This window comes from Methanobrevibacter cuticularis (assembly GCF_001639285.1).
GTDB classification, from domain to species: domain Archaea; phylum Methanobacteriota; class Methanobacteria; order Methanobacteriales; family Methanobacteriaceae; genus Methanobaculum; species Methanobaculum cuticulare.
Genome location: NZ_LWMW01000090.1, coordinates 1 through 43506, shown reverse-complemented (window position 1 = coordinate 43506; position 43506 = coordinate 1). Strand labels below are relative to the sequence as shown.

The window sequence follows — 43506 nt, the reverse complement described above, 5'->3', positions numbered from 1 at the left end:
TCGGTCTATAATTCCACTATCAGTGATAGTGATATTGGTGTTGTTTTCAATGGTACTAATAATACTTTAACTGGTTCCAATATACTCAATAACCTAAAAGGAGGAATAATTGTCTATAATGTAACTGATAATCGTATTAATTACAACCGTATTTTCAATAATAATGGCACTGGTTTCGATATAGTAAACCTTGGAAATGATACAAATGCTGATTTGAATTGGTGGGGTAATAATACTCCTAATTTACCAGCTTGGATAAATAATTATTATATAGTTACTATTATTAAATTAAATGGAGAAGATTATTATATTTTATCTTTAAATGGTTCTTCCCCTGTTAATTCTACTATTGTAGCTAATTCAAGTTTTATACAGATTGGTGAGAATGTTCTTATTAGTGGTCAGTTCGATTTTGATAGAGATGCTGATGCTAGTTTATTGCCTTATTTTGAAATTATAAGCAGTAATAGTTCAGGAAATACTACCTATGATGCTAGAATTCCTAGAAAAATAAGTAATTATAATAGGATTATTGTTGACAATCAAATATTAACAACTAATATTGATTTTATTTTTGACATTATTGTTGATGGTAACAAGCAAAACAACATTAATCTATCTGATACTAATGCTATATGGTCAACTGAATACACAACTAATCGTACTGGCAATATAACTGCAAAAATCAATTCTACTGGAAACTTAATATTACAACAATTCAGTAATTCTACTACTTTCATAGTAAATGATCCAAAGAATAGTACTAATTCAACTATCGTTGTTAGTCCTAATCCTGTTAATATTGGCGATAATGTCACTGTTAGTGGTGTTTTAGCTAATTTTACTGGTGTTACTCAGGTTAATGTTACTGTTGATGGCACATTATTTAATGTGACTGTTGATGGTTCTGGTTATTGGGAGCTAAATTACACTACCAATCGTACTGGCATTATAACTGCAGAAATCAATTCTACTGAAAACTTAATATTCCAACAATTTAGTAATTCTACTACTTTCATAGTAAATGATCCAAATAAGAGTAGTACTAATTCTACTGTTGTTGTTAGTCCTAATTCTGTTAATATTGGCGATAATGTCACTGTTAGTGGCGTTTTAGCTAATTTTACTGGTGTTACTCAGGTTAATGTTACTGTTGATGGTAATATTCAATTAGTGAATGTTACTAGCACAGGTGGTTGGAGTTTGAATTATACTACTAATCGCACTGGTTCTATTAATGTTACTGTTAGTCTTTCTGGAAATGATAATTTCTTTGATTTCAGTAATTCTACTAGTTTCACAGTAGCTAAGAGCAGTACTAATTCTACTATTGTTATTAGTCCTAATCCTGCTCAGATTAGTGAGAATATCACTGTTAGTGGTCAGCTAGCTAATTATACTGGAATAGCTAGTGTTAATGTTACTGTTGATGGCACATTATTTAATGTGACTGTTGATGGTTCTGGTTATTGGGAGCTAAATTACACTACCAATCGTACTGGTACTGATTTAGAGGTTATTGTTAGTTTTGCTGGTGATGAAAATTACACAAGTTTTACTAATACTACTAGCTTTGATGTTACTAAATTAGCTGTTAATTCAACTATAAATATTCCAGAAACTGTTAAAGTGGGTAAAACCATAACAATCGATGGAATACTTGTTGATAAAAATGGTAATCTAGTAGCTAATGCTCAGATTAATGTTACTGTTGGTGGTAAAGTTTATTCTTTGACTACTGATTCTAACGGTCGATGGAGTCTTACTTATAAACCAACACACACAGGAAATATCAGTTTTGTTTTGGATTATGCAGAAAACAATGAATACTTTAGTTATACCAATACTGCAACTTTTAATGTTGTAAAAGGTGAAGCTATCGTTGATGTTGATGTGGTTAAAAATTCTGATGGATCTGTTGATGTTATTGTCACAGTAACCGATGAAGACAGCGATCCAATACCAGACTATAAAATTAGTGTTGATTTGGATGGTAAATACATCGGAGATGTCATTACTGATGTTGATGGTATTGGAAGAATCCATATACCAAATAGTAAACTCAATGATGGTAAACATATGATTACAGTTACACCTAACAATTTGAACTACAATGCTAATCCAGTTTCAGTTGAATTTGAAACCCAAAACAACAACAATGATACTAATAATACTAATAAAACAAGTGATAATCCAGTAGCTATAGCTACTATGAAAAATACAGGAATGCCGATAATAACTATCATATTAGTGTTGTTAACCATATTTGGAATAACTATTAGAAAAAAACAAGATTAAACATTTTTTAGGAGGATATTTTATTTATTTTTCCCCTATTTATTTTTTTATTATTTTTTATTTGTAATACGAGCTGTGGTCAAAATTTTAAATCTATTAAACTAAAAGGTATTGAATTCATTTGTTTTTGAAATGGAGAGAATTTTTTTCTTGAAAAATGGCTTTTTTTCTTGACTTAAATGTTATAATAAGAAGTTTTTATAATGTTAAATATTTTTGATTTATTTTGTGTTTACTTAATTAAAAGAATAATTTTATTATTTTTTTAGGAATTTTAATGATTCATTTAGGAATGATTCTGATAAATCCAAGGCGCTTTTAGCTATTTTTTTGTTTATATTATCTGTTGCATCATAATCTACTTGTTGTCGTAGTGTTTGTGTTTTTACAAATTTTTTATATAAATCTTGGTTGAAGTTATCTTCTTTAATATATTTTTTTCCAAAAAGACTTATTAATCCTTTGTGTGTTTTAGTGTTACTACCCTTTAATAATAATAATGCTTTAGCTGCTGAAAACATAACATAATATGAAATACTTACAGAATCTCCATATTGTCCTATTTCATATAATGTTTTACTTGATTTAAGCTTGCTTTTTGCTTTTTCAACATAATCTTCTATTTCATCCAATTACAACACCTTCTTTTATTACATTAGATAAAAATGAGTAGTGTTTTTTAGTTTTAAAGCGTTCTTCTGAGATTATATGGGCAGATATTAGCTCCTCATCATTCATTATGGTTTCAAAGACTTTATCGTATACTGTGTCTTCTATTTTTTCTCGTGAAGTGGAAACAATTAGTATATCAATGTCTGATTCTTCATTGTCTTCTCCTCTAGCTACAGATCCAAATACTATGATTTTTTTTATATATTTGGATTTAATAGCATTTGCAAAATCACGGGCTAATTTCATACGATCTTTCATAAATAACACGACTATTTAATATTAAATATAAAGATACTTTATCTTTTTTTTATTAAATAAATTTAACTCCTTTTCTTATTAACTAAAGTTTAATTAAAAACATAAATATAATGATTAATTTAATCATTTTCAACAAGTTGTAATAATTCCAAATGGATATAGCCAGAAAAAATTTAGTCATTTTTTAGTTTTAGATTCTATAAATAATAATTAATTTCAATTTGAAAAGTTTTATACATTATAAATAATAATTAATTTCAATTTGAAAAGTTTTATACATTATTATATTCATAGTTTATGTGTTTTATTTATATGGGGTTATCATTTTATAAAACTTATATTGCTATATATTTTTAATTATGGTGCATTATTAAAAGTTTTTAGCAATTTATATGCATTTTAAAAAGATTTTTAAAAGAAATTTTATATTTTTACAATAATTCAAAAAACTCATTATCATTATTTTTTTTTAAGTTTTTACGCATTCATAATACTAATTTTAACTTTGTCTAATTTTTAAAAATAAGCTATTTTTTGATTAAAATTTTTATAATTTATGAAAATGAGAATATATAGCAGACAATCATACTATTTATGTAGATTTATAATAATTAGTAAGTTAGTTTTATATCAATTAATAAGTTACTTTAAAGTAGTATTATTATTAATTTATTGTAAAATAGCTAATAATGATTTAAATAAATAAAAAGCTTTTTAAAATCTGTTAATATATGTATAAAAAGTTATTATAACTTATTATTTGATAAAATTATTAAACAATCCCCTATTTCTGAATAAAAATGAAAAATTATTATTGAATTTAGCTTTACTAAAATATAGAAAAGTATATAATAACTAGAATGTAAAAAGTTAAATGGTGAAATTAATGTCAAGAACAGTTGAAAATTTAACAAAAGCCTTCATTGGTGAAAGTCAAGCAAGAAATAGGTATACTTTATATAGTAAACAAGCAACTAAAGACGGATATCCAGAAATAGCTGAAATTTTTTTAAAAACAGCAGAAAATGAAAGAGAGCATGCTAAATGGTTATTCAGATTAATAAATCAGATAAAAGAAAATGATGATGATATAGCTGTGGAGGCAGAAGCTTCTACTATTTTAGGAGATACAGCAACTAATCTAAAGGCATCTATTGCAGGAGAACATTATGAAGCTTCTCAGATGTATCCTACTTTTGCCAAAATAGCTAGAGAAGAGGGTCATGATGATATAGCTGATAGGTTAGAGCATATTGGTCAAGCAGAACAACATCATGAAAGTAGATACAAAGAATTACTTAAGAATGTTGAAAACGGAACCTTATTCAGCAAAGACAAACCTGTAACTTGGGAATGTATGAAATGTGGTTATGTATCTAAAGGAGAAGAACCTCCTAAAAAATGTCCTTCATGTGATCACCCTACTAAATATTTTGAAATACTTTGTGATTTATTCTAAATAGAAAAATAAGAACAAATAACTCAAAATATAAAAACATTTTATTATTTAATTTACTAAAAAATTAAATAAAAAAATAATTTAATTTACTAAAAAATTAAATAAAAAAATAACTTTTGAAGCATTGCAAAAAAAATAATCTTTTGAAAATACTAAAGCGATATTAATTCCAATTAATAGAATTAATGAATATAATTTTAGATAGTAATCTATTAAAATTAATTAAATATTGATTATAACTAATTAAAATTAATTAAATATTGATCATAATTTAAATATTAATTATTAAAATTAATTAAATATTGATTATAAATACACAATCGAGGGAAGTAGATGACTGAATTAAATGAAATATTCAAATGTAATAAATGTAATAAAGTGGTCAATGTCATGGTTGATGGCTCCGGAGAATTAATCTGTGATGGGGAATCAATGGAACGTTTAGAAGCAAAAACTGTGGATGAAGGTAAAGAAAAACATGTCCCAGTTATTGAAAAAAACGGTAGTACTGTAACAGTGAAAATTGGGGAAGTTCCTCATCCAATGATAGAAGAGCATCATATTTGTTTTATTGAATTATTTGTAGGAGATGAAATTTTCCGTAAGTTTTTAAATGCTGGTGATGAACCAAAAGCTATTTTTGAGATTGGTGACTATGCTGGAGATTTAAAAGCCAGAGAATACTGTAATGTACATGGTTTATGGACATCTTAAATTCATAAACTTATTTTTTATTTTTATTTCAAATTTTATAGATACTCAATATTTAATTTATTCTCTTTTTTATGAATTATTTACACCTAATTTTATCATAACTATTTATCATAAAAGCTATTTTTAAAAAATATAATAAAGTAACATTAATATTTTTAAATAATGACTACTAAAAGTCAAATTGAAAAATAGCTAATTAAAAAATTTATTAAAAGAATTACTATTTATAAATTCTATTTTTTCAAACATTTAAATAAAAGTTCATGAAAAAATTTCAATATATTGATCAAAATAATAAAAAAAGATAATATATTAATACATATATTAAATAAATATAAGATAAAAAAATAAGAATAGCTATTACTACAAAACATAAAAAAATACTATCAATTTTTCAGTTAAGAGGATGATATATAAAAAGTATTACCTTAATAAAAAAAATAAAATAAATGATTGACAATATCATAAGCATGTATTAAAAAAGATCAAAAATATTAAAATTCTTAAAATGATAGTAAAAATCTTAAAGCAAGAGTAAAAATCTTAAAGTGATAAAGATTCTTAAAGTGATAGTGAATTATCAGAATTTTTTTACTTAATTTAAAAATATTGATGTAGATACTAATTAGATATAATTATTAAGAAATACTCATAAGCTTGAAGAATATTAAATCTTTAAAGAATATTTAATCTATGAATAATAATTTAATTAAATGTAATTGAGTCATTAAAAGTATAAAGTTGATATGATGAAGAAAAAACTAATAATTTTATTTGTTTTATTGGCTACCGTAGCTGTAAGTGGCTGTATTAATTCTCCTTTAGATAATATAAACCCAACAATGTTAAAATTAAGTCAAGATTTGGCAAGTGGAAACACCAATTATAATGATGCAGTAAAATATGTTAATAGTCACAATTATAATACTGCTAGTGAAAAAATTAAAGTAGCTGTCATGAATTTTAATGATGGACAAAATAAAATATTAGAAATCAACAACTATAAGGATGATATTAATGATACCGTCTATCTAGAATATATTGATTTGGTTAATGAAGAATTAAAGCTAAAACAAGATGCTACTACAAATCTACAATTAGCTATTCAATTTTTTGAAGCAGGAGATAATGTCACAGCAAATAGCTATGTTAGAACTGCTAATGATTTTATGAAAAAAGGAGTAGCTATTCAACAAAAACGTGAAATTCTTGTAAATAACCATCCTAATAAATTTCAATCAGAATAATAGATATTAAATTAAAGTATCATTGTTATCAACTATAAAAAACTGTTTTTAGCTATGTTTGATTATCATTTTATAAATTTTCTAATGCTTTATAATATTTTACAATGTTCTATACTATTCTATCAAATTTAATTATTTAATAGCTGTTATTAATTATATTAAAAATTATTAAAATTAATCAAAAAAATTATATATAAAAATTATTAAAATTAATCAAAAAAATTATATATAAAAATTATTAAAATTAATCAAAAAAAATATTAAAAAAATTAAAATTAATCAAAAAATATATGTTCACTCTAATATAAGAGGTAAAAAATGAAGAAATCATGCCCTAGTTGTAAAGGAATCGGTTCAAAAGTTGTTGATACAAAAATATGCGATGCCTGTGATGGAACTGGATATCAAGACATTATTGAAGTTAAAAATCACTTCAAAGGTGTTAATAACAACGCTAAATCTAAGTTTGACCTAGAAATGGATCAAGACATTCCTTGCGAAGTTTGTAAAGGAAAAGGTACTATTGAAGTTCATCAAAAATGTGATATTTGTAAAGGAACTGGAGAAATCAATGCATGTGAGTCTTGTGGTAAAATAATAGCTAGTGATAAAAATTATTGTGATGAATGTAAAATTAAAATAGAAGAGGAAAAAATGAAAGAAAAAGAAAGATTAGAAAAAGAGAAGTTAGCCAAGACTAAAGTCTATGTATTAGATCCTCTTTGTGAAATGAATGATTTAGAAATCAATTCCATTTATAAAGGAAAAATTACCAGAGTAGAAAAATATGGAGTATTTGTTAGCTTAAATAATCAAGTTTGGGGCTTGATGAGAACTGGAAATCCTGATTATAATGTTGGAGAAAATATCTTCGTGAGAATAACTGAAATAAAACCTCACAAAAGAGAGGTAGATATGGGACTAGCTACCATAATTGGAGATTATGAAATCGTTAAAGTTAAAAAGAATATATCTAGAACACAAATAGCTTCATTAGATAACAAATCAATGGGTAAAATGGTTAGAATAGAAGGAGAAGTAATACAAGTTCAGCAAACATCTGGACCAACAATATTCACTATAACTGATGAAACAGCCATTACATGGGCAGCTGCTTTTGATGAAGCAGGAGTTCGTGCATATCCTGATGTTGAAAATGGAGATATAGTAGAAGTTATGGGAGAAGTAAATCAGCATAGTGGTAAAGTTCAAATTGAATCCCAAATAATCGAAAAGTTAGAGGGTGAAAAGGAAGAACAGATAAGAGGATTAATTGAAAAGGCTTTAGACGAACGTGCTGAGCCAGAAAAAGTAGATAGTTTAGCTAAAAGTGAAATTTTAGATAAACTTCAACCAAAAATGAGAAAAGCTGCAAAAACCATAAAGAAAGCTATTCTTGATGGAAGGACTGTTCTTCTCAGACATCATGCGGATGCAGATGGAATATGTGCGGGAGTAGCTATGGAAAAAGCTGTTCTTCCACTACTTAGAGAAATGAGTCCTAGTAGTGATGCTGAATGGCACTATTTCAGAAGATCTCCAAGTAAAGCCCCATTTTATGAAATGGAAGATGTTGTAAAAGATTTATCATTTGCATTAGAAGATTTAGAAAGACATGGACAAAAATTACCTCTAATCGTTCTCCTTGATAATGGTTCCACTGAAGAAGATGTTTTAGCATTGATGAAAGCAAAGATTTATGATATTGAAATCGTAGTGATTGATCATCACTTCCCAGGAGAAGTTATTGATGGAATAGTGGAAGTAGATGAATTTGTGGATGTTCATGTTAATCCTTATCTCGTAGGAGGAGATTCACAGATTACTGCTGGTGCTTTAGCTGTAGAAGTAGCTAATATCATTAATCCAGAAATTAAAGATACTATTAAACACTTACCAGGAATAGCTGCATTAGGAGATCATGCTCAATCTGATGAAGCTGAGCAATATATAACCATTGCAGGTGAAAAAGGATACGATAGAAATGATCTTGATAAAATAGCTGCTTGTGTTGATTTTGAAGCATACTATCTTAGATTCATGAATGGTAGAGGAATTATGGATACAATTTTAGGTGTGGATAATCTTGATAAACATGAAAGACTTGTAGATGCTTTATTTAAAGAATATGAAAAGAAAGTAGCTATTCAACTAAAAGCTACCCTACCTAACTTAAAAGAATCAAGATTAGATAATGGAATTTTCTTCAATATTTTAGATGTTGAAAAATTCGCACATCGTTTTACTTTCCCAGCTCCAGGTAAAACCTGTGGTTTTGTCCATGATTCTGTGGTAAAGAAATATGGTGAAGATAAACCTATATTAACACTTTCTTATGGTCCTGATTTCGGAGTTATAAGGGCCACAGAAGCTGTAAATAAAATATTTGGATTTAACTTAAATGAAATAGTCTGGAAATTAGCAAATGAAATTCCTGAAGCAGGAATAGATGGGGGGGGTCATGAATGTGCAGGATCCTTAAAATTCGTTGAAGGGTTATCTAAAAAAGTTCTAAATAGCTTTTTAGAAGAAGTTGCTAGTATGAAAAAGTGAAGTTGCTAGAATAAAAAATACTATTTAAATATTCTATTTTAATATATTTCAATACCCAACAATTTCACTTAGAAATATTTATATTAAATTATTACCATAATTTATATATTAATACATAAAATTAAACATGAACAATACAAACTAGCTATTCATAACATGTGAAATTAATTTAATTAGAGGAATATCAATGGATTTTAATAAAGAATTTCATAGATGGGGTCTTGATGATTCTGTAATGGCTGAATTAATGTCATTTATTGTAAGAGGATACAACATATATTTAGCCAACAGAATTCAAGATTTGAATGTTACTCCAGGACAGATTAGATTTATTTTACTTTTAAATGTGAATGAAAATGCTTCTCAAGAAGAATTAGCTCATCAACTATTGTTAAGTAGAGGAACTGCTGCTAAAACACTGCGAAAGTTAGATGATGAAAATATTATTCAGCGAACTATCGATCCACAGAACAGAAGAAAATATGGAGTAGTACTAACAGACAAAGGAAAAGAAATAGCTGAAAAAATTGAAAAGATAGACAAGGATTGGGAAAAATCTATTTATGAACATTTTGAAGGAGATAATAAAGAAGTAATTAAAGATGTTCTAAAAAAATTAGCTATTAGTTCAATGAAAACAATTCAGGATGAAAGAATTGATAGAAAAGATTTTCCATTTATGGATTATCATCCTAGAGCTAAATTTCATCATCACAGAGGCCATTTCAATTTTAGAAGGTTTTAAACTAACTACTTGCTATTTTTAATATTATCCCTATTATTAAAATTTAATAGAAAATATTTCTTATTAAAACTTAATTTAAAATCATTATTATCCACATTTAACAGAAAATTATTATTATTATTATTATTATTAAAAATTAAAACTTACTTCAAAATCATTATTATCTACATTTAACAGAAAATTATTATTATTATTATTATTATTATTAAAAATTAAAACTTAATTTAAAATCATTATTATCCACATTAACAGAAAACATTTATTATTAAAACAAATTTTTATAGTGATCCATTGTATTTTTAATCTTTGATTTTTTCTTATTTTAGAATTTTAAAGTTATATTATAGCTAAATTAAATAAATAGCTGTTTCTAATTCATTTTTTCAAGAATCATTAGATATTTTTATTCTGATTATTATAGTCCTGAAAATAAAGTTTATAAGTAATGATATTTTTTAAAAACTTTTATATTCATTTATTTCTCAATCTAAATAATTATAATGTATATTTTTTTAATAATAAAATTATTAAAGATTATTTTAAAAATTAAAGATAATACCAACTTATGTTTATGAAATAGATTAATATTCCAATAAACCATTGATTAGAATCTTTTCTTTCAGGACTATATTAATGATAATTTCAAATAATTGTTTATATTTAGTTCAGCATATAAATAATTTCATGTATAAATAATTTTAGGTGTAAATTATTTCATATCACTACTGTTTCATGATGAAACATTTATATAGTATGAGATATAAAATAAATTTGTTAGAATAAATCAAATAACTTACTTTAAAAAAGTTTTGAGATTCATACTAACTATAATGGTACCAAATCACATTTTTAGTAAATCTGTCGAGATTTAATATCAGATTTCATAAAAATAGCCATTATAAAAAAATTGAAAATGAAAAATGAGGTTATTAAAATGAACTTTAGTAAAAAATTAGATGATTTAGATTTTGAAAATATGTCAATAGCTGAAATAATAGCTATTATAAATAAAACACATTTAATGTATTTAGCTCATGAAATTAGAGATTTAGATATTAATATATTTGAAATTCCAGTGATTTCAAAAATAAAAGATAATAAAAATATTCTTTTAGACAATCTAATCGATAATCCAGAATTACATAACATACACACAGAAAGAACCTTAGAAAAATTAGAAAGAATGGGAATAATAGATATTAAAATTACTAAAAATAATGATTCTAAATACACTTATGAAAGCTATAATGTATCTTTAACTGAAAAAGGAAATGAAGCTATAGTAAAAATTGAAGAAGTGCAAAAAAATTGGGAAGAGTTACTCTTTAAAGAATTAAAAGATTTTGATAAAGAAAATGTTAAAAAAAGTCTAAAAGATTTAGTTAAAAACTCTGTTTCCATAATAAAAGAAAAAGAAATATCAAATGATAGCAGGTTTCCCCATAACTTCAGAAGGTTTAGAAGAGGTAGCTTTTCTCCATTTGAAATGTTCAATAAAAGAAATGATTGTTCTTTTGAAAACTTTAGAAAAGATCAAAGAATGGATTTTTTCAGAAGAGGATATCATAGATTCCATGAAAGAGAAAATAGAAGTAACAGAAGACATTTCTAATTATAACATTTATAGAAAAATAACAGTATAATAAATGAAAACATTTCTAATTATAATATTTATAAAAAAATGACAGTAAAAGAAATAATATCTCTAAAAAATAGTATTATCTAAGGACTATTATTAGCTAAGAAATTCTCTTATAAATCTATTCTAACATTAATAGATTATCAAGAAGAATCATAATCACATAATTCAACTATTGGACATTGTTCACATTGTGGATAGGTTGGTTTACATACAGTTTGACCAAATTGAACCATTAAATCATTTAAATCTATCCAGAAATCTTTTGGAACAATTTTCACTAGTTCTTCTTCTGTTTCCTCTGGTGTTTTCGTGTTTACTATACCCCAAAGATTAGATATTCTGTGAACATGAGTATCTACTGGAATAGCTGGCTCTTGGAATGCATAAACAAGAACACAGTTAGCTGTTTTTCTTCCAACTCCTGGGAGTTCAAGTAATTCTTTCATATTATCAGGAACCACTCCCCCATATTGATCTAATATAAGGTTAGAAACTTCTTTAATTCTTCTTGCTTTAACCCTATAAAATCCAGCTACTCTAACAAGAACTTCTAAGTCTTCAATTGGAGCATTAGCTACTTCTTCAATGTTTTTATATTTAGCAAAAAGGTTAGCTGAAGCTTGATCAGTATTTTCATCTCTTGTTCTTTGAGAAAGAATAGTCCTAATTAAAACCCTATATGGATCTCTATCTTCAAAAACACGAAGAGTATACAATCCACTAAGGCTTTTCATTATTTTTTCTATTTTATCAGATTTATCTTTATTAGATTTTAATTTTTTAGGAATTTAAATCACCATATTCTCTTATATATTGTATAAAAAATTCATTAAAATTATATAAAAAATCCACTCAATATTAGTTAAGTTTAGACTTTAAACTGAAACATTTTTTTAATTATAAATTATTTTTAATAGCTATCACAACTATAAACAATTTCTGAAAAATTATTAATCTTTAAATATAACTATATATTATTAAATCATAGTAATGAAATTATCTTTATAATAATAATAAAATATATTAAATCACTAATATAATTATTACATCCATATCTAAAATATTCATTATAATAATAAAATATATTAAATCACTAATATAATTATTACATCCATATCCAAAATATTCATTATAATAATAATAATATATTAAATCACTAATATAATTATTACATCCATATCCAAAATATTCATTATAATAATATATTAAATCAGAATATGAATATATAAATATTAATTTATTAAAAAGTTATTAAAAGATTATTAAAAAATTATTAAATGATTTATTAAATAATTTATTAAGAAACTAATTAAATAAGTCCAATTCTACCCCAATTTCAGCCATAGATTCAATAAAATTAGGGAAAGAAACACTGAAAACATTCCCATTTTCAATAGCTATTTCATGTTTTAAGCCAATTAAACTAAAAGCCATAGCTATTCTATGATCATCATGAGAATTTACTGTTCCAGATGAGACTCCTCCCTGAATTATCAGCCCATCCTCCTTTTCTTCGACTTCACATTTTAATTTTGTTAGTTCCTCTGCACATTTATCTATTCTGTCTGTCTCTTTAAATCTAGCATGATGAACTCCAGTTATAGTTGTTTTTCCTTTTGCCATTGCTCCTAAAACAGAAACGGTTGGAAGTAAATCAGGAGCATTATGTAAATCAATATTAACTCCCTTAAGATTTCCTTCAGATTTAAGTGTTACAGAATCATCAGTAACTGTGATTTCAGCACCCATATCTTCAAGAATAGCTAATATTAATTTATCACCCTGTTTAGAATCTTTAAAAAGATTTTTAACTTTAATTTCTCCACCTAAAATAGCTATTGCTCCTAAAAGATATGAAGCAGAAGAGTAATCTCCTTCAATAACATAATCTGTAGCAATATATTTTTGAGGTTTTATGAAAAATGAAGTAGAAGAACATTTTTTCTCAACTAAATCACAATCAGGATGCTTAGTAAAAAGATCAGTTTCAAGTTTGATTCCAAATTTTTCCATAACATCAAGAGTCATTGCAACATATGATTTTGAGATGAAATCTCCTTTAACTTCAAGTTCAATTCCTTTTTCAGAAATAGCTCCAGCTATTAAAATTGAAGATATAAACTGAGAACTAACATTTCCATTAATGAAAGATTTTCCCCCTACAAAACCAGGTTTAATAGCTATTGGAGGTTTTCCGTTCTTTAAAATAGAGATAGTATTCCCACCTAATGGTTTTATTCCATCTAAGAGCATTTGCATGGGCCTACTTTTAAGAGAATCATCCCCCGTGAAAATAGTTTCATTTTGAGCTAAGCCCGCAACCGAAGTCATAATTCTAAGAGTGGTTCCAGAATTTTTTAAATCAATTGGTCCTTTGGAATGATTTTCTATTTTTTCAATACCTTTAATTTTCAAATAGCTATTATCACTACTTAAATCAATTTCTGCCCCAAATAACCTGCAAGCATCAATTGAAGATATTGTGTCTTCAGATATTAAAGGATCATGTAAAATAGAATTTCCATCTGCAAGTGAAGCTATGATAATAGCTCTATGAGTGTAACTTTTTGAAGGAGGTGCCTTAACCACTCCTCCAATGTTTGATAAATTTTTTACCTTTAAAATCATGAAATCACTAATGTTTAAATTAAAATTATCTTAAATAGTGATTTATTAAAAGTAATATTTAAAAATTATTAAAATAGCAAAAATAATTGATTTCAAATTAATTAAAAATTAATTGTTCAATTCCAAAAATAATTTTTAAAGAAAAAATAAGTTCTATTAATTTCATGAAATGGAATAATATATCCACAATAAAATCTGAAAAATGTATTCCAACACATATCAAGAAGAAATTGACTAAAATAAATAAAAAAATTAAAAAGAAATAGAAATTAAAAAAAAATAGAAATTAAAAAGAAATAGAAATTAAAAAGAAATAGAAATTAAAAAGAAATAGAAATTAAAAAAAAATAGAAATTAAAAAAAAATAGAAATTAAAAAGAAATAGAAATTAATAGTAAATAAAATTAACTAAAAAGGCTTAATTATCTTATTTAACTATCTCTAAGACTAAATCTAAATCATCAGGGTTTAATAAATCTATTTTTTTACCACTTTCCCCAATTAGCTCTTTTTTCATATTCATGTGTTCTCCAGTAATAATGTTTTCATCAATAGCTATTTTTCCATCTGTTTCTAATAGCTTAGCTATTTCTTCAGGATTGTTTGAAGTTAAATAGCTAACTATCTTTGGAGCTTCACCTTTAAACTCAGGACCTATTTTATCCATAGCTGGTGTGATTTCAACGACCTTTTCTTGAACATCTAACTTATCTTTTTTAATAGCTAACTCATTTATCTTTAAAGTTCCTTTAATATCATCAATGAATTTCTTTAAAGTATTTAATAACTTATTATTACTGGAATAAATGTTAATGTTGGTAATTGGAGCATTTAAAGGAATTTTAGATGCTGATTTAAATCGTCGTATTTCTCCTATTAAATCAATAGCTAATTTTCCTTCATATTCTATTTCTTTATTTATTAGTTCTTCAATACTCTCAGGCCATTTAGTTAACTGAATAGAATCAATAGAGTTATCAGAAGCTATTTTGTTTTCTTTTAGATAGCTATAAACTTCATCAGCAAAATGAGGAGTTATAGGAGTTAAAAGTTTTAAAGTAGTTTCAATAACTGTTTTTAAAGTATATTTAGCAGCTATTTTTGAATTAACAGATTTTTCATCCATTTCTTTATTGTATAGCCTATATTTAACGGCCTCAATATAATCATCACAGAAATCATGCCAAACAAATTTTTGAATTGAATTAATAGCTATTTGGAAGTTATATACATCAAAAGATTTGTCCACTTCCTTATTTAGATTATTTAACTTTGAAAGGATCCATTTATCAAGAGGTTCAAGATTTTCTTTAATATTATCAAAGTTAATAAACTCATTATTAGAGTTAGTTTTTCTATCAAATAGATGCATACTTATGAATCTGAAAGCATTCCAGAATTTCCTTAGGAATTTATGACCATATTTTATATCTTTCCAATCAAAAGGAACATCAGAACCAGGAACACTGTTAGCTCCCCAAGTTCTAAGAGCATCAGCACCATACTCAGTAATTACCTCATCAGGAGCTATTACGTTGCCTCTTGATTTACTCATTTTATAGCCATCTTCACCAAATACCATTCCATTTATGACAATTTCTTCAAATGGTTTAATACCTGTTAAGGCCTTTGTTCTAAGAATAGTATAAAATGCCCAAGTTCTTATAATATCATGACCCTGAGGCCTTATATTAGCTGGGAAATTCTTTGAATATTCTGGATTTGGCCATCCTGCTATAGACAATGGAGATATTGAACTATCCATCCAAGTATCTAAAACATCTTCCTCTCCTCTAAAGCTATTGGAACCACATTCACATATATAATCAGTTTTATTTCCATCTTTATCAATAACACTAGGTTTTATTTGAGTAGGATCAACTGGTAACTCATGTTTTTTTGCTATATGAACTTTACCACATTCTTCACAGAACCAAACTGGTATAGGAGTTGCAAATATTCTTTGTCTTGAAATACACCAATCCCATTCCATAGAATCTGCCCAATTCAAAAGCCTACTCTTCATATGTTCAGGAATCCATTTTATTTCATCTGTAACTTCTTTTATATCACCTAATAATTTATTTACAGCTATGAACCATTGTTTTTTAACCAATATTTCAATTGGTGTTTTACATCTCCAACATTTACCTACATTCTGTTGAACCACTTCTTGTTTAACCATACACCCTTCAGCTTTTAAATCATTAATTGTAGCTAGTTTACATTCTTGTAAACTCATACCTTTGTATCTTCCAGCTGCTTCTGTCATTATTCCTTTTTCATCAATAGCTTCGATAATATCTAGATCATATTTATTTACCCAAGTTACATCCGTTTTATCCCCAAAAGTACAAACCATAACTGCCCCAGTACCAAATTCAGGATCAACTTCACTGTCAGCTATTACTTTAACACTCTGACCAGATAATGGAACTTCAACTTCTGTACCTAGCATATCAGAGTAACGTTCATCATCAGGATTAACCACAACAGCCACACATGCAGACATTAATTCTGGGCGTGTGGTAGCTATTAAAACACCATCAGTTTCAGGATTTGTGATTGATTCATCGTTTTTCTCACTTAACTCATTACCAGATTCATCGTTTTTCTCACTTAACTCATTACCAGATCCATCATTTTTCTCACTTAACTCATTAGTAGCTAAGGCTTTAAATCTCACATAATTTAGTGATGTTTCATTACTCTCATATTCAACTTCAGCAAATGCAATAGCTGTTTCACACCTTGGACACCAATTAACTGGATGTATACCCTGATAAATAAGATCCTCATCAAACATCTCTAAAAATGAATATTGGGTTCTTTCCATATATTTTGGAGTCATAGTTATGTATTCTCTAACCCAATCTTGAGAAAATCCAATAGACTGCATCTGATGCTTCATCATAGCTATGTTTTCTTTTGTGAGATCAACACACATCTGTCTAAAATCTGCCCTTGATACATCATTCTTCTTAATATTATGAATTTCCTCTACTTTTACTTCCGTTGGAAGTCCATGACAGTCCCATCCTTGTGGGAACATGACATCAAATCCTTTTAATCTCCGATATCTTGCATTCATGTCTATATAGGTCCAGTTTAAAACATGGCCCATATGAATAGAACCAGTTGGATATGGAGGTGGTGTATCAATTATATACCTTGGTTTGGTACCATCACCTATAAATTTAAAAATTTGATCATCATTCCATTTCTTTTGCCATTTTTTCTCATTACTGTGATCATAATCTTTTGGAATGTTATCTGTTGTCATAATTTTCTCCAAATAGCTATTTATTATTGTTATTAAAATTATTAATGTTAATATTAGTAGTATTAGTGATATTATTAAATCATTATTAAAATGAATATTATTTAAATATTAACCATTATTAAAATGAATATTATTAAAATACAATTCATTATGAAAAATTTACTATAAAATTTATATTTTATAAAATATTATATATCTGTAATTATTATATATATTTTGAAAATATTAATTTTTCATTTTTTTATGATGACTTTTATGTTTTTGTATTTTTTACTATTAAAGTTAAACTTAAAATAAACAATAAAAATCCTAAATATAGAGAAATATTTAATTAACAACATACAAATAATTAATTATTTATATTCTAATCAAAAATTATATAAAAATACATTATAATAGAATACTTATAAAATGATAAATAAAATTATTTTTAACAATGAATCAAGTGGTGAAATTTAATGGGATTATTGTGGTTCTACATAGTTGTTGTATTAGCTATAAGTGATGAAATCCATAGTCTAGTTATGTGGCGTTTCCTTAATAATTTTTATACTATTTTCGGAGGATTAGTTAATGAAATAGTCTCTTCCAATCTCCAATCTTGGTTAATTCATGAAGGATTAGAAGCCGTATTTCACTTTTTTGTCTTGTCTTTAGTCTTTTTTTCACTAGAAATAGGATTTTTAGCAGCGTTAATTCATTTTCTTATAGATGTAAGCCATAGTTTGACTATTAGAAACATGAAATGGTTAGAGCATAGAGCTCTTCATTTTGTTGTTGAATCACTATTCTTCATAGCTATTTTTGGATTTTAAAGATGTTTTTAGCCTTTAAAAAGTAATAATAACTTAATTAAAACCAAATAACTAATTAAAACATAACCCCAAGAAAATCCCTAATTACTTCATTCCTAAATAAAAAAAACTAATTAAAACATCAATAAAAAAAATCCCTAATTACTTCATTCCTAAATAAAAAAAACTAATTAAAACATCAATAAAAAATTGAATTCTTAGGAGAATTATTTAATGCCAGTTATCACATTTGAATATCAAGATTTAAAGAACCTTGGAATTGATATTAAAAAAGAAAAATTAATCGACATTTTACCAATGTTAGGAAGTGATATCGAAGACTTTGATGATGAAACAATCAAAGTGGAATTTTTCCCAAATAGACCAGACCAATTATCTATTGAAGGAGTTTCTCGTAGTTTAAAAGGATTTATATCACAAGAAATAGGACTTCCAAATTATCCTGTTGAAGAATCTGGGCAAAAAGTTTATATTGATAAAGAAATTGAAAATATTCGTCCTTACATAGCTTTTGCATTGATTGAAAATGTTGATTTTACTGGAAACAAATTAAAAGAAGTAATGGACTTTCAAGAAAATTTACACTGGGTAATTGGAAGAGATAGGAAAAAAGTAGCTATTGGAATTCATAATGCTGATGTAATTAACTCACCATATAAGTATATAGCTACTTCTCCAGATGAAAATAGCTTCATTCCACTTGAACATTTAAATGCATTATCTCCCAAAGAAATATTAGAAGAACATGACAAAGGTACAAAATATGCAAAGCTTCTTTCAAAATTTGATAAGTACCCACTTATTCTTGATAAAAGTGATAATGTTATCTCCATGCCACCAATCATTAATGGAGAATTAACCAAACTTACTGAAAATACTAAAAATATAATTGTAGATGTTACTGGAACTGATGAAAAAGCAGTCAATCAAACCTTAAATATAATTTGTAGCTCTTTTGGAGAAGTTGGAGGAAAAATCAAAAGTTTAGAAATTGATTATCAAGATCGAACTGTTATTACTCCTGATTTGAGTCCAAAAATAAGGAATGTTCATGTTGATGTGGCAAATAGCTTAATTGGAATAGATATAGATGCAAAAAAAGCTCAAACATTACTTTCTAAAGCTAGAATGGATAGTAAAATAATAAATGATAATGAGCTTCAAGTAAAGATTCCTTCATATAGAATAGATATTTTACATGAAGTCGATTTAGTAGAAAACATAGCTATTCAATACTGCATAAATAAAATTAAAGGAGAAGTTCCAGATATAGCTACTGTAGCTAATGAGAATAGCTGGTTTAAATCTGATAAAATAATTAGAGAAGTGATGATTGGTTTAGGCTTCCAAGAAGTAATGAGCTTAATGTTAACAAGTGAAAAAAGTCATTACACAAAAATGAAACAAACTGAAGATGAACATGTTGAAGTCTCCAAACCAATTACAATTGACAGAACAATGATTAGAAAGACCTTGCTAAATAGCTTACTGGAATTTTTAGAAGACAACAAACACGAAGATCTCCCACAAAAAATCTTTGAAATTGGAGATGTTTTATATATTGATAATAAAAAAGAGACAAATGTAAAAACCGTCAAAAAGCTAGCTGGAGCTATTTGTCACTCAACAGCTAATTTTACAGAGATTAAATCCACAATAGCTTCTATTTTAGAAAATCTTGGATATGAAATGACCATAGACTCTTCAGAAAATCCTACATTCATATCAGGAAGAGTAGCTAATGTAAAAGGAACCTCTCCAAATGGAGACATTAAAGGATTCTTTGGAGAAGTCTCTCCAGAAGTCATCACTAACTTTGAATTAGAATATCCAGTTATAGCATTTGAAATAGAATTCTTATGATTATAAAATTTAAAAAATACTCATTTCAACATTTTCTTCTGCAGCTAAAAATGCATTTTTCTGAGCTATGATAGTTTTGCTAGGAGTAAGGTCTAGACGAATAATACATCCATGGAAACTAGAAGCAAATACAATGATTGATTTTCTGCCTCAGCTGTGTAGAAGTTCATATTATAATTATATCAGTAATTTATAAATGAACTTAAATTTTATCATAAATAAAAAATACAAACAACACAAGCAATAAAAATAAGAACAACAATACCAATAGCTATTACCTTGTTCTTATTCATTTTAAAATTATCCAATTGATCTAATTCATTATAATTTTCATTATCTAAATCTCCCTTCAAATAGTGATAAAAAGTTCCAGCCATATAAGCCCCTCCAATGAAAACAATTGCCCTTATTAACAGTTTATAATCTGAAAAAAATCTAGAATAAAGATCAAATCGAAAAAGAAGAAATATTAATAAAAATAAATCTACAAACAATAATAAACTTACAATAACAGCTGAAAATTTACCAAAATTCATAGAAAATACCCTCCTAACTTAATCAAAGCTCATCAATTTTAAATAAGTTTTAAATGCACATATAACATCCTCAAAAATCATTATTTCACGACCACCCTTCAAAGCACAACAACCAGACAAAAGAAACAAAGATCCCTCAGAAGGACCAACTAATGAACCTACAAACATTTCAAAAAAACTAGAAAATAGTATTTTATCTTTTCTATAAAATATTTCAATAATCATTTTTAAAAGATTCTTAGCTCCTTTATCCCACTTCAAATTATTTAACTTAGAAAAAAACTCATTATCAGGCCCATCAAAAGCAAAATCTTTATCAAAATCAGACAACAATACCATAACACGATTAGCCAGACTAAAAACACTCACATGACTACAATCATCACCCCTAAAAGACAAAATCAAAAAAACAAGCTTTATTAACTGACTATAATCAATTAAGGTTATATCTTTTCCAAACCTTCTTGGAAGAAATAAAAGAAAAATATTAGGGTCATAAAGATTTCTCTTAGAATGCCCAATCTGAGGAATATCCTCTGCAATATCATCAGAAATCATCAAAATAGGAAAATTATCCCTATAAAACTCAGAAACCTTATGATTATGTTTTCCTAAGTCTCTATAATAATCTGAATCTAAAAGACATCTTACAGAATCCAAAACATCCTCTAAACCATCAACACTAGGATACTTATCCAAAGTCTCATTCATCAAAGCTTCAATTTTATTTCTATTCTCATCATCAGAAACCATTTCTATCAAAACACCTTACAAATTGAACATACAAAATTTTATAAAATTATAAACAACAAATATTAATTTAACTTTTATTTTCCTTTAAGATATTTTATAATTTTTTTCAAAGCTTTAATATCTTTAAGTAATTCTTCTGTTTTCACTTTAAGCTCATTAGACAACTCTTTAATCTGCTTATTAGCACCATCTACATAAGATGGAGTATTCCTTATTGCTGTTATAATAGAATCAATCTCAAATATTCTAGTAGATATATTACCCACAATTTTCAAAGACAGCGAAAATATTTAAAGATAATTTATTAACTTTAAAAAGTTACTTACTAAATTTTAAAATTAATTCCATTCCATCTAACACTTAAATGTTCCATGATTACACTAGTAGTACTGCACAGACAGATTCTGATTATGAAAGCATCTAACACTTAAATGTTCCATGATTACCCAAAGAAATTTATGCTATCTAATTTCATTAGATACTATGAACCGTTATTATTGATAGTAGTAATGTAAGAATATTAATTTTATCATTTGATTATGTTTTTGGATCCTTTGATGGATATTCCTTTTAATTTATTTTTGCTTAATTTATTTTTCATTATTATGTTTTTATTGCCTATTACGACCATTGCTTTTTTATTTTTAGTTAATTTATTTAGTATTATTATATTTAAGTTGCCATTGCTTTTAATTCCATGACATTTATTGTTGTTTAGTGTGTTTTTTGCTAGTAAGTTTTGTTTGCCCCTTAACTCAATTCCATGATATTTATTATTGTTGGCGGTGTTTTTAATTATTTCATTATATTTTCCTTTAATGATTATCCCATTAATTTTGGATTTAATCTTATTGTTTCTTAGTCGGTTTTTATCTCCATTAATATCAATTCCAATTGCATTACTTTTTATAATGTTTTTTGTTAATATATTCTCTTTTCCTTTAATTTTAATACCATAATTCTTAGCAGTGATATTACTATTTTGAATTTTGTTTCCTTTTCCATAACTGTATATCCCAGTTTTACCATTAATTGAATTGTTTAGTAATGTATTATTATTTCCTTCTGATTTAATACCATATTCCTGGTTTCCCTTAATATTATTATAATTGATGTTGTTTTTGTTTCCTTTAATAATCATTCCAGTTTTTTGAGAATTTATTATTCCATTGTATTCAATTTTGTTTCTATCCCCAGATGTTAAGATTCCTATTTTATTATTCAACAAACTATTTTTTGTTATTATGTTGGAATCATCATTAGTCATGATTCCGTAAGTTTTGGAATTATAAACAGTGTTTTCTTTAATATTATTTTTATTTCCTTCATATATGTTTATACCTATGTAATTATTATCTAAAATATTTTTTAATATCTTATTATTGTTTCCTGTAATAGCAATTCCTGAATTTTTACTATTCTTAATACTGTTATTATTAACTTTTACATTATTAGAGTAATCTATATTAATCCCTAAATCATTCTTATCAAAAAAATTATTATTAACACTAGCACTGTTAGAAGAATCTACTGTAATTCCTTCATCAGTATTCTTAATTCGATTATTATTTATACTTATTTTGTCACTAGAACCAATATAAATTCCTTTTTGAGAATTTTCAACTTGATTATCATTAATATTTACACCATTAGAATAATATAATTCAATACCACTATCAGAATTCTTTTTTAAAATATTTTTACTGATAAAAACATTTGTAGAAGAATCTACTTTTATACCAGTTTGAAGATTATCCTGAATAGAATTATTAGATATACTAACATTGTTTGAATCTTCTACAACAATACCATTGTTGTTATTTTTTATATCATTATCTTTTATGATTGAATTAGATGAAGAAGTAAGATATATCCCTGTTTCTTCATTATTTCTCACAGAATTATTAACTAAACTCACATTATCTGAAGAATACACAGAAATTGAATTTTGAGAGCTATTTTCAAGAGTATTATTGCTGATAATGACATCTTTAGAAGAATCTACATCTATACCAACAGACTCACAATTTATTACCTTATTATTAGATATATATAGATTATTTGCATTATCCACATGTATCCCATATGAATTATTATTAAAAACATTGTTAGTTATTTTTATATTATCAAATTCTGAAGACATAATAGCGAAACTATAACCTCTGAGATCAAATCCTGAAATAGAAACATTATCAGACATAATATTAAAAGCAAAAATCCCATAATCCCCATCATCAAAACCATCAACCATCACACCTAAATCACAAGTCACACTAATAGCACGACCAATATCCAATATCACACCCTTATACAAGCCAGTGCCAGCCATACTAAAATGTAAACCTGTAATATCATTACTATTATCAACCAACTCCTGAATCATCCAATTATCCCAAGACTCATCAACAGAATAAGAAACAGCACTAACACCAGACAACGAAAATGCGAAAAATAGAAGAAAAGATAAAATGGAAACTATTAAGCTTTTATTGTAAAATATCATGTTGAAATCCTCCTTTAATTATTTAATATACTTACATTATTTAATTTTTATACTATTTTTAATAACTTCATAATCTGAATTAAGATCCTCTAAATTATCACAAGTAAATACAAATATATATAATTCATTTTCATCCAAAAAAACTAACATTCTTGTATAATATCCTCCATCAACGTTTAGTTTAGCCCCAATATCATAAGCTCTTTGATTATTAACAGAAGTTATATTCTTATACATGAAAACGGAATCAAAACCTGTAGATTCTCTTGAAATATTTTCAGCTATGATATCTAGACTATATCCTTCACTATCAATCTTTTTAATGTTTAAAGCATTAGCATTTGTTAGATCTTCAAGAGTAACATCAAAATTACTATTATCCCCTATTTCCCAATCAGCTGGATAATCAAAAGAGATATTATTAAAGTAATATGATTCATTGCTATCTTTTTCATGAAAAACATCAAATAAAATCAATCCTGAGGCAATTATGATTATAATAGATAGCAAAAAGATTATTTTAACAACTATACTAATTCCTGATTTAGAATTTGGCATATCTTTACTTACAGGGTTTTCATTATCACATTTCTTATTTTCAAAATCTTCTTGTTTAATAATTTCACCTCTTAAAAATTATCTGAAAATGGTCTTAGTCCCTTTATAATAATTAAGTCTTCTTGAAGCTAATTCTTTAGCTTCAAAATAGCATTTATTTGCTTCATCAGCATTATCTAATATGTTTAATACTTTGGATTTCCAATAGAAACCACAAGGATGATTATCACCTACCTCAATGGCTTTATTGAAACAATTCAACGCATTTTCATAATCTTTTAAATGAAATAAAGACACACCTTTTCCAATAAAATGATGATTACAGAAGGAAAGTAATTCAGGATTATTTTTAGATATTATCAAATCAAAGTAATGAATAGCTTTTTTATATTCTTTTAGCATGTTCAAAGCTAGACCTTTATTGATTAATAACTTTTCATCATTGGGACAATCCTTTTCTCCTTTTTCAATGCATTTTAATGCTTTTTGAGGGTTATCTAAACTAAGATATTGAAATGATAGCTCATAATAAATATCGCCTAGTAATATCTTGCCTCTAGAATTTTTACTGCTTTTAGCTGTCTCTAAAGCCTTTTTAAAAAAGATTGATGCATTTACATGATCTTTTTTATCCCCTAATATTTCCCCTTTATAAAATAATGCAAGTAAATTAACTGGATCAATATCTAAAGCTTTATCCACCCATTTTTCACCAACTGAGCTACGAGTAATCCTTTCTAAAGCAGTGCCCCTACCTGTTAAACCTATAACAGAATTTTCATCTATATCTAAAGCTTTATCAAAATAAGATAATGCCATACCAAAATCAGATGATTTTGTAAGATAGTATAAACCTTTATAACAATAATATTTCACTTTGAAGTTATTTAAAAAATTATTCATAAATTAAACCCACTACTTTAAAATTGTCAATATAATCATCATCAAAAATATCAAGAAGATTAGAATATTTTTCCGCCTCTTCATCTTCATTAAAAAATTTTAATACTTTATGTTTCCAATATAAAGCATATACATCAAATTCTCGAATATCCAAAGCCTTATCTAAAAGACTTAAAACATCTTCATATTTTCCTAACTTAAAAAGGGCAACAGCTTTGCCAGAATAAATAAAAGTATATTTATCATAATGCCAAGTTTTTGATCTTGTGGATGTTTTTAAGCTTATTGCCCTATCAAAGTAAGTTATAGCTTCATTAAAATCACCTAAATAGTTAAAAACTTTTCCTACAGAACATATAGTTATTAAAAAATAAGGATCAATCTTTAAACCCTTTTTTAAATACTTCATAGCACATTTAGGATTATCTAAACCTAAATAAACTGATGCAATCTCAGAAAAAATAGTAGGATTACATTTTTTTATCTCATCATCATTTAAAATTTTTAAAACTTTTTTATAATTTTCAAGACTTTCATTAAATTTTCCAGATAAACCTAATGATAACCCTTTAAATGACAAAGCATTGGCATTATCTGGATTCAATTTTAATACAACATCATACCATTCTATCCCTATTTGACCATCTGAAAGAAGATCTAAAATATAGCCTATATTAATTAAACAATATTCATTATAGTTATCTAATTTAACAGCTTTCCTAAAATGAGACAAAGCTGCCCCATAATCACCTTTTTTCATAAGTTTTGTAGCCTTATCAGATAATCTCTTCACTCTTCTATTTTTAATAAACGAAAACATATTTTACAAAACCTCATTTTTTTGTTTTATTAGAAGTCCTATTATCCTCTTTTGTTTTATTATCATTTCCATTAAGTTCTTGTCGTTGTAAAAATTTACCCACCATTTCTGAGATAGAAAGTAAAATTGCTAAAATAGAAGCTATGAACTTAGTTGAAGTTGACTCCATAGCTAGTACCAATCCAAACTCCATAACTGTATTATAATCAGAAAAAAATTTCAATGAATTTGCTGGGTTTCTTTTAAGATTGTCTTCTTTAATCATTTTCTCTAGTTTCTCTTTAACTTGTTCCATTATTTTTTTAGGATCCTTAGGACGTGACCCTCCACTATTAAAATTTCTAAATAAATGTGCATCATTGCTTTGTTGTGCTTTATCACTAATAGGTCCTTTTCCTTTTAAATAAGACATCATTAAATCTATAGCACTAGTATTCTGACTTGCATAAGTTCCCCTTCCTACACCATAAGGGACAGTATTTTTATTAACACGTTGCTGATATTTAGAAACACCATAGCCTATACCAGCACCAGCAACAATAGACCCTACAAGGACAGTGAGTTCTACAATACCATATGCAGCTACTGCCAATAGTGGTAAAAAACTTCCTTCAGTTTTTTTAAGATTCTTATTTGATAACAGTTTCCCTGCCTTTCTTGTTGTTAATGCTTTTCCAGTGTAATATTTATTAAACTCTTCTTTAGTTAAAATCATTGGGCCCCATGTAGGATCAACAAAGATTATATAATATTTATTAACTCCTATTACATTGATATAATGTCCTGTTCCACCAATATTTATAAGTGCAATATCTCCTGCTTTAATTTGGTTAGTCGATAACTTAACACCATAAAGAGTGATTCCATAACCGGCAGTAGTCTTAATCATGTTATAAAAAGATGTACTTCCATCTTTTAACTTCAATTCATTAATTAAGGTTAATATTTTAACATTAATACCTTTCTTTGTTAGTAAAAATTGTAAAGAAGTAGGACCACAATAATTGTTATTTTTATATACCCCAACATTTTTAAGCAATAATTTTTTAACAGCTAATTTAACACTATGCTCATTGTTTTTAAAATTTAAGTCATGTATAGAATTCGAAACTTTAATTGTGGCTTTAAAAGTCCCTATAAATTTTGATTCTAAAAGACCTCGAACATATATTGTTTTAGTTCTGTTTGGTGCTAAGCTAGATAATTTTATAAAGTTATTTAGCTTATTCCATTTAACACCATTTAAACTGTAATATATCTTTTCTAGTTTTGGTGTTTTAAAAGATACAGAAATGTTATATGCTTTTCCAGGTCCTTTATTTTCAAGATAAAAATAGTAATTTGCCATAGTTCCTTGAGCTATAGGATTAGAAATAGCTATTATTCTAATTTTCAGGTCACATGGAGGATAGAATGTTTTTGTTAATTTTTGATTATCTATTTTTGCTGTGAAATGATATAGTAAGTATTTTTTTCCTGTTTTTATGGATGTTTTTACTGTGTTTTTTGATAAAGTTGAATTTTTAGGAGATACTGGCCCATTAGCCCATTTTTTTCCTATTTTTCCTTTAAAGTTAAATTTAGCTTTTGTAGAAGGGATAATGGCTTTTAATACTTTATTTTTATCATCTTTTAAAATTAAAGATATTTTGTAAGATTTATTGAGTTTTAAATATTTATCACTAGGTAAAGCTAATTTTGCTATAACATACCTTTTTATATTAGCATTTTTAACCTTGGCTATTTTATTTTGTCCCCACCAGTTATATTCTGCATTTAAAGAGCCACTTGAACGATATAGATTATATTTTTTATTACTCACAATGTAATTATAATTATAGTTATCATCGGATCCTTTTGTATGATATATACCATAATTATTTCCCCTTATAGTATTCTGTAAATTTTTATTTTTAGAACCATCTAATTGGATCCCCATATTGCCATATTGTACAAAATTATTTTTTAAGATGTTAGAATTGCCTTTTAAAAAGATTCCTGCCTTTTTGTTTTTACTTACAATATTCTTTGATACTTCATTTTTGTAGCCATATATAGCTATTCCAGCTCCTCCACCATTATACAGTTTATCATCTTTTACAATATTATTGTTTCCTTCTATTACTATTTGTGTGTCTCTGTTATTCTTTAAGTAGTTGGAAAGTATTTTGTTTCCATTTCCTATTGCATGAATACCATGAAATCCATTATCTCGAATATTGTTATTTTTATAATTATTATTGTTCCCTTTAAAATAAATAGCACAGTGAGACTTCTTAACTGAATTAGCAGTTATATCGTTACTATAAAAATTATTTGTGTTTCCTTTACCTGTAATAGCATTTTTAAAGTTTTCAGTTAACTTATTATTGTTTATTTGTGATTTGCTTCCAGTTAAAGCAATTCCGTTATCTTTATTTTTATGAATATTATTTTTACTTATTTTTAGGTTACTTCCTTTTGCATAAATACCACTTAAACCATTATTATTTACAGTATTATAATTAATCAATCCATTATTTCCTGTTGAATAAATTCCATACTTTTTGTTATACTTAACTGTATTATTTAGTATTTTGTTATTTTTTCCATTTGTAATAATACCTGTTAAACTATTTTCTTGTATAACATTAGATGAAATTTCGTTATTATTACCTACAATCTTAATTCCATTTCCATTTCCATTGAAAATATTATTAGTTTTTATAATCGAGTTATTTCCCGTGATTGATATTTGATTGTTTCTGTTATTTTTCAATAGATTTCCAACTACTAAAGAATTCTCACCTTTAATGAAAATACCTGAATTGCCACCAGAAACGTTATTGTAACTAAAATTAACATTGTTACCTGAAACTAACACTTGAGTATCTTTATTATATTCTAAAACATTGTTATTTATGATTGCATTATCTCCTGTTATTTGAATACCGCGATACTTATTATTAGAAATATTATTACTCCTAACTGTAGCGGAGTTACCTGAAATTGAAATCACAGTGAATCCTGTTGCAGCATTACTGGTGCAAGTATTATGTTCAACTAAAGCATTATTCCCCCTGATGTAAACTGCATTTCTCCCATTTCCTTGAATAATATTAGAATAAACATGTGCACCATTTCCTAATATGTATATAGCTTCTAAATTATTACCTGAAATATTATTGTTAGAAATATTTGTATTATTACCTGTAACACTGATTCCTAATCCATTGTTTGAGAAAATATTGTTATAAATTCTATTATTGGACCCAGTTGCAGAAAATGCAGTTCCCCCATTACTAGAAAAAGTATTATTGTGGATATTAGAATTAATAAGGATTATTGCTCTAATTGCATATCCAGTATTATTTTTAAATGAATTGTTTTGAATGATTAAATTATTTCCACTCATTGAGATAGCATGGCCTGTGTTGATTGTGAATGTGTTATCTTTAAGAAGTGATACTTGTGAAGCATATACTCCACCAGTATTACCTAAATTTCCACGATTATTAGTAAAAGTAGAGGAAGAAAGGCTTAAAGTTGTAGATGAATAGACTGCTCCACTATTGTTTGCAGAATTATTGTTGAAATTGGAATTAGAAATATTTAAAAACCTAGCATTAGATGAGATGCAAATAGCTCCACCATTGGATGTTACTGAGTTATTGCTAAATTCTGTCTTAGGTTTAATATTTAAGTTCTCATCTGAGTAAATAGCTCCACCATTAGTAGCTTTGTTTCTTGTAAAACTAGTTGAAGAAATATTTAAATAGTTAGCTATGTTGTCTTGATCTGTGTCCCATATGGCGCCACCATTAGATGCTGCAACATTATTTATGAATCTGGATTCTATAATAGTTACATTGGAATCCCTTATATAAATTGCCCCACCACCATTATCAGCATGGTTAGATGTGAAATTACAGTTTTCTATAATTATATTAGTTAATGTTATCCTTATGACTCCACCAATTCCTGCATAGTTATTAACAAAATTACAATCAGATAATCTATGTCCCCAAGTTTGTGATGCAAAATTAATCGCACCTCCCACATCAAGAGCACTATTACCATCAAAATAGCACCCCATTATTGTTGTATAGTTAGCATGAGAATCTATTGCTCCTCCTTCTACCCAATCATCATCTCCTGCTTGATTACCAGCGTTAGAAATAAAACTAGAATTAACAATAGTAGAATATGAAGCTTCAGGAGCTAAAAATATTGCACCTCCACTCTCACCATGATTATTCCTAAAAATACAATCTTCAACCGTGAGCTTACCTTGAGAACGAATAGCTGATCCTACACCAGTTCCCGAAGCACCATTAACAAAAATAACACGCCTAAAAGTAACATCAACACCCTCATCTATCCTAACAATCCTACTTTGACCTTTAGCATCCAAAGTAACATACTGACCACTAGAACCCTGAATAGTTAAACTCTTAGTAATCAAAATTTGAGTACCAGACCCTTCATAAGTCGTATTACTCAAACTAATAATATTTCCAGAACTTGCAGAATCCACAGCACTTTGAACATCAGAAAAACTGGCAGAAAAAACACAAGAGGAAGAAAGAAAAACCACAAAAAATAATAATAAAAAAACAAATCTACAAAGTTTTTTCATATACATACTTACATCTTCCAATCCAAACTCACAATAATTCCAATAATAAACTGTTCGTCATAATAAATACTAATTATATGTAATTATTAATAATGATTATGTATTAATAATATATAAACATTATTAAATAAGGAGGTTGTAAAAAATTGTGGACTTTTTTTTATATTGGTTGTTTGGGGCATGTTGAGTACTAGATATTCCAGTATTCCATTTATTGTTTTGTATTTTCTTTTGATTTCGTATGGTTTTGTTTTACTGTATTATTGTTCCACTTTGTTGGATATTTATGTATAAATTTTACCTAAATTCGAAAAAATAGAATCCTTACAAGACAATAAAACCAAACAAGGCATTTCAAGTGTAAAATTTCGTTAAAAACTAAAAATTAGTAAGATTTGAAAAATTCTGTTTCATATAATTTCCTCTTATTTTCAAAGACAAAAGAATTGATGAAATTGAACCTAAAAAACTTGGAATTATTTGAGTAAATAATCATTCATGCGTTTTCAATCATTTAGATATAAAAATAGTGAGAATTAAGAAGGAAAAACACAATGCAAAATCCATAGCAATTTATTATTAACCTTAAAATAGAATTAATAAATATTATAAACATATAAAGATTACAATAATACTCCTCAAATAACAAGAGATTTTTGCTAAAGTTCAAAATAAAGTAATATATGTAATAAATGGTAAAATAGCTGCTGAAATAATCATATTAATAGTTTTAATAAAAATAATTTTTAAATGACTGAAAAAAATTATTATTTTTAAATGACTAAAAAAATTATTTAGAAAAAATTAAATTAATGAAAGTGTTTCATAATTAAGATTTTTAAAAAATTTAATAAAAATATTTCGCATTTAAAATCTTTAAATATTATATGAATACATATATTATTTTATTTCTTAAAAATAATATTTATAAAATCTATAATTTAAATTTAAAATAATATACACTCTTTAAAGTTGAATTAAATAAAATAATTAATTTATTATAGTCATCAATACATATTTTATCAATTATTTAATATTTAAATGATTTATATGGAAATTAATTCCATGAAAATATCTAAAAAAGTGACTTATGAAACACTCCCTTAATGTTTATTTTAATAATTAAATTCATAAATTTTCTTAAGAAAAGATTATATTTCAATCAAACGAAAATCTTGAGAACCTAAACCAATTTTTTCACTATATCTTAATAGCTGAGTGCCATCTACATTTTCCCAAACACCTTGGAACTTATCCTCACCATGACCACAATTTTTATGAAGCATGGAATCAGAATTACCTTTTTGTTGGTTAATAAGATGAACACTTGCAGCATCAATAGCTACAGGATCAGAAGAGGCTAAAAATCCAATATCAGGGACAATTGGAGCATCACTCCATGGAACACAATCACAGTCAGGAGTGATATTTGTTAAAAAATTAATATACCCAACTTTCTTAGATTTTCCTTTCACTGAAGCTAAAGCATACTCTGCCATACGTTCTATAAATTCAGGTATTTCTTTTTCCCAATCCAAATCTATTGATTCTTCAGGACAACCATCCCAACAGTTCATACAAGCAATACATTTATCATATACAATAGAATACTCATAATCTTGTTTTACTTCAACATACTCTTTAGCTATTGCATCAACAGGACAAACTTTAAAACAAACTCCACAATTAATGCAATCTTCAGTCATTATAGGTTTAGCACACTCATGTTGCTCTAATTTACCAGCTATTGTTGCACAGCCCATAGCTAAATTCTTAACAGCCCCTCCAAAACCACTTAAACCATGCCCCTTAAAATGACTTGCTACAAGCAATCCATCTGCGTTTATAATATCTCCCGCGATTTTAGCACTCTTTACATGTTTCTGATTAATATCCACCAAGACCTCATTTTCACTACTCAGACCATCAGCTATTATAATAGGAGCTTCAACTACAGAATAAGAAAATCCATTTAAAATAGCTGTTATAAAATGATTTACAGAATCATGTCTCATACCATGATAAAGTGTATTAGTATCTGTTAAAAAAGGATTAGCCCCTGTTTTCTTAATTTCATCAACAACATATCTTATAAGAGTGGGAGAGATGTATGAATCATTTCCACGCTCACCAAAATGTATTTTCAACCCAATTAAATCCTTTTCATCGAACAATTCATTAAATTTAGCCTTTTTAAATAGCTTAACTAATTTATTTCCTTTATTATTATCATCACTTCTAGCTCTTAAATTTGAGAAATACACATTTGAAGTCATTAAAACACACCTATTCTTATTATATTTTTATGATATAAATAATTATAAAAGTGGATTTTTTTCATTTTTTGAAGGTTTTTTAGGCATCATCTTTATTTTCAATGTGGTTATTACTTTGTTTTATGAAAATACACAATCATAGAAAAATAGAAAACTATGAAATTTAATTTATTTTTTACAAAAGCTAGGAAATAATTCTAAAAGCAAAATTTTAAGATTCATATTTTTTTATTTTCTTGTTTAAATTTGTCATAGAATTCTTTTAATGATTTTTCCGTGTTTTCATCAAGGTCACTACTATTTATGCCTTGTATTGCTCCTTCAAGTACTCTTAATTTATAACTACATGATGATGGAACATTTTTTTTAATTTTTATCCATGTTTCAATAGCTCCGACTTCTTCTAACTCTTTTTTAGTTGTAATTCCAACTTCATTCAATTGACTTTCTAAAACTTTACCAATACCTATTAAATCAGTTAATCTTTCCATAATTATCTCCTTAATCAATTTTATTTAATTATTTTTTAATTATTGTTAAATATTTATTTTGAAAATAATCATTGTTTTTATTTTGAAAATAACCATGTTAAATATTTATTTTGAAAATAACCATGTTAAATATTTATTTTGAAAATAATCATTGTTAAATATTTGTTTTAAAGAGAATAGAAAAATGTAAAAGTAGATATAATAGCTGTTTCTAGTAAGTCACAATTTTCTTACTAACTTTTTTAATGTTTCTCTTTTTTCTGCTTCTTTTTCAGCTTGTAGCTCTTTTTTAATTAGTATTTGTTCTTTTTCATATTCTTGCAAACCTATATCAATCTCTTCATCAGTGAAATAGCTATTATTCATCTTTTCAATAGCTAATTGCTTAGTATTAAATAAAGATTCATACTTATTTCTAAATCTTTTTCTGGCCTTTTCTTGCTTTAAAAGTTCCTCTTTTTTGACTTTTTCTTCTTCTTTTCTTTTTATCTCATTTCTTTCTTTAATTTTTTCCTTTTGTCTTTCATGTCTTCTTCTAAACCTTCTATTTTTTTGTAAGTTTCTTTTCCTCCTACTTTCTTCTCTCAATATCTCGATTTTTGTTTTTTCTTTTCTATTTTTTTCTATCAAACTTTTAATCAGATTTATATCATTGAATTCAGTATTTTTATCAATAGCTATTTCATTTTCTTTAAGAGTGTATTGAGGTTTTTCTCCTTTATTATTAATATTCATATTTTTCTTGTGTTTTTGGATTTCCTCTTTAATGAATTGTTTTAGTCTTAGTTTACATTCCTCATTATTTGTTATTCCATGATCCTGATTTGTTTCAATGATTTTAAAATAATTACAGTTTAGAAAGTTTTCACATAAAATAAATTTGCAATGATATATTGATTTTCTTATAGTTTTTCTGCCACAAATAGGACACCATAACTCAAAATCATCTAAACTTTTGTTTTTATACATTTTATCACTAACAATCTATTTTAAATGCAAGTTAATATAATGAGTCAAATATTACGGAATAATTTAGTGAATAATTTAATAAATAATTTAGTAAATAATTTAGTGAATAATATAATAAATAATTTAATAAATAATTTAGTGAATAATATAATAAATAATTTAGTGAATAATTTAAAATATTTTAGTAAATAATTTAGTGAATAATATAATAAATAATTTAATAAATAATTTAAAATATTTTAGTAAATAATTTAGTGAATAATATAATAAATAATTTAATAAATAATTTTCTAATATAAATATATGTTATCTCTATTAAAAAATATAGGAGCTATTAAACTATCAATCATAATATTATGGTTATTATTTATTTAATTATATTATTTAAAGTTTATAATTAATGGTTTCAAATTAGAGCATTAATTTGATTTAAAAATTAAAATATCTGAATGTTTATTTAAAAACATTTAGATTTTAGATAGATTTTTTTTAAAAAAATGAACTAGTTTTTTAAACAATGACAATCTCACTATAACAATCGAAAACTGAATAATGTTTAAATTAAGAACTTTTAAAATTAAATCATAGAATTTAGACTTTTAAGTTTAATAATTCTTGAAGTTCAGTGTTTGACATTTCAGTTACGAATTTTTCATCTGTACCTACTGTCATTTCAGCTAGTTCTCTTTTATTAGATAACATTTGGTTAATTTTCTCTTCAAATGTTCCATTTGTTATAAATCTATATACAAATACATTATCTTTCTGACCTATTCTAAAAACACGGTCTGTTGCCTGATTTTCAACAGCAGGATTCCACCACAGATCAAAATGAACAACATGGTTAGCTGCTGTTAAGTTAAGGCCAGTCCCTCCTGCTTTTAATGAAATAATTAAAATTCTCTTATTTTCATCATTTTGGAAGTCATTGATGATTTGATCTCGAACTTTACGATTCAAACTACCATGATAAAACATTACATCCGTTTTAAAGTTATTTTTTAAAAGTTCAACAATAATATTACCCATTTGAACAAACTGTGTGAAAATAATGATTTTTTCATTATTTTCTTCTGTATTTTCTAAAATATCAACTAACATTTCCATTTTTCCAGATTCTTCAATGCTAAAAGAGTCTGATTTTGTAAAATGTGATGGATGGTTACATATTTGCTTAAGTGAGTTGATTAACTTAAAAACCAAACCTTTTCTCTCAATTCCTGAGGAAGTTTCCAAATTTTCTAAAGTTTTATCAATTACATCTTGATATAAAGCAGTTTGCTCTTTATTTAGTGGACATAAACATTCAGTGACAATTTTGTCAGGTAGGTCATTTATTATAGATTTATCTGTTTTTAATCGCCTTAAAATAAAAGGAGATGTTATTTTTTTAAACTTTTCTAAAGTTTGATAATCCCTATCTTTTTCAATAAAATTTACATAATTCTGCTTGAAATTTTTCAATCCATCTAAATAACCATTATTTACAAAATCAAAGATACTCCAGTAGTCAGTTAAGCAGTTTTCAACTGGAGTTCCTGTTAAAGCTATTTTACAATCAGAGTTTAATTGTTTAATAATTTTAGTTTGTTTAGTGTTTGGATTTTTAATGTTTTGAGCTTCATCTACTACAATCATAAACCAGTCAACATTATTAAAACTATCAAAATTAGCTCTAACCATCCCATAAGATGTTATGATTATGTCTACATCAGGATTTATAGTCTTATTTTGACTGTGAAAAATATTAAAGCTCAAAGTTGGTGTAAAATGCTCTATTTCTTTTTGCCAGTTAAAAAGAATAGCTGTTGGAACAATTATTAATATTTTTTTATCTTTTAAAAATCCATTGTTTTTAAAGTGTAGTATTGATGTTAAAACTTGTAAAGTCTTCCCAAGTCCCATGTCATCAGCTAAAATGCTTCCAAATCCAATAGATATGTTTTGAACCAACCATGAAAAGCCTCTGTATTGATAAGGTCTTAAAACACCATTTAAATTCTCTGGTATTGTTATATCTTTATAATTTTTTATTTCATCCAATACATTTAATATATTTTTATCTATCTCAACTTCATTATCCATATACTTTGAAGTTAAAACTGTTTGTAGTAGATGGTTATGTTTAATTTTATTAGGGATATTTTTAATTCGATTAGATATTTTATCAGAGCTAATTGAATCAATAACATAATTTTTATTGTCTATTTTCACAAACATTGAAGATTTTTTAACAAGTTTTTTAAATTCTCTGAGACTTAACTCTTTATCAGCAATAGCTACCTTCCAATCAAAATCAACAAGATTTTCTAGATTTAGAAGACTTTCTTTATTTAAAGACTGATGTTTAGCCATCATATTAATGACAAGTTTCGGTTTTATAACATTTTTCAAATTTTTTGGTAGTTTGATATTAAAGTTTAAATATTCCAATAATGGAATTGTGTTTAAGTAAAAATCAGCAAATTCTTCATTAGTTAAATTTATTCTCTTATTTTTATCTATTAATTCTTTTATGTTGTGAAAATAGCTTTCCAATAGATATAAATCAGAAAATATTCTAAATTTATACTCTTTATCTAAGTTTCCAATTTTTTCTTTAATGGGAGAAAAATCATCGTCTACAGAATCATGACTATTATTATCATCACTATGATCATTAATAAATTGTAAGTCTATGTTAAAATCATCATGGTCTCCATCAGATACTGATAAAAATATTTCATGCTTATTTTTCAATGAAGATAAATTAAAAATCCATTTTTCAATTTGATTTACTTCTTCATTTGAAATTTCTGTAAGTTTAGAAGAAAAGAATAAGCTATAAATATTGTTAAATGAAGGATTACTTCTAGTTTCAAGGATAGTATTAGTCATTATATCCTTAATAAAAAAACTTATAATTATTTTTATTTGTTCTTGTGAAGATATTAATTTATCATCAAATAAAACCAAGTCATTAGGACATGATTCTGCTAATTTTTCAAAAATGTTTTTGACTTCTTTCACAAACAATGCTGGAATCCATCGAATTAAATATTTTCCATTATTTTCTAATAATTCGGGACAGATAGCTATTTTTTCTAAAAGATTTAAGGTAAATTGATAAATAACATAAATGTATTGTATTTTGTAATCATATTTTCTAATAATCCACCATGGGACTTCATGAAAAAAATTAAAAAACATATGATGAGTTTTATAATCATGACTAAACTCATTAATTGATTTTAAATTATAATTTTTATCAACTTTAATGCGTGTTTTACTAAAGTTATTATTTTTACCCCATTTGTTATAAAATAGAATATTTTTTGTGGTTTTATCTTTATAAGTCGATTCAACATCAGAATCATTGGTAAAAACATTTAAGTCAAACTTTGATTTATCATTACTTTCAATATTATTTTTAAATCTTGATAAACTAATTAATTTTCTAAGAAATAAATTTTTAAAATCTAATTTAAAAAAAACTGGTTTACTCTCAAGTAATATATCTATTCTATCCTTAGAGTAAGGAATTTGATTAAAATCTATTAGATTTAGAGTATTTTCAAAGATTTCCTTATTTTTTCTCTCATTCTTCATTATATTTTTCTTATTTCTATTTTTAGAACCATTTATTTTTAAATTATCATCATTTTGAGCATTATAATTACTAATAGTGGTTGTTAAATTTTTAATTCCATTTATAGAATTATATTCATTGAAAATTATAGATAAATCAATATTGCGAACTTTGAAAAGTAAAAGAGGGTCTTCATTGATTTTTAATGAAAAGAAATAAAACATACTCATTGTTTCAATTGAATATTTTTTTCCATTGTAACCATTAAAAGTTAAATCATTAATTGATTTAGGAATCAAATGAATTCCATTCTCTAGAAACTCATCATTTAATGATTGTGAGAATTTATTATTTAATAAATCCATTAAATTAAAAGGAGAGTTCAATATAATATTCATTATTTTTTCTGAGGTTTTTTTATCAAAACTTTTAAAAACAATTGAAAAATCATGATCAAATCCAAAAAAGGATCTATCGTATTCTTGTATTTCTGAAATTCCATTATTATCAATTTTATATTTTAGTTTTTTCTCTTTCTTTAAGTAATAGTTTTTGCCTTCTAAAAATAGATTATGTAAATCTTCATCATTTACAAGATCCAACCATTCTAAAGTCCACCAATTTATTAATTTTTCAATAAGTCCCATCCTCCATAAATAGGTTATAATAATCAATCGAATTATCAGAAAATTACTTTTTATACAAATTTAAGTTCTAGAATAGAAAAGTAAAAATTTATTATAAAATTTATAAAGCAATAGCTATAAAATGACCTTAATATTTTAATTTCACTTAAACCATTAAATAATGTTTAACCTTCTAATTTCACTTAAACCATTAAAATAATGTTTAACCTTATTATTATTAATGTTATTGATTTTTATATTTCTCCCCCACATTCACTAAAAAATCGATTCATTTTTTCTTTTTGTTTCATTAATTGTTGTGTGTTAATTAACTAAAATAAAAATTAAAAATTTAATGTAAGATACTATAATATAATCAAATTAAACCAGGAAAAATAAAAATAATGAAAAACAATTAAAAGATAAATAAAGATTAAAAAATTAATAAATAATAATATAGTCCTGAAAGAAAAGATTCTAATCAATGGTTTATTGGAATATTAATTTATTTCGTAAATATAAGTCGTTATTATCTTTAATTTCTAAAATAATCTTTAATAATTTTATTATTAAAAAAATATATATTATAATTATTTAGACTGAGAAGTAAATGAATATAAAAGTTTTTAAAAAATATCATTACTTATAAACTTTATTTTCAGGACTATAAAAGCTAAAAAAGATAACTAAAAGATAAAAAATAATTAAAAAATAAAAAATAATAAATACATTTTTACAACTTAACAATTTTTAAATTATTTTTATATGTTATTTCATCCATAGTTTTTTTAGGGTTTAAAGAAAGATATGTTTTACAATATTTATGTAACTGGCTATCAGGATAATAACTAATAATCAATGTTGTCTTTTCCCCGGCTTTGAGAGATTTCACTTTAACATTTTTAATTTTAGTTTTAAACGCATTTCTAACATGCCAAAGATGTAAATTTGTGATTTTAGACTTTAAACTACCTTTATTCTGAATAACCACCTCATAGTTAAATACCTGTCTATTTGAAGTTTTACTTTTTTTAATGCTAACTATTGATAAATCAACTTTTGGTTTAACGATTTGAATTTTAGAAACAGAAACATGTGAACCCTTAGAATCATTAAATACGGCTTGAACAGTATATTTCCCACCTTTTAAATTAGCTATATTGAAAATAGCTATTCCTTTGCGGTTAGTGGTTTTGGTGTATGTTTTTTTATTTATAGTTAGAGAAACCTTTTTATTAACTAATGAATTACCATTAAATCCTTTTAAAGTTATTTTTATATTTGTTTTTGTACCTTGATTGATTTTTGGAGCAGATAATGATATTTTATTCTTTTTAATTACATCTTTTTCAACTTCAAAATAGGAAGTAGTAGTAAAATCAGTATATTTATCAGTTCCACTATAATTTACAATAATGTTAACTTTCCCAATAATATTTGGTTTGTAATTTAAATTCCAAGCACCACCAGAATCTGTTGTTAAATTATAACTATTACCACTTATAATAATATTAATTGGAGTATTAGCTACTATATTACCTTTTTCATCTGTTAAAACACCAGTAATATTAATAGCTTTACCAAGCTTAATAATTTTAGGATTAACTATAGTAGAATTAACAACAAGTTTACTAACATTAAAACTAGTACCATTCACAAAACCATAATATGTATCATTACCCACCCAACTAACAGAAACAACAAAAGTCCCATTATGAATCGGCCTATAAGCTAAATTCCAAGCACCATTCAAGTCTGTAGTCACATTATAAATATCACCACCAACACCAACACTAAGCTGAGCACTAACTACTGGTTTTCCATCCTCATCAAAAACAACACCAGAAATAAAAGTATTAATACCCACCTTAGAACCACTAGAAACAACAACAGTAGAATTAGTAATAATCTTACTAACATTAAAACTAGTACTATTTACAAAACCATAATATGTATCATTACCCACCCAACTAACAGAAACAACAAAAGTCCCATTATGAATCGGCCTATAAGCTAAATTCCAAACACCATTCAAGTCTGTTGTCACATTATAAATCTCACCAACAACACCAACACTAAGTTGAGCACTAACTACTGGTTTTCCATTCTCATCAAAAACAACACCAGAAACAGAAGCATTAATACCCACCTTAGAACCATTAAAAACAACAACAGTAGAATTAGTAATAATCTTACTAACATTAAAGCTAGTGCTATTTACAAAATCATAATATGTATCATTACCCACCCAACTAACAGAAACAACAAAAGTCCCATTATGAGTTGGTGCGTAATTTAAATTCCAAGCACCATTCAAGTCTGTTGTCACATTATAAATCTCACCAACAACACCAACACTAAGCTGAGCACTAACTACTGGTTTTCCATCCTCATCAAAAACAACACCAGAAACAGAAGCATTAATACCCACCTTAGAACCACTAGAAACAACAACAGTAGAATTAACAATAAACTTACTAACATTAAAACTAGTACCATTCACAAAACCATAATATGTATCATTACCCACCCAACTAACAGAAACAACAAAAGTCCCATTATGAATTGGCCTATAATTTAAATTCCAAACACCATTTGAATCTGTTGTTACATTATAAATCTCACCATCAACACCAACACTAAGTTGAGCACTAACTACTGGTTTTCCATTCTCATCAAAAACAACACCAGAAATAAAAGTATTAATACCCACCTTAGAACCATTAGAAACAACAACAGTAGAATTAGTAATAAATCTATTTAATGAACCATTAAGAACAGTAATGTCATAACCATCATGCCCTGTGTAATCACCAGTAACAATTAAATCACCCCCAACAGATGATATATATGTTAAATTAGCATATCCTTCAATAATAGCAACATTTCCAGAATATATTCCATTAACATAGAATGTAATTTCTTGCCCTGTAATTGGATTACCCATGTCATCAGTTAAATTAGCATACAAAATAATATTCGATCCAATAATGTTATGTATAGTACTATTACCAATGTAAGTTAGATTTAAGATACCCATATTACCAGTATTATAAATCCCATTACCGAAAGCATTAGCAGTATTACCTTCCATAGTATTTCTTGAAACACTCATATTACCTGAGTTAAAAATACCACCACCATTATCAGTAGCTGTGTTATTAATAAAGCTAGAATTAGTAATGGAAGCATTTATACCACCATTCCAAACAGCACCACCAACTTGACTTGCCGAATTATTAATAAAAGTGGAATTTTCAATATTTAAACCACCATTTACTAAATATATGGCTCCTCCACGAAGTCCAGTGTTGTTTATGAATTCTGAATTGATTATGTTAACTGTTGATGATGAATCACTTCTTATTGCACCACCTTCTCGGCCTGCATTATTGTAGAACTTACAATTTTCAACTGTTAAAGTTCCTCCATTGTTGTTTATAGCTCCACCGAAATTAAAACTTGTCCCATTTCCATTAATAAAAGTCATATTTATAAAAGAAACCGTATATCCTGATTTAACATTAAATAACCAATCATTACCATTTCCCTGAATTCTAGTATTACCTGATCCAATGAAAGTAACACTCTTGTTGATACCAATATTAAAATGTCTCTGCCATTGAGAATAAGTTCCATTAGCTAAATAAATGGTGTTATTTGCAGAATAACCAGGATCTAAAACTTGTTCAACCTGATAGTCTAATGCAGTAGTTGTGTTCGCATAAACTACAGTAGCATTAACAGAAGACATAGAAATAAAAAATAATACTAAGAATAAACCCGTGATAATGATTAATTTTTTACTTGTTAAAAATCTCTTTTCAAATTTATTATTAATTTTAATCAACTTCCTCTATTTTTATTATAAACCTTTAATTTTGGCTCATGGTCATTTTATGGTTCATTGTTCTATTATGTTTGGAGTATTTAATAATATAGGAAACAATCACTATTAATTATAACTTAATTAAACATTATTATATACACTACTATATAAATATTACTGAATAAAATATATATAAATATATATGTATATATCATAAACAAGTAAATGAAAAAGAACTTAAAATACAAAAACCTAAAATAATCAAAAAAATAATGATATGAATTTTTTGAATAGTATTATTAAAAAATATAAAATCCCATTTAAAAATGTTTTTAAAATACAAATAAATCGCTAAAAACTTTTAATTTTTATTTTTCTAATTTTTAATTTTATAAACTCTAATCTTTTTACAATATTATTACATATTAAGTTTTTTAGATTAAATTAATAAAGTTTCATAATTATTATTCTAAATCCTATTAATTTTCACTTCTTTTTTTAAAAACTTTAATGATACTAAAACTGTTTTCAACAATTATATGACTATCATTTGTTAAATAATTATTTGTTTTTAGATATTTTTGATTAAATAAAGATCTTATTCGATTTTTGAACAACAAACGTGCTGAAACTACTCAAAAAATGTAAAAAAATAATAGATTTTCGCCAATACAAAAAAAATAAAGGAAAATGAGTAAAAAATAATTAGCTATTTAAAAAAATAAGTAAAATAAACAGATAAAAGAAATAATGAGACTGTCAAAATGTTAGTTGTTATTTTTTTCGCAGAAATCGTTGCTGATTTTAATGTATTTTAAACAGCTTTTTGATGATAATTGTGCCGTAGGCACGCAATTTTTTTAAAAAACGTGAAAAGAA

At 25.9% G+C, this 43506-nt stretch carries 28 protein-coding genes; 9 read left to right on the top strand and 19 right to left on the bottom strand.

The genetic code is table 11. The features are described from left to right. The coding region (locus tag MBCUT_RS11270) for a beta strand repeat-containing protein (protein WP_169805386.1) at positions 1–2298 on the top strand (2298 nt) is incomplete at its 5' end. Positions 2299–2555: 257 nt separating this feature from the next. On the opposite strand, the gene MBCUT_RS03965 is transcribed toward MBCUT_RS11270, so the two are convergent. Continuing rightward, complete coding sequence (locus MBCUT_RS03965; RefSeq protein WP_067259147.1) at positions 2556–2930, bottom strand: HEPN domain-containing protein; 375 nt, start codon at positions 2928–2930, stop codon at positions 2556–2558. Then, on the bottom strand, positions 2923–3228 hold the full coding sequence (locus tag MBCUT_RS03960; protein ID WP_067259145.1) for a nucleotidyltransferase domain-containing protein: 306 nt from the start codon (positions 3226–3228) through the stop codon (positions 2923–2925). Before MBCUT_RS03960 ends, MBCUT_RS03965 begins: the two co-directional genes overlap by 8 nt. An 874-nt stretch (positions 3229–4102) precedes the next feature. Here MBCUT_RS03960 and rbr point away from each other — a divergent pair. The 6 genes from rbr to MBCUT_RS03930 all read left to right on the top strand — a co-directional run bounded on the left by rbr (position 4103) and on the right by MBCUT_RS03930 (position 11558). After that, entirely contained in the window at positions 4103–4687 is a 585-nt protein-coding gene (rbr, locus tag MBCUT_RS03955; RefSeq protein WP_211263767.1) for a rubrerythrin, read from the top strand. A 333-nt stretch (positions 4688–5020) separates the two neighbouring features. After that, the gene (locus MBCUT_RS03950) at positions 5021–5401 is read left to right on the top strand and encodes a desulfoferrodoxin (RefSeq protein ID WP_067259141.1); all 381 of its coding nucleotides are present in this window, start codon (positions 5021–5023) and stop codon (positions 5399–5401) included. Between the two features lie 749 nt (positions 5402–6150). Then, on the top strand, positions 6151–6648 hold the full coding sequence (locus MBCUT_RS03945; protein ID WP_067259139.1) for a hypothetical protein: 498 nt from the start codon (positions 6151–6153) through the stop codon (positions 6646–6648). A gap of 318 nt (positions 6649–6966) precedes the next feature. After that, a complete protein-coding gene (locus MBCUT_RS03940) occupies positions 6967–9201 on the top strand; it encodes a DHH family phosphoesterase (protein WP_067259137.1) in 2235 nt (744 codons plus the stop codon). Between the two features lie 187 nt (positions 9202–9388). Beyond that, entirely contained in the window at positions 9389–9946 is a 558-nt protein-coding gene (locus tag MBCUT_RS03935; RefSeq protein ID WP_067259135.1) for a MarR family winged helix-turn-helix transcriptional regulator, read from the top strand. Positions 9947–10880: 934 nt separating this feature from the next. Then, entirely contained in the window at positions 10881–11558 is a 678-nt protein-coding gene (locus MBCUT_RS03930; protein WP_067259132.1) for a hypothetical protein, read from the top strand. Positions 11559–11728: 170 nt separating this feature from the next. Here MBCUT_RS03930 and MBCUT_RS03925 read toward each other — a convergent pair whose 3' ends face one another. The 3 genes from MBCUT_RS03925 to MBCUT_RS03915 form a co-directional block, all read right to left on the bottom strand. Next, positions 11729–12322 (bottom strand): endonuclease III domain-containing protein, encoded by a 594-nt coding sequence (locus MBCUT_RS03925; RefSeq protein ID WP_067259130.1) that lies wholly within the window; start codon positions 12320–12322, stop codon positions 11729–11731. Positions 12323–12893: 571 nt separating this feature from the next. Continuing rightward, positions 12894–14216, bottom strand: coding sequence for a 3-phosphoshikimate 1-carboxyvinyltransferase (gene aroA, locus MBCUT_RS03920; protein WP_067259127.1), 1323 nt, complete (start codon positions 14214–14216; stop codon positions 12894–12896). 427 nt (positions 14217–14643) lie between these two features. Continuing rightward, the gene (locus MBCUT_RS03915; protein WP_067259124.1) at positions 14644–17499 is read right to left on the bottom strand and encodes a valine--tRNA ligase; all 2856 of its coding nucleotides are present in this window, start codon (positions 17497–17499) and stop codon (positions 14644–14646) included. Between the two features lie 458 nt (positions 17500–17957). Between MBCUT_RS03915 and MBCUT_RS03910 the strand changes: the two genes are divergently transcribed. Further along, positions 17958–18314 (top strand): hypothetical protein, encoded by a 357-nt coding sequence (locus tag MBCUT_RS03910; protein WP_067259122.1) that lies wholly within the window; start codon positions 17958–17960, stop codon positions 18312–18314. Between the two features lie 213 nt (positions 18315–18527). Continuing rightward, the gene (gene pheT / locus MBCUT_RS03905) at positions 18528–20177 is read left to right on the top strand and encodes a phenylalanine--tRNA ligase subunit beta (RefSeq protein ID WP_067259119.1); all 1650 of its coding nucleotides are present in this window, start codon (positions 18528–18530) and stop codon (positions 20175–20177) included. 9 nt (positions 20178–20186) lie between these two features. Here the strand turns inward: pheT and MBCUT_RS11830 are convergent, their stop codons facing one another. From MBCUT_RS11830 to MBCUT_RS03840, 14 genes are all read right to left on the bottom strand, one after another. Then, entirely contained in the window at positions 20187–20312 is a 126-nt protein-coding gene (locus tag MBCUT_RS11830) for an AIM24 family protein (RefSeq protein WP_394327050.1), read from the bottom strand. 77 nt (positions 20313–20389) lie between these two features. Continuing rightward, positions 20390–20713 carry a hypothetical protein gene (locus MBCUT_RS03900; protein WP_067259117.1) on the bottom strand — a complete coding sequence of 108 codons (324 nt, stop codon included), beginning with the start codon at positions 20711–20713 and terminating at the stop codon, positions 20390–20392. Positions 20714–20731: 18 nt separating this feature from the next. Further along, entirely contained in the window at positions 20732–21475 is a 744-nt protein-coding gene (locus MBCUT_RS03895) for a hypothetical protein (RefSeq protein ID WP_157082471.1), read from the bottom strand. Positions 21476–21540: 65 nt separating this feature from the next. After that, on the bottom strand, positions 21541–21741 hold the full coding sequence (locus tag MBCUT_RS03890) for a hypothetical protein (protein WP_157082470.1): 201 nt from the start codon (positions 21739–21741) through the stop codon (positions 21541–21543). 254 nt (positions 21742–21995) lie between these two features. Continuing rightward, positions 21996–23969, bottom strand: a complete 1974-nt coding sequence (locus MBCUT_RS03885; RefSeq protein WP_067259110.1) for a right-handed parallel beta-helix repeat-containing protein — start codon at positions 23967–23969, stop codon at positions 21996–21998. A gap of 36 nt (positions 23970–24005) precedes the next feature. Beyond that, positions 24006–24527 carry a hypothetical protein gene (locus MBCUT_RS03880; RefSeq protein WP_067259108.1) on the bottom strand — a complete coding sequence of 174 codons (522 nt, stop codon included), beginning with the start codon at positions 24525–24527 and terminating at the stop codon, positions 24006–24008. 78 nt (positions 24528–24605) lie between these two features. Then, positions 24606–25430: a tetratricopeptide repeat protein gene (locus tag MBCUT_RS03875; protein WP_067259106.1), complete on the bottom strand. Its 825-nt coding sequence runs from the start codon at positions 25428–25430 to the stop codon at positions 24606–24608. Beyond that, positions 25423–26250 (bottom strand): tetratricopeptide repeat protein, encoded by an 828-nt coding sequence (locus tag MBCUT_RS03870; RefSeq protein WP_067259103.1) that lies wholly within the window; start codon positions 26248–26250, stop codon positions 25423–25425. The genes MBCUT_RS03875 and MBCUT_RS03870 overlap by 8 nt, the downstream gene beginning before the upstream one ends. A gap of 13 nt (positions 26251–26263) precedes the next feature. Continuing rightward, the gene (locus MBCUT_RS03865) at positions 26264–30874 is read right to left on the bottom strand and encodes a right-handed parallel beta-helix repeat-containing protein (RefSeq protein WP_067259101.1); all 4611 of its coding nucleotides are present in this window, start codon (positions 30872–30874) and stop codon (positions 26264–26266) included. A 1145-nt stretch (positions 30875–32019) separates the two neighbouring features. Further along, positions 32020–33144 (bottom strand): DUF362 domain-containing protein, encoded by a 1125-nt coding sequence (locus MBCUT_RS03860; RefSeq protein ID WP_067259099.1) that lies wholly within the window; start codon positions 33142–33144, stop codon positions 32020–32022. Positions 33145–33362: 218 nt separating this feature from the next. Next, positions 33363–33635 carry a TfoX/Sxy family DNA transformation protein gene (locus MBCUT_RS03855; protein WP_067259097.1) on the bottom strand — a complete coding sequence of 91 codons (273 nt, stop codon included), beginning with the start codon at positions 33633–33635 and terminating at the stop codon, positions 33363–33365. 219 nt (positions 33636–33854) lie between these two features. After that, positions 33855–34604 (bottom strand): hypothetical protein, encoded by a 750-nt coding sequence (locus MBCUT_RS03850; protein WP_067259095.1) that lies wholly within the window; start codon positions 34602–34604, stop codon positions 33855–33857. A gap of 591 nt (positions 34605–35195) precedes the next feature. Beyond that, positions 35196–38819, bottom strand: a complete 3624-nt coding sequence (locus MBCUT_RS03845) for a DEAD/DEAH box helicase (RefSeq protein ID WP_067259093.1) — start codon at positions 38817–38819, stop codon at positions 35196–35198. Between the two features lie 712 nt (positions 38820–39531). Continuing rightward, positions 39532–42552, bottom strand: coding sequence for a beta strand repeat-containing protein (locus MBCUT_RS03840; RefSeq protein WP_157082469.1), 3021 nt, complete (start codon positions 42550–42552; stop codon positions 39532–39534). Between the last annotated feature and the right edge of the window lie 954 nt (positions 42553–43506).

Excerpts from the sequence above, each read along its gene's own strand:
- MBCUT_RS03855 (WP_067259097.1), bottom strand. The coding sequence starts at position 33,635 with ATGGAAAGATTAACTGATTTAATAGGTATTGGTAAAGTTTTAGAAAGT.
- MBCUT_RS03865 (WP_067259101.1), bottom strand. The coding sequence starts at position 30,874 with ATGTATATGAAAAAACTTTGTAGATTTGTTTTTTTATTATTATTTTTT.
- MBCUT_RS03960 (WP_067259145.1), bottom strand. The coding sequence starts at position 3,228 with ATGAAAGATCGTATGAAATTAGCCCGTGATTTTGCAAATGCTATTAAA.
- MBCUT_RS03910 (WP_067259122.1), top strand. The coding sequence starts at position 17,958 with ATGGGATTATTGTGGTTCTACATAGTTGTTGTATTAGCTATAAGTGAT.
- pheT (WP_067259119.1), top strand. The coding sequence starts at position 18,528 with ATGCCAGTTATCACATTTGAATATCAAGATTTAAAGAACCTTGGAATT.
- MBCUT_RS03915 (WP_067259124.1), bottom strand. The coding sequence starts at position 17,499 with ATGACAACAGATAACATTCCAAAAGATTATGATCACAGTAATGAGAAA.
- MBCUT_RS03840 (WP_157082469.1), bottom strand. The coding sequence starts at position 42,552 with ATGTCTTCTGTTAATGCTACTGTAGTTTATGCGAACACAACTACTGCA.
- MBCUT_RS03845 (WP_067259093.1), bottom strand. The coding sequence starts at position 38,819 with ATGGGACTTATTGAAAAATTAATAAATTGGTGGACTTTAGAATGGTTG.
- MBCUT_RS03930 (WP_067259132.1), top strand. The coding sequence starts at position 10,881 with ATGAACTTTAGTAAAAAATTAGATGATTTAGATTTTGAAAATATGTCA.
- MBCUT_RS03940 (WP_067259137.1), top strand. The coding sequence starts at position 6,967 with ATGAAGAAATCATGCCCTAGTTGTAAAGGAATCGGTTCAAAAGTTGTT.
- MBCUT_RS03950 (WP_067259141.1), top strand. The coding sequence starts at position 5,021 with ATGACTGAATTAAATGAAATATTCAAATGTAATAAATGTAATAAAGTG.
- MBCUT_RS03935 (WP_067259135.1), top strand. The coding sequence starts at position 9,389 with ATGGATTTTAATAAAGAATTTCATAGATGGGGTCTTGATGATTCTGTA.
- MBCUT_RS03875 (WP_067259106.1), bottom strand. The coding sequence starts at position 25,430 with ATGAATAATTTTTTAAATAACTTCAAAGTGAAATATTATTGTTATAAA.
- MBCUT_RS03900 (WP_067259117.1), bottom strand. The coding sequence starts at position 20,713 with ATGAATTTTGGTAAATTTTCAGCTGTTATTGTAAGTTTATTATTGTTT.
- MBCUT_RS03880 (WP_067259108.1), bottom strand. The coding sequence starts at position 24,527 with ATGCCAAATTCTAAATCAGGAATTAGTATAGTTGTTAAAATAATCTTT.
- rbr (WP_211263767.1), top strand. The coding sequence starts at position 4,103 with ATGGTGAAATTAATGTCAAGAACAGTTGAAAATTTAACAAAAGCCTTC.
- MBCUT_RS03945 (WP_067259139.1), top strand. The coding sequence starts at position 6,151 with ATGAAGAAAAAACTAATAATTTTATTTGTTTTATTGGCTACCGTAGCT.
- MBCUT_RS03860 (WP_067259099.1), bottom strand. The coding sequence starts at position 33,144 with ATGACTTCAAATGTGTATTTCTCAAATTTAAGAGCTAGAAGTGATGAT.
- aroA (WP_067259127.1), bottom strand. The coding sequence starts at position 14,216 with ATGATTTTAAAGGTAAAAAATTTATCAAACATTGGAGGAGTGGTTAAG.
- MBCUT_RS03925 (WP_067259130.1), bottom strand. The coding sequence starts at position 12,322 with ATGAAAAGCCTTAGTGGATTGTATACTCTTCGTGTTTTTGAAGATAGA.
- MBCUT_RS03850 (WP_067259095.1), bottom strand. The coding sequence starts at position 34,604 with ATGTATAAAAACAAAAGTTTAGATGATTTTGAGTTATGGTGTCCTATT.
- MBCUT_RS03870 (WP_067259103.1), bottom strand. The coding sequence starts at position 26,250 with ATGTTTTCGTTTATTAAAAATAGAAGAGTGAAGAGATTATCTGATAAG.
- MBCUT_RS03885 (WP_067259110.1), bottom strand. The coding sequence starts at position 23,969 with ATGATATTTTACAATAAAAGCTTAATAGTTTCCATTTTATCTTTTCTT.